This is a genomic window from Pseudomonas sp. 2822-15, from assembly GCF_002742515.1.
GTDB lineage: Bacteria > Pseudomonadota > Gammaproteobacteria > Pseudomonadales > Pseudomonadaceae > Aquipseudomonas > Aquipseudomonas salomonii.
Genome location: NZ_LJRY01000187.1, coordinates 567,477 through 623,929, shown reverse-complemented (window position 1 = coordinate 623,929; position 56,453 = coordinate 567,477). Strand labels below are relative to the sequence as shown.

The 56,453-nt window shown below is 60.8% G+C and carries 52 protein-coding genes and 1 riboswitch (2 of these 53 cut by a window edge); of the genes, 29 read left to right on the top strand and 23 right to left on the bottom strand.

The window, feature by feature from the left end; all coding sequences use genetic code 11:
- Positions 1 to 1,146, top strand: the 3' portion of a protein-coding gene (choV, locus tag AOA59_RS17725; protein ID WP_017139375.1) for a choline ABC transporter ATP-binding protein. Its footprint begins 33 nt before the window's first position; 1,146 of the gene's 1,179 nt are visible here — the last part of the coding sequence; its start codon lies beyond the left edge, outside the window; the stop codon is at positions 1,144 to 1,146.
- Positions 1,147 to 1,280: 134 nt separating this feature from the next.
- Here the strand turns inward: choV and AOA59_RS17720 are convergent, their stop codons facing one another.
- Positions 1,281 to 3,215, bottom strand: coding sequence for a BCCT family transporter (locus AOA59_RS17720; protein ID WP_256593064.1), 1,935 nt, complete (start codon positions 3,213 to 3,215; stop codon positions 1,281 to 1,283).
- Positions 3,216 to 3,606: 391 nt separating this feature from the next.
- Between AOA59_RS17720 and betI the strand changes: the two genes are divergently transcribed.
- From betI to yccS, 10 genes are all read left to right on the top strand, one after another.
- Complete coding sequence (gene betI / locus AOA59_RS17715; RefSeq protein WP_065929460.1) at positions 3,607 to 4,200, top strand: transcriptional regulator BetI; 594 nt, start codon at positions 3,607 to 3,609, stop codon at positions 4,198 to 4,200.
- A 109-nt stretch (positions 4,201 to 4,309) separates the two neighbouring features.
- Positions 4,310 to 5,782, top strand: coding sequence for a betaine-aldehyde dehydrogenase (gene betB / locus AOA59_RS17710; protein ID WP_099488505.1), 1,473 nt, complete (start codon positions 4,310 to 4,312; stop codon positions 5,780 to 5,782).
- 144 nt (positions 5,783 to 5,926) lie between these two features.
- The gene (gene betA / locus AOA59_RS17705; protein WP_065929461.1) at positions 5,927 to 7,630 is read left to right on the top strand and encodes a choline dehydrogenase; all 1,704 of its coding nucleotides are present in this window, start codon (positions 5,927 to 5,929) and stop codon (positions 7,628 to 7,630) included.
- A 165-nt stretch (positions 7,631 to 7,795) separates the two neighbouring features.
- Positions 7,796 to 9,238: a TldD/PmbA family protein gene (locus AOA59_RS17700; RefSeq protein ID WP_099488504.1), complete on the top strand. Its 1,443-nt coding sequence runs from the start codon at positions 7,796 to 7,798 to the stop codon at positions 9,236 to 9,238.
- Positions 9,238 to 10,554, top strand: a complete 1,317-nt coding sequence (locus AOA59_RS17695) for a TldD/PmbA family protein (RefSeq protein WP_099488502.1) — start codon at positions 9,238 to 9,240, stop codon at positions 10,552 to 10,554. Before AOA59_RS17700 ends, AOA59_RS17695 begins: the two co-directional genes overlap by 1 nt.
- 299 nt (positions 10,555 to 10,853) lie before the next feature.
- Positions 10,854 to 11,744, top strand: coding sequence for an alpha/beta fold hydrolase (locus AOA59_RS17690; RefSeq protein WP_099488501.1), 891 nt, complete (start codon positions 10,854 to 10,856; stop codon positions 11,742 to 11,744).
- 36 nt (positions 11,745 to 11,780) lie between these two features.
- Positions 11,781 to 13,208 (top strand): multidrug transporter subunit MdtD, encoded by a 1,428-nt coding sequence (gene mdtD, locus AOA59_RS17685; RefSeq protein ID WP_065929465.1) that lies wholly within the window; start codon positions 11,781 to 11,783, stop codon positions 13,206 to 13,208.
- Between the two features lie 130 nt (positions 13,209 to 13,338).
- Positions 13,339 to 14,676, top strand: a complete 1,338-nt coding sequence (gene dbpA / locus AOA59_RS17680) for an ATP-dependent RNA helicase DbpA (protein WP_232626477.1) — start codon at positions 13,339 to 13,341, stop codon at positions 14,674 to 14,676.
- Positions 14,677 to 14,807: 131 nt separating this feature from the next.
- Positions 14,808 to 15,986, top strand: a complete 1,179-nt coding sequence (locus AOA59_RS17670) for an NAD(P)/FAD-dependent oxidoreductase (RefSeq protein ID WP_099488499.1) — start codon at positions 14,808 to 14,810, stop codon at positions 15,984 to 15,986.
- A 234-nt stretch (positions 15,987 to 16,220) separates the two neighbouring features.
- A complete protein-coding gene (gene yccS / locus AOA59_RS17665; protein ID WP_099488497.1) occupies positions 16,221 to 18,404 on the top strand; it encodes a YccS family putative transporter in 2,184 nt (727 codons plus the stop codon).
- Between the two features lie 94 nt (positions 18,405 to 18,498).
- Here yccS and AOA59_RS17660 read toward each other — a convergent pair whose 3' ends face one another.
- Positions 18,499 to 19,236 carry an ABC transporter substrate-binding protein gene (locus AOA59_RS17660; RefSeq protein ID WP_065929468.1) on the bottom strand — a complete coding sequence of 246 codons (738 nt, stop codon included), beginning with the start codon at positions 19,234 to 19,236 and terminating at the stop codon, positions 18,499 to 18,501.
- A 202-nt stretch (positions 19,237 to 19,438) separates the two neighbouring features.
- Here AOA59_RS17660 and AOA59_RS17655 point away from each other — a divergent pair, with 202 nt between their 5' ends.
- Positions 19,439 to 19,891, top strand: coding sequence for a GNAT family N-acetyltransferase (locus tag AOA59_RS17655; RefSeq protein ID WP_099488495.1), 453 nt, complete (start codon positions 19,439 to 19,441; stop codon positions 19,889 to 19,891).
- A gap of 102 nt (positions 19,892 to 19,993) precedes the next feature.
- On the opposite strand, the gene AOA59_RS17650 is transcribed toward AOA59_RS17655, so the two are convergent.
- The 3 genes from AOA59_RS17650 to AOA59_RS17640 are packed head-to-tail and all read right to left on the bottom strand — an operon-like array spanning position 19,994 to position 22,959.
- Entirely contained in the window at positions 19,994 to 20,290 is a 297-nt protein-coding gene (locus AOA59_RS17650; RefSeq protein ID WP_099488493.1) for a helix-turn-helix domain-containing protein, read from the bottom strand.
- 19 nt (positions 20,291 to 20,309) lie between these two features.
- Positions 20,310 to 20,810 carry a M48 family metallopeptidase gene (locus AOA59_RS17645; RefSeq protein WP_017139389.1) on the bottom strand — a complete coding sequence of 167 codons (501 nt, stop codon included), beginning with the start codon at positions 20,808 to 20,810 and terminating at the stop codon, positions 20,310 to 20,312.
- Positions 20,811 to 20,853: 43 nt separating this feature from the next.
- Positions 20,854 to 22,959: a bifunctional diguanylate cyclase/phosphodiesterase gene (locus AOA59_RS17640; protein ID WP_099488491.1), complete on the bottom strand. Its 2,106-nt coding sequence runs from the start codon at positions 22,957 to 22,959 to the stop codon at positions 20,854 to 20,856.
- A gap of 310 nt (positions 22,960 to 23,269) precedes the next feature.
- On the opposite strand from AOA59_RS17640, the gene AOA59_RS17635 reads away from it, so the two are divergent.
- On the top strand, positions 23,270 to 23,935 hold the full coding sequence (locus tag AOA59_RS17635; RefSeq protein ID WP_099488490.1) for a polysaccharide lyase family 7 protein: 666 nt from the start codon (positions 23,270 to 23,272) through the stop codon (positions 23,933 to 23,935).
- Between the two features lie 43 nt (positions 23,936 to 23,978).
- On the opposite strand, the gene AOA59_RS32420 is transcribed toward AOA59_RS17635, so the two are convergent.
- Positions 23,979 to 24,125 carry a hypothetical protein gene (locus tag AOA59_RS32420; RefSeq protein WP_158235254.1) on the bottom strand — a complete coding sequence of 49 codons (147 nt, stop codon included), beginning with the start codon at positions 24,123 to 24,125 and terminating at the stop codon, positions 23,979 to 23,981.
- Positions 24,126 to 24,756: 631 nt separating this feature from the next.
- Between AOA59_RS32420 and AOA59_RS17625 the strand changes: the two genes are divergently transcribed.
- Complete coding sequence (locus tag AOA59_RS17625) at positions 24,757 to 25,044, top strand: hypothetical protein (protein ID WP_017139393.1); 288 nt, start codon at positions 24,757 to 24,759, stop codon at positions 25,042 to 25,044.
- Between the two features lie 60 nt (positions 25,045 to 25,104).
- On the opposite strand, the gene fba is transcribed toward AOA59_RS17625, so the two are convergent.
- From fba to tkt, 6 genes are all read right to left on the bottom strand, one after another.
- Positions 25,105 to 26,169 (bottom strand): class II fructose-bisphosphate aldolase, encoded by a 1,065-nt coding sequence (fba, locus tag AOA59_RS17620; protein ID WP_003177554.1) that lies wholly within the window; start codon positions 26,167 to 26,169, stop codon positions 25,105 to 25,107.
- Between the two features lie 276 nt (positions 26,170 to 26,445).
- The gene (locus AOA59_RS17615; protein WP_056857744.1) at positions 26,446 to 26,781 is read right to left on the bottom strand and encodes an MliC family protein; all 336 of its coding nucleotides are present in this window, start codon (positions 26,779 to 26,781) and stop codon (positions 26,446 to 26,448) included.
- Positions 26,782 to 26,843: 62 nt separating this feature from the next.
- Positions 26,844 to 27,071: a hypothetical protein gene (locus AOA59_RS17610; protein WP_099488488.1), complete on the bottom strand. Its 228-nt coding sequence runs from the start codon at positions 27,069 to 27,071 to the stop codon at positions 26,844 to 26,846.
- Positions 27,072 to 27,100: 29 nt separating this feature from the next.
- Positions 27,101 to 28,264 (bottom strand): phosphoglycerate kinase, encoded by a 1,164-nt coding sequence (locus AOA59_RS17605; RefSeq protein WP_099488486.1) that lies wholly within the window; start codon positions 28,262 to 28,264, stop codon positions 27,101 to 27,103.
- A gap of 17 nt (positions 28,265 to 28,281) precedes the next feature.
- On the bottom strand, positions 28,282 to 29,337 hold the full coding sequence (gene epd / locus AOA59_RS17600) for an erythrose-4-phosphate dehydrogenase (RefSeq protein WP_099488485.1): 1,056 nt from the start codon (positions 29,335 to 29,337) through the stop codon (positions 28,282 to 28,284).
- 138 nt (positions 29,338 to 29,475) lie between these two features.
- Positions 29,476 to 31,473, bottom strand: a complete 1,998-nt coding sequence (gene tkt / locus AOA59_RS17595) for a transketolase (RefSeq protein ID WP_065929476.1) — start codon at positions 31,471 to 31,473, stop codon at positions 29,476 to 29,478.
- Between the two features lie 259 nt (positions 31,474 to 31,732).
- Here tkt and AOA59_RS17590 point away from each other — a divergent pair, with 259 nt between their 5' ends.
- The 5 genes from AOA59_RS17590 to AOA59_RS17575 all read left to right on the top strand — a co-directional run bounded on the left by AOA59_RS17590 (position 31,733) and on the right by AOA59_RS17575 (position 36,367).
- A complete protein-coding gene (locus AOA59_RS17590; protein ID WP_058420733.1) occupies positions 31,733 to 32,728 on the top strand; it encodes a metalloregulator ArsR/SmtB family transcription factor in 996 nt (331 codons plus the stop codon).
- 19 nt (positions 32,729 to 32,747) lie between these two features.
- The gene (metK, locus tag AOA59_RS17585) at positions 32,748 to 33,938 is read left to right on the top strand and encodes a methionine adenosyltransferase (protein WP_056857738.1); all 1,191 of its coding nucleotides are present in this window, start codon (positions 32,748 to 32,750) and stop codon (positions 33,936 to 33,938) included.
- A gap of 49 nt (positions 33,939 to 33,987) precedes the next feature.
- Complete coding sequence (locus tag AOA59_RS32415; protein ID WP_158235253.1) at positions 33,988 to 34,143, top strand: hypothetical protein; 156 nt, start codon at positions 33,988 to 33,990, stop codon at positions 34,141 to 34,143.
- Positions 34,144 to 34,238: 95 nt separating this feature from the next.
- Positions 34,239 to 35,903 carry an NAD-dependent DNA ligase LigB gene (gene ligB / locus AOA59_RS17580; protein ID WP_099488483.1) on the top strand — a complete coding sequence of 555 codons (1,665 nt, stop codon included), beginning with the start codon at positions 34,239 to 34,241 and terminating at the stop codon, positions 35,901 to 35,903.
- A 68-nt stretch (positions 35,904 to 35,971) separates the two neighbouring features.
- Entirely contained in the window at positions 35,972 to 36,367 is a 396-nt protein-coding gene (locus tag AOA59_RS17575; protein ID WP_065929479.1) for a DUF1090 domain-containing protein, read from the top strand.
- 6 nt (positions 36,368 to 36,373) lie between these two features.
- On the opposite strand, the gene AOA59_RS17570 is transcribed toward AOA59_RS17575, so the two are convergent.
- Complete coding sequence (locus tag AOA59_RS17570) at positions 36,374 to 36,823, bottom strand: cytochrome c (RefSeq protein ID WP_099488481.1); 450 nt, start codon at positions 36,821 to 36,823, stop codon at positions 36,374 to 36,376.
- Positions 36,824 to 36,952: 129 nt separating this feature from the next.
- Between AOA59_RS17570 and AOA59_RS17565 the strand changes: the two genes are divergently transcribed.
- Positions 36,953 to 38,140 carry a murein transglycosylase A gene (locus AOA59_RS17565; protein ID WP_069786979.1) on the top strand — a complete coding sequence of 396 codons (1,188 nt, stop codon included), beginning with the start codon at positions 36,953 to 36,955 and terminating at the stop codon, positions 38,138 to 38,140.
- A gap of 215 nt (positions 38,141 to 38,355) precedes the next feature.
- On the opposite strand, the gene AOA59_RS17560 is transcribed toward AOA59_RS17565, so the two are convergent.
- A complete protein-coding gene (locus AOA59_RS17560; protein WP_099488479.1) occupies positions 38,356 to 38,742 on the bottom strand; it encodes an MAPEG family protein in 387 nt (128 codons plus the stop codon).
- A gap of 192 nt (positions 38,743 to 38,934) precedes the next feature.
- Between AOA59_RS17560 and AOA59_RS17555 the strand changes: the two genes are divergently transcribed.
- Positions 38,935 to 40,194 (top strand): sodium:proton antiporter, encoded by a 1,260-nt coding sequence (locus tag AOA59_RS17555; RefSeq protein ID WP_065929482.1) that lies wholly within the window; start codon positions 38,935 to 38,937, stop codon positions 40,192 to 40,194.
- Here AOA59_RS17555 and AOA59_RS17550 read toward each other — a convergent pair.
- Both AOA59_RS17550 and AOA59_RS17545 read right to left on the bottom strand, forming a co-directional pair.
- Positions 40,188 to 41,075, bottom strand: a complete 888-nt coding sequence (locus AOA59_RS17550) for a formate/nitrite transporter family protein (RefSeq protein ID WP_065929483.1) — start codon at positions 41,073 to 41,075, stop codon at positions 40,188 to 40,190. The genes AOA59_RS17555 and AOA59_RS17550 overlap by 7 nt on opposite strands.
- A gap of 86 nt (positions 41,076 to 41,161) precedes the next feature.
- Positions 41,162 to 41,554, bottom strand: coding sequence for an acyl-CoA thioesterase (locus tag AOA59_RS17545; protein ID WP_016977737.1), 393 nt, complete (start codon positions 41,552 to 41,554; stop codon positions 41,162 to 41,164).
- Positions 41,555 to 41,752: 198 nt separating this feature from the next.
- Positions 41,753 to 41,858, top strand: a riboswitch (S-adenosyl-L-homocysteine riboswitch).
- 21 nt (positions 41,859 to 41,879) lie between these two features.
- Here AOA59_RS17545 and ahcY point away from each other — a divergent pair.
- The 4 genes from ahcY to AOA59_RS17525 all read left to right on the top strand — a co-directional run bounded on the left by ahcY (position 41,880) and on the right by AOA59_RS17525 (position 47,286).
- Complete coding sequence (gene ahcY, locus AOA59_RS17540; RefSeq protein WP_056857730.1) at positions 41,880 to 43,289, top strand: adenosylhomocysteinase; 1,410 nt, start codon at positions 41,880 to 41,882, stop codon at positions 43,287 to 43,289.
- A gap of 116 nt (positions 43,290 to 43,405) precedes the next feature.
- A complete protein-coding gene (gene metF, locus AOA59_RS17535; protein ID WP_017139413.1) occupies positions 43,406 to 44,251 on the top strand; it encodes a methylenetetrahydrofolate reductase [NAD(P)H] in 846 nt (281 codons plus the stop codon).
- Between the two features lie 129 nt (positions 44,252 to 44,380).
- On the top strand, positions 44,381 to 45,172 hold the full coding sequence (locus tag AOA59_RS17530; protein ID WP_068931614.1) for an ABC transporter substrate-binding protein: 792 nt from the start codon (positions 44,381 to 44,383) through the stop codon (positions 45,170 to 45,172).
- Positions 45,173 to 45,393: 221 nt separating this feature from the next.
- Positions 45,394 to 47,286, top strand: coding sequence for a DEAD/DEAH box helicase (locus tag AOA59_RS17525; RefSeq protein WP_017139415.1), 1,893 nt, complete (start codon positions 45,394 to 45,396; stop codon positions 47,284 to 47,286).
- A 61-nt stretch (positions 47,287 to 47,347) separates the two neighbouring features.
- On the opposite strand, the gene AOA59_RS17520 is transcribed toward AOA59_RS17525, so the two are convergent.
- Entirely contained in the window at positions 47,348 to 47,722 is a 375-nt protein-coding gene (locus tag AOA59_RS17520) for a nuclear transport factor 2 family protein (protein ID WP_056857726.1), read from the bottom strand.
- 127 nt (positions 47,723 to 47,849) lie between these two features.
- On the opposite strand from AOA59_RS17520, the gene AOA59_RS17515 reads away from it, so the two are divergent.
- Positions 47,850 to 48,734, top strand: a complete 885-nt coding sequence (locus tag AOA59_RS17515) for a LysR substrate-binding domain-containing protein (RefSeq protein ID WP_056857725.1) — start codon at positions 47,850 to 47,852, stop codon at positions 48,732 to 48,734.
- A gap of 61 nt (positions 48,735 to 48,795) precedes the next feature.
- Here the strand turns inward: AOA59_RS17515 and AOA59_RS17510 are convergent, their stop codons facing one another.
- Both AOA59_RS17510 and AOA59_RS17505 read right to left on the bottom strand, forming a co-directional pair.
- Positions 48,796 to 49,392 carry a YceI family protein gene (locus tag AOA59_RS17510; RefSeq protein WP_065912164.1) on the bottom strand — a complete coding sequence of 199 codons (597 nt, stop codon included), beginning with the start codon at positions 49,390 to 49,392 and terminating at the stop codon, positions 48,796 to 48,798.
- Between the two features lie 32 nt (positions 49,393 to 49,424).
- Positions 49,425 to 49,976, bottom strand: coding sequence for a cytochrome b (locus AOA59_RS17505; protein WP_065912166.1), 552 nt, complete (start codon positions 49,974 to 49,976; stop codon positions 49,425 to 49,427).
- 273 nt (positions 49,977 to 50,249) lie between these two features.
- Between AOA59_RS17505 and AOA59_RS17500 the strand changes: the two genes are divergently transcribed.
- On the top strand, positions 50,250 to 51,656 hold the full coding sequence (locus AOA59_RS17500) for an adenosylmethionine--8-amino-7-oxononanoate transaminase (RefSeq protein ID WP_099488477.1): 1,407 nt from the start codon (positions 50,250 to 50,252) through the stop codon (positions 51,654 to 51,656).
- Between the two features lie 153 nt (positions 51,657 to 51,809).
- Positions 51,810 to 52,529, top strand: coding sequence for a 16S rRNA (uracil(1498)-N(3))-methyltransferase (locus AOA59_RS17495; protein ID WP_099488476.1), 720 nt, complete (start codon positions 51,810 to 51,812; stop codon positions 52,527 to 52,529).
- A 131-nt stretch (positions 52,530 to 52,660) separates the two neighbouring features.
- Here the strand turns inward: AOA59_RS17495 and AOA59_RS17490 are convergent, their stop codons facing one another.
- The 3 genes from AOA59_RS17490 to AOA59_RS17480 are packed head-to-tail and all read right to left on the bottom strand — an operon-like array spanning position 52,661 to position 55,190.
- Positions 52,661 to 53,563 carry a transporter substrate-binding domain-containing protein gene (locus AOA59_RS17490; protein ID WP_065912171.1) on the bottom strand — a complete coding sequence of 301 codons (903 nt, stop codon included), beginning with the start codon at positions 53,561 to 53,563 and terminating at the stop codon, positions 52,661 to 52,663.
- A gap of 24 nt (positions 53,564 to 53,587) precedes the next feature.
- Positions 53,588 to 53,938 carry a RidA family protein gene (locus AOA59_RS17485; protein WP_099488474.1) on the bottom strand — a complete coding sequence of 117 codons (351 nt, stop codon included), beginning with the start codon at positions 53,936 to 53,938 and terminating at the stop codon, positions 53,588 to 53,590.
- Between the two features lie 10 nt (positions 53,939 to 53,948).
- The gene (locus tag AOA59_RS17480; RefSeq protein ID WP_099488472.1) at positions 53,949 to 55,190 is read right to left on the bottom strand and encodes a D-amino acid dehydrogenase; all 1,242 of its coding nucleotides are present in this window, start codon (positions 55,188 to 55,190) and stop codon (positions 53,949 to 53,951) included.
- 108 nt (positions 55,191 to 55,298) lie between these two features.
- On the opposite strand from AOA59_RS17480, the gene AOA59_RS17475 reads away from it, so the two are divergent.
- On the top strand, positions 55,299 to 56,201 hold the full coding sequence (locus tag AOA59_RS17475; RefSeq protein ID WP_065912174.1) for a LysR family transcriptional regulator: 903 nt from the start codon (positions 55,299 to 55,301) through the stop codon (positions 56,199 to 56,201).
- Positions 56,202 to 56,309: 108 nt separating this feature from the next.
- On the opposite strand, the gene AOA59_RS17470 is transcribed toward AOA59_RS17475, so the two are convergent.
- Positions 56,310 to 56,453, bottom strand: the final stretch of a protein-coding gene (locus tag AOA59_RS17470; protein ID WP_099488470.1) for a hemolysin III family protein. 474 nt of this gene lie beyond the right edge of the window; the window shows 144 of its 618 coding nt (coding positions 475-618); its start codon lies off the right edge, out of view; it ends in the stop codon at positions 56,310 to 56,312.

The window sequence follows — 56,453 nt, the reverse complement described above, 5'->3', positions numbered from 1 at the left end:
ATCTTCTCCAAAGACCCACGCGAAGCGCTCAAGCTGCTGGACCAGGGCATGAGCCGTAACGAGATCCTGAAAAAGACCGGGCAGATCGTCGGCGTTGAAAAAGCCAGCCTGGACATTGAAAAAGGCGAGATCTGCGTGCTGATGGGCCTGTCCGGCTCCGGCAAATCAAGCCTGCTGCGCTGCATCAACGGCCTCAACACCGTAAGCCGTGGCCAACTGTTTGTGGAGCATGAAGGTCGCCAGATCGACATCGCTTCGTGCACACCGGCCGAGCTGAAAATGATGCGCACCAAGCGTATCGCCATGGTGTTCCAGAAGTTCGCGTTGATGCCGTGGCTGACGGTGCGCGAGAACATCAGCTTTGGCTTGGAGATGCAGGGCCGCCCGGAGAAAGAACGGCGTGCGCTGGTGGATGAAAAACTCGAACTGGTGGGCCTGGCCCAATGGCGTAACAAGAAGCCCGACGAGCTGTCCGGCGGCATGCAGCAGCGCGTCGGCCTGGCCCGCGCCCTGGCGATGGACGCCGATATCCTGCTGATGGACGAACCCTTCTCGGCCCTCGACCCGCTGATCCGCCAAGGCCTGCAAGATGAATTGCTGGAGCTGCAACGCAAGCTGAGCAAGACCATCGTGTTCGTGAGCCACGACCTGGATGAGGCACTGAAACTCGGCAGCCGCATCGCGATCATGAAAGACGGCAAGATCATCCAGTACAGCGTGCCGGAAGAGATCGTACTGAACCCGGCGGATGACTATGTGCGCACCTTCGTCGCCCATACCAACCCGCTGAACGTGCTGTGCGGCCGCAGCCTGATGCGCACCGTAGAGAACTGCACCCACGTCAACGGCTCCATCAGCCTGGACCCGGGCGGCGATTCGTGGCTGGACCTGGCCGAAGGCAATGTGATCAAGGGCGCACGCCAGAACGGCACGCCGTTGAACCTGCAGAACTGGGCGCCGGGGCAACCGGTGGAAGGTTTGGGCCGGGTACCGACGCTGGTGGATTCCAATATCGGCATGCGCGATGCGTTGCAGATCCGGTATCACACGGGGAACAAGCTGGTGTTGCATAACAACAACCAGGTGGTGGGGATTCTGGGGGATAGCGAGCTGTACCATGCCCTGCTGGGCAAGAACCTGGGTTAGTCGCCTGATCGTTCCCACGCTCCGCGTGGGAATGCCGCCCTGGACGCTCTGCGTCCGCTCTTGAAGTCGTGACGCGGAGCGTCACAGGATGCATTCCCACGCGGAGCGTGGGAACGATCATTCAAGCTCAACCATCAGCTATAGACACGGCCAAGGAGCTGCCGATGGCTTTCAAACTGATCGAGCACGTCCCGGGTGATCTGCTCCTGGGCGAAGCCCATCAGGTCATATTCCTGAGGTCCGTTGTGCAGGTAGACCTCGGCCCGGTAGTAGCGGGTGCGCTCTTCTTCGGGCAGGTCGCTCGGTGCCGAAGAGTAAGCATCCAGGCTCACTTCATAGACAAACGGGTTGCCCTCTTCCATCTCGATACGCACACCGATGCAGCGCTTGGATTTACCCAGCAGCGTCTGCACCTCCAGCCCTTGCTCACGCAAGGTTGCCGCCGCCTCTTCCAACGCCGGCGTAACGTGCTTGTCCATAAAGCGCTGCACAGTGCCCTGACTCGGTTGCAGGTCCAGGGCGGTCAAACGCTCGCTGAAACCACGACGACCACGTTCGGCCAATTGCGCCTGCTCCTGTTCGATGGCCACATCCTGGCGCATCGCCTTGTGCAAACCGAACATAAACAGAATCAGCACCACCGAGAACGGCAGCCCCGCCAGCACCACCATGGTTTGCATGGCTTCGAAGTTACCCGCGAACAGCAGGCCGATGGTCACCAGAGTGATCACCGCCGACCAGAAGATCCGCAACCAGTGCGGCGCATCTTCATCCACATTGCCGCCCTTGCAGGACAGGTTGGCCATCATCACCGCGCCGGAATCCGCCGGGGTCAGGAACAGCACAAAGCCCACGAAAATCGACACACCGATGACGATTTTCGACGCCGGGTAATGCTCAAGCAGTTGGTAGATGGCCATCGACGGTTGTTCCAGCGCCGTCTTGCCCAACTCGACCGCACCATGGTTCAACACCAGGTCCAGCGCCGAGTTACCGAAGATCGACAACCACGCCAGGGTGAAGCCCAGCGGGATCAGCAGCACGCCGGCCACCAGCTCACGCACCGTACGACCACGGGAAATACGCGCGATGAACATGCCGACAAATGGCGCCCAGGAAATCCACCAGGCCCAGTAGAACAGGGTCCACAGGCCCATCCAGCGCTCGGTCTTGTCGGCATCGCCTTCGTACACATACAGGTCGAATGTTTTCAGGATGATGCCGTTGAGGTAGTCACCGGTGTTCTGCACCAGGCCATTGAGCAGGTGCAGGGTCGGGCCAAACAACAGCACAAAGATCAGCAAGCCGCTGAACAACACGATGTTGAGGTTGGACAGGCGGCGAATGCCGTTTTCCACACCCGACACGGCGGCGATGGTCGCCACGGTGCTCATCACGATGATCACGATCAGCAGGTTGGTGTTGCTGTGTTGCATGCCGAACAGGTTTTCAAGGCCCGACGACACCTGCATCGAACCAATCCCCAGGTTCGTCACCAGGCCCAGCAGGGTCACGAACATGCCAAAACCGTCCACCGCGTGGCCGGCTGCGCCTTTGACCCAACGCTCGCCCACCAGCGGGTACAGTGCCGAACGCAACGCCAGCGGCTGGTTATGACGGTACGCGAAGTACGCCACGGCCAGGCCGACCAGCGCATAAATCGCCCAGCCGTGCAGGCCCCAGTGCAGGAACGTCAACTGCAACGCCTGGCGGGCTGCGCCATTGCTGGCGGCGACGCCTTCGGGCGGGTTGAAGTAGTGATCCAACGGCTCGGAAGCCCCGAAATACAGCAGCGAGATGCCGATGCCGGACGAGAACAGCATGCCGGCCCAGGCGCCGTAGCTGAAGTCCGGGGTGTCGTCCTTGCTGCCCAGTTTCAATTTACCGTAGGACGAAAACGCCAGGCCGACCACAAACACCAGGTAGGCAGCGATGACCACCATGTAGTACCAGCCGAAGCTTTTCGACAGCCACGCCTGGGCTATGCCGAGCATGCGCCCGGCCTCCTGCGGGGCGATGATCAAAATGGCGGTCAACAACAGAATGAGCGCGGTGGAGGTGTAGAACACCCAACCGTTGACCCTGACCTTTTCCGGCGGGGTCTTTATAAGAGAGGCAGAACTCATGGCGCAGATGCTCCGGGCAGTGCGAGAGAGAAACACAAGGCAACGGTTATCCCGGGACATCGATTTTTCGGCAGTCGACGGACGGGTGTTATAAAGACACCCCGAAAATTCTTGAGCCGCGCCGAGGCAGTGGCCAGGCCCTGATTCGGCCTGTTTCAAGGGTTTTTGCAGGTGTCAGAGGACGTCGCTCACAGGTAGGAAAAATCTGTAGGCAGCGACCATTTGTCGCAGATCTTATTCTTTGTTGATTGAACGTTCAATCAAAACAAAATAGACTGGCCATCAAGCCGAGGGGCGTTTATCGCCCAACGGCAGGCCTAAGGAGAGGTGCTACATGCCCAAGGTCGGTATGCAACCCATACGCCGCCAGCAGTTGATCGAAGCCACTTTGACGGCCATCGATCAGGTTGGAATGGGCGATGCCAGCATTGCGCTGATCGCCCGTTTGGCCGGCGTCTCGAACGGCATCATCAGTCACTACTTTCAGGACAAGAACGGCCTGATCGCCGCAACGATGCGGTACTTGATGAATGTGCTGATCGAGAACGTCCACGAACGCAGGCAAGCGTTGAAAGACGACAGCCCCCGTGCCCACCTTCGGGTGATCATCGAGGGCAACTTTGACGCCAGCCAGGTCAACGGACCGGCAATGAAAACCTGGCTGGCCTTCTGGGCCGCCAGCATGCACCACCCGTCATTGCACAGGTTGCAGCGGATCAACGATCAACGTCTGTATTCCAACCTGTGCTGCCAGTTCCGCCGAGTGCTGCCGCTGCCGCACGCACGCAAAGCAGCCAGAGGCCTGGCGGCCCTGATCGACGGTTTGTGGTTGCGCGGCGCCCTGTCGGGAGACGCTTTCGACACGGAGCAGGCGCAACGGATCGCTTACGAATACATGGATTTCCAATTGGCCAAGCAGGTGAGTTAGAGCACACATAACCGCTCAACCCCTGAACGTCTGCCGCCCAGTGTTGCCACAACCCCATGGCCCACTGGCGGCGGGTAACGCCAACCACTTATGCACTTGCGAGGACTTTATGGCCCGTTTCGAACTGCAAAAACTCTACATTGACGGCGGCTACAGCGACGCTGGCAGCGATGCCACCTTCGAAGCCATCAACCCGGCTAACGGTGAAGTTCTCGCCCAAGTGCAACGCGCCACCAAGGAAGACGTGGAACGTGCCGTGGTCAGCGCCGAAAAAGGCCAGAAAATCTGGGCTGCCATGACCGCCATGGAGCGTTCGCGCATTCTGCGTCGTGCCGTCGACATCCTGCGCGAGCGCAACGATGAACTGGCCGCCCTGGAAACCCTGGACACCGGTAAAGCCTTCTCCGAAACCCAATACGTCGACATCGTCACCGGCGCCGACGTGCTGGAATACTACGCAGGCCTGGTGCCAGCCATCGAAGGCGAGCAGATCCCGTTGCGCGACACTTCGTTCGTCTATACCCGCCGCGAGCCGCTGGGCGTGGTGGCCGGTATCGGCGCGTGGAACTACCCGATCCAGATCGCCCTGTGGAAATCCGCACCGGCCCTGGCGGCGGGTAACGCAATGATCTTCAAGCCAAGCGAAGTCACTTCGCTGACCACCCTGAAACTGGCCGAGATCTACACCGAAGCCGGCGTACCGGCTGGCGTGTTCAACGTATTGACCGGCAGCGGCCGTGAAGTCGGCACCTGGCTGACCGAGCACCCGCGCATCGAGAAAGTCTCGTTCACCGGCGGCACCGACACCGGCAAGAAAGTCATGGCCAGCGCTTCGAGCTCTTCGCTCAAGGAAGTGACCATGGAACTGGGCGGCAAGTCCCCGCTGATCGTGTTCGAAGACGCCGACCTGGATCGCGCCGCCGACATCGCCATGATGGCCAACTTCTACAGCTCCGGTCAGGTCTGCACCAACGGCACTCGCGTGTTCGTGCCGAACCACCTGCAAGCGGCGTTCGAAGCCAAGATCGTTGAGCGTGTTGCGCGCATTCGCGTCGGCAACCCACAAGACGAAAACACCAACTTCGGCCCGCTGGTCAGCTTCGCCCACATGGAAAGCGTGCTCGGCTACATCGCCAAAGGTAAGGAAGAAGGCGCCCGCGTACTGTGCGGCGGCGACCGTCTGACCGACGGCGAATTCGCCAAAGGCGCTTATGTGGCTCCGACTGTGTTCACTGACTGCACCGACGAGATGACCATCGTCCGTGAAGAAATCTTCGGCCCAGTGATGAGCATCCTCACTTACGAGACCGAAGAAGAAGTGATCCGCCGCGCCAACGACACCGATTTCGGCCTGGCCGCAGGTCTGGTAACCAAGGACCTGAACCGCGCCCACCGCGTGATTCATCAGCTGGAAGCGGGTATCTGCTGGATCAACGCCTGGGGCGAATCCGACGCCAAGATGCCGGTCGGTGGCTACAAGCAATCCGGTGTGGGCCGTGAGAACGGCATCAGCTCGCTGAACAACTTCACCCGCATCAAATCGGTACAGGTTGAGCTGGGCGACTACGCCTCGGTGTTCTAAATCCGAGCGTTGTATTGCCCGCGAGGCCGCCATCGCGGGCAAGCCCGGCTCCCACATTTTGTGCTGTATGAACCCAATCAAATGTGGGAGCCGGCTTGCCTGCGATGAGGCCCGACCTGACCATCTCAAAAGAGGGTGCATCCAATGTCCCAAGAATACGATTACATCATTGTGGGTGCCGGCTCCGCCGGTAACACCCTGGCGACCCGTCTGACCGAAGACGAAGGCGTCACCGTCCTGCTGCTGGAAGCCGGCGGCCCGGACTACCGTTTTGACTTCCGTACCCAAATGCCGGCCGCGCTGGCGTTCCCGCTGCAAGGCCGTCGCTACAACTGGGCCTACGAAACCGACCCAGAGCCACACATGGACGGCCGTCGGATGGAATGCGGTCGCGGCAAAGGCCTGGGCGGTTCTTCGCTGATCAACGGCATGTGCTACATCCGTGGCAACGCCCTGGACTACGACAACTGGGCAAAACTGCCCGGTCTGGAAAACTGGACCTACCTCGACTGCCTGCCCTATTTCCGTAAAGCCGAAACCCGCGACATCGGCCCCAACGACTACCACGGTGGCGACGGCCCGGTCAGCGTGACCACGCCGAAAGCCGGCAACAACCCGCTGTTCCACGCCATGGTTGAAGCCGGCGTACAGGCCGGTTACCCGCGTACCGACGACTTGAACGGCTACCAGCAAGAAGGCTTCGGCCCGATGGACCGTACCGTCACGCCTAAAGGCCGTCGCGCCAGCACCGCACGCGGTTACCTGGACACGGCCAAGAAGCGCTCGACCCTGACCATCGTCACCCACGCCCTTACCGACAAAGTGTTGTTTGAAGGCAAGCGTGCCGTGGGCGTGCGTTACCTGATCGGCGCGGCCGAAGAGCGCGTTGAAGCCCGTGCGCGTAAAGAAGTACTGGTGTGCAGCGGCGCCATCGCTTCGCCGCAACTGCTGCAACGCTCCGGTGTGGGCCCGGCCAAACTGCTGGAAAGCCTCGACATCCCGGTGGTCCACGACCTGCCCGGCGTCGGCGAAAACCTGCAGGACCACCTTGAGCTGTACCTGCAATACGCCTGCACCCAGCCAGTGTCGCTGTACCCGTCGCTGCTCTGGTACAACCAACCGGCTATCGGTGCCGAATGGCTGTTCAACGGCACCGGCATCGGCGCCAGCAACCAGTTCGAAGCGGGCGGTTTTATCCGCACCCGTGAAGACTTCGATTGGCCGAACATCCAGTACCACTTCCTGCCGGTCGCGATTAACTACAACGGCAGCAACGGTGTGAAAGAGCACGGTTTCCAGGCGCACATGGGCTCCATGCGTTCGCCAAGCCGTGGCCGCGTGCAATTGAAGTCGAAGAACCCTCGGGACTACCCGAGCATCCTCTTCAACTACATGGCCACCGAACAGGACTGGCAGGAATTCCGCGATGGCATTCGCCTGACCCGCGAAATCATGCAGCAGCCGGCACTCGACCAATACCGTGGCCGTGAAATCAGCCCGGGTATTGACGTGCAAACCGATGAGCAGCTGGACAAGTTCATCCGCGAGCACGCCGAAACTGCGTTCCACCCGTCCTGCTCGTGCAAAATGGGCACCGACGAGATGGCCGTAGTGGATGCCGAAGGCCGCGTGCATGGCATGCAGGGCTTGCGTGTTGTGGATGCGTCGATCATGCCGATCATCACCACTGGCAACCTCAACGCGCCGACGATCATGATCGCCGAGAAAATCGCCGACAAGATCCGTGGCCGCCAGCCGCTGCCGCGCAGCACGGCGGATTACTACGTGGCAGGCGATGCGCCGGTGCGTGGCAAGCCGATGCGTGAAGTCGGCCCTACCGCGCAGTAACCCGTTGATCGTTCCCACGCTCTGCGTGGGAATGCATCCTGTGACGCTCTGCGTCACGACCTTCAAAAGCGGACGCAGAGCGTCCAAGGCGGCATTCCCACGCAGAGCGTGGGAACGATCACCTATGCTAGCCTCTGGGACTGCGCTGCCCTCAAGGAGGTCCCGATGTTCGACGCCCACCCCATCCTCAAACAACACTTCAGTGCCCTGCGCGCCCGTGCCGAATTTTTCTCGCTGCGCTACGTGCGCGAATCCGGCCAGTACCTGTCGGTCCGCAAGAACGTCGCCGAACCGCCACACCTGAGCCATGACGAGGGCGCGATGCTCACCGTGCGTCTCAACGGCGTGGAAGCCTACGCGGCCACCAACGATATTTCCCTCGCCGGCCTGCAAGCCGCCCTTGAGCGCGCCGAACAGCAAGCCCGGCAGATTTCGCCCCACGCCCTGCTCGACCTGCACCAACAGCAGGTTTCCAGCGACGTGGCCGACTACCTGTCGCCCGACCTCGACCAGCCCTTCCCATCCCTGAGCGATTGCTACCAACTGCTCGGCGATGAGTCCGCCAGCGTGCCTAAGGATGAGCGTCTGGTGAGTTGGGAAGTCAGCCTGGGCACCACGCGGGTTGAACAGATCTACCTCAACAGCGCCGGTGCCGAGCTGCGCCAGGCCCAGCGTTTCGTCTTTCCGGGCCTGAGCGTCACCGCGTTCGACGGCAACGACAGCCAAACCCGCACTCTGGGCGGCACCAACTTCGGCCAGCAAGGCAGTGCGAACGTGATCCGCCGCTTCGGCCTGGCCGGCGCCGCCCGTACGGTCGCCGACCAAGCCCTGCAACTGCTGCTCGCGCCGAACACGCCCCACGGCCCACGCGACCTGCTGCTGATGCCCGACCAGATGATCCTGCAGATCCACGAGTCCATCGGCCATCCGCTGGAACTGGACCGCATTCTGGGCGATGAGCGTAACTACGCCGGCACCAGTTTTGTGAAAGCCAGCGACTTCGGCCACCTGCAATATGGCTCGCCCTTGCTCAACGTGACCTTCGACCCGAACATCCCCGAACAGCTCGCCAGCTATGGGCATGACGACGACGGCACGGCCGCCAGCAAACAATTTCTGATCCGCGATGGCCTGTTGCTCAAGCCCTTGGGTGGCGCGCTGTCGCAATTTCGCGCGAACCTGCCAGGCGTGGCCAACAGCCGCGCGTGCGGCTGGAATCGGCCGCCCATCGACCGCATGGCCAACCTCAATATCGAGGCAGGCGACAAGACCCAGGCCGAACTGGTCAGCGGCATCGAGCACGGCATTCTGATGAGTACCAACCGTTCCTGGTCCATTGATGACGCGCGCAATAAATTCCAGTTCGGCTGCGAGTGGGGCCAGTTGATCGAAAACGGCGAACTCAAGGGTGTGGTCAAAAACCCCAACTACCGTGCCATCTCCGCGCAGTTCTGGCGCAACCTCAGCGCCGTCGGCGACGCCAGCACCTTCCAGGTGTTAGGCACGCCCAACTGCGGCAAAGGCGAACCCAACCAGGTGATCCGCGTGGGCCACGCCTCACCGGCCTGTGTGTTCAGTGATATCGACGTGTTCGGGGGAGATGCCTGATGAACAACTTCAAGGCACTGGTGAACTGGCTCAAACAGGCCATCACCGACAAGGAACAGTTTCACCTGGGCTACGCTGACGAGTCGTCGGAGTTTGTGCGTTTCAACCACGCCAAGGTGCGCCAAGCCGGCCAGGTGCAACAGGCCAGCCTCAACCTCAAGCTGATCAACGATGGCCGCCACGCCGACCTCGGCATCACCCTGGCGGGCGAGCCGGAGCTGGATCGCCAGCGCCTCGCCGATGGCCTGCAACAACTGCGCGAAACCCTGCCATTGTTGCCGCAGGATCCGTACCTGCTGCTGAACCACAACGCCTGGCAAAACCACAACGAACAACTGCGACCGTTGCCGGATCTGGCCCAGGTGCTGGCAGATATCAGCCAGGCCGCCGACGGTGTGGACCTGGTGGGCTTCTATGCTGCCGGCCCGATCAGCCGTGGCTTTGCCAGCTCCGACGGCGCGTTTGGTTGGCACCAGGCCAATAGTTTCAACTTCGATTTCAGCCTGTTCCACGCCAATGGCGAAGCGGTAAAGGCCAGCTACGCCGGGCACACCTGGGACAGCGCCGCGTTCATTGAGCGTTTCCAGCGGGCGCGTGAGCAGCTGGCGTTCCTTGGCCGCCCGCTGCACAAGCTGCCTCCCGGCCAGTACCGCGCCTACCTTGCCCCGGCGGCGCTGGAAGAAATCTTCAGCATCGTCACCTGGGGCGGGTTTTCCGCCCAGGCCATCGCCAGCAAAGGCAGTTGCTTGCAAAAGCTCTACACGGGTGAGCAGTCGCTGAGCCCACTGGTGAGGGTCGATGAGCAGATCAGCGGTTCCCTGAGCCAGGCATTTTCCACCGAAGGCTACCCGCGCAGCGATGTCACGCTGATCAACGCCGGTAAAGCCCAGGGCCAACTGATCAACTCGCGCAGCGCTGCCGAATATGGCCTGAGCACCAACGGTGCCAGCAGCGACGAGTCGCCCAGCGCCTTGCAGATGGCCGCCGGCGACCTGGGCCAGGCCGATATCCTCAAGCAATTGGGCACTGGCTTGTACATCAGCAACCTGTGGTACTTGAACTACTCGGACTTGCCGGCGGCACGCCTGACCGGCATGACGCGCTTCGCCACGTTCTGGGTCGAAGACGGTGAAATCAAGGCGCCGGTGAGCACCATGCGGTTTGATGACAGTGTCTACAGCCTGCTCGGTTCGCAGCTTGAGGCGCTGACCTCGGAACGGGAACTGCTGCTGTCGGCGAGTACGTACAGCCAGCGCAATACCTCGTCCAATCTATTGCCTGGGGCGCTGGTCAAGCGCCTGACTCTTACGCTGTAAATACAATTCCCCCTGTGGGAGCGGGCTTGTGTGGGAGCTGGCTTGCCTGCGATGCAGTCGCCTCGGTGTGTCAGTCACACCGCAGTGATGCCATCGCAGGCAAGCCAGCTCCCACATAGGCTTGTATTGATTTCAGACACCTCGTTTCGTCCCTTCCTACCGCAAAATCCCATCTGACACTTCTCCCCGTGCGGCCTGTTGTCGCCCGCAAAAAACCTCGTTATAACGGTTAGTGGCAACCCGCCACCTATCCCACGAGAGCACGACCTTGCCCGGGAAGGGCAAGCTGGAGCGTTGACATGAATCATGGAAGTTTTGTCATAGAGAAGCTGTTCAAGCACTACAACGTTCATGTTGAGCAGCTAGGAAACGATTCGGGAAAAAAGACCGTGTTGATGGTCAACGGCGCGCTGTCTACCACCCGCTCTTTCGCGCGAACCAGCAAATGCCTGGCGGAGCATTTTAATGTGCTGCTGTTCGACCTGCCCTTCTCCGGCTATTCGCGCGAGCACAACACCGACCTCGACCTTGTGACCAAGGACGACGAAGTGCAAATCCTGCGCGCCCTGGTGGAGCGCTTCGAGGTCAACCATCTGGTGTCGGCCTCTTGGGGCAGCATCTCCACCTTGCTGACCCTGGCCCACAATCCGCCGTCCATCGAAAGCTCGGTGGTGATGGCCCTGGCACCCAATCTCAACCAGGCCATGCTCGACTACGTGGAGCGCGTGCGCGTGCTGATCGAGGCCGATGACAAATCCGCCGTCGGCCACTTGCTCAACGAGACCGTCGGCAAATACCTGTCGCCGCGCCTCAAGCGCAACAACCATCGGCACCTGTCGAACATGGCCACCACCGAATACCGCCAGGCGCGTTTCCATATCCATCAGGTGCTGGCCTTGGGCGATGGCAATTACCTGCCGACGCTGACCCGGATCGAAACCCCGGTGCACTTCCTCAACGGCGCCCTGGATGAATACACGCCGGCGGCCGAGGCCCAGTTGTTCAAGGACTATGTCGGCCGCAGCAGCTTTGCGGTCGCCGAACACACCGGCCATCTGCTCGACCTGGAGTCGCGCGAAGCGGCCATGGCGGTACACCGTGCGCTGTTGGATTTCCTGGTGGGAGAGCACGCAACACTGTCGGAATTAGACGAACCGCCAGTGGGAAAAGGGGCGACGGATGGCGCATAATCGCCAACACATAGCCTGCTAATAAAAAGGGTTCATATGCCGAATCGCGCCCCTCTCGATGCCAAGACCGCCCGCTGGCTACCCTGGGTGGTAGCGATTGCCTTCTTCATGCAGTCGCTGGACGGGACGATTCTCAACACCGCCCTGCCGGCCATGGCGCGGGACTTGGCGGAAAACCCGCTGCGCATGCAAGGGGTGGTGATCGCCTACATGCTCACCGTCGCCTTGCTGATCCCGGCTTCGGGCTGGGTGGCCGACCGCTTCGGTACCAAAAAAATCTTCTTCGGCGCGATCATGCTGTTCAGCATCGGCTCCTTGCTGTGCGCCTTGTCGAGCAGCTTGACCATGCTGGTCGGCGCGCGGGTCATCCAGGGCTTGGGCGGTGCGCTGATGCTGCCGGTCGGGCGGCTGGTGGTCTTGCGCGCCTATCCGCGTTCCGAACTCGTACGCATCATGGGTTTCATCACCATACCCGGCCTGCTCGGCCCCCTGCTCGGCCCGACCATGGGCGGCTGGATGGTGCAATACCTGACCTGGCACTGGATCTTCCTGATCAACCTGCCTGTGGGCATGGTCGGTTGCTACGCCGTGTGGAAACTCATCCCCGACTTGCGCGGCAGCGAACGCACGCGCTTTGACAGTGTGGGTTTTGTGCTGTTTGGCGCGGCGATGGTGCTGATCACCATCGCCATGGAAGGCCTGGGCGAACTGCACCTGCCGCACCTGCGGGTGATGTTGCTGCTGTTCGGCGGGCTCGCCTGCCTGGCCGCGTACTGGCTGCGTGCCGGGCATATCGACAACCCACTGTTCTCGCCGGTACTGTTCAAAACCCGCACCTTTGCCGTAGGTATCCTCGGCAACCTGTTCGCCCGGTTGGGCAGCGGCGCACTGCCGTTTCTGGTGCCGTTGCTGCTGCAGGTGGCACTGGGTTATTCGCCCTCCGAAGCCGGGATGAGCATGCTGCCCCTGGCGGCGGCGGCGATGTTTGCCAAATCCATCGCGCGGCCACTGATCGAGCGCCTGGGCTATCGCATTGTGCTCACCGGCAACACCCTGGCGCTGGGCATCATGCTGGCCAGCATGGGCCTGGTCAGCGAACACACGCCCTACCCGCTGCTGCTGTGCATGCTGGCGGTGCTGGGGGCGATCAACTCGCTGCAATTTACCGCGATGAACACCGTCACCCTGATCGACCTGGACGACGCCCAGGCCAGCAGCGGCAACAGTTTGCTCTCGGTGGTGGCGCAATTGTCCTTGAGCCTGGGCGTAGCCTGTGCCGGTGCCTTGCTCGGCGGCTTCACTGCCGAAGCGGGCAATGACGGCGTGGAAAGCGTGTTGGGCGCGTTCCAACTGACCTTCCTTACCGTCGGCATCATGGCCATGCTGGCGGCGGCGATCTTCCTGCAACTGTCGCCAAAAGACGGCAAACGGGTGGTCAGCCGCGAGCACGACCTTGAGCATTAACAGGCTTCTCGTCTAGAACTTGCAGGGAAAATCCCACAGGGCTGGTACACTGCGCGACATTTTGTTTTGCAGAGCCAGTCCCGTGACTACCATCGCCACCGCTTTTAATACTTTGCCCCTGTCCGCCGCCATGCTGGCTAACCTCGACTCGCTGGGTTACGTCGAGATGACGCAGATCCAGGCGCAAAGCTTGCCGGTGATCCTCAAGGGGCTGGACCTCATCGCCCAAGCCAAGACCGGCAGCGGCAAGACCGCCGCCTTCGGCATCGGCCTGTTGAACCCGATCAACCCGCGCTACTTCGGCTGCCAGGCGCTGGTGATGTGCCCGACCCGTGAGCTGGCCGACCAGGTCGCCAAGGAAATCCGTCGCCTGGCGCGTGCCGAAGACAACATCAAGGTACTGACCCTGTGCGGCGGCGTGTCCCTCGGCCCGCAAATCGCCTCGCTGGAACATGGCGCCCACGTCATCGTCGGCACGCCAGGCCGTATCCAGCAGCACCTGCGCAAAGGTTCGCTGGTGCTGGACGGCCTGAACACGCTGATCCTCGACGAAGCCGACCGCATGCTCGACATGGGCTTCTACGACGCCATCGAAGACATCATCAGCAAGACTCCGCCACGCCGCCAGACCCTGCTGTTCTCGGCCACCTACCCGGTGAGCATCAAGCAGCTGGCCTCCAAGTTCATGCGTGCGCCGCAGCAAGTGAAGGCTGAAGCCTTCCACTCCGATGACCAGATCGAGCAGCGTTTCTACGAGATCTCGCCGGAAGAGCGCATGGACGCGGTGACCAAGGTGCTGGCGCACTTCCGCCCGGCGTCTTGCGTGGCGTTCTGCTTTACCAAGCAGCAAGTGCAGGAAACCGTGGATCACCTGACCGCCAAAGGCATCTCCGCCGTCGGCCTGCATGGCGACCTGGAACAGCGCGACCGTGACCAGGTACTGGCGATGTTCGCCAACCGCAGCACTTCAGTGCTGGTGGCAACCGACGTCGCCGCCCGTGGCCTGGACATTGATTCGCTGGACATGGTGATCAACGTCGAACTGGCCCGCGACTCGGAAATCCACATCCACCGCGTGGGCCGTACCGGTCGCGCCGGTGAGACCGGCATCGCCATCAGCCTGGTGGCACCGTCCGAAGCGCACCGCGCCCAGGCCATCGAGCAACTGCAAAAGTCGCCGCTGAACTGGGACCAACTGGACAACCTCAAGCCGCAAAGCGGCGGCCCGTTGCTGCCGCAGATGAGCACGCTGTGCATCGCCGCCGGCCGTAAAGACAAGGTACGCCCCGGCGACATCCTTGGTGCACTGACCGGTGACGCAGGGATTCCGGGTGCTCAGGTCGGCAAGATCGCGATCTTTGATTTCCAGGCGTTCGTGGCTGTTGAGCGCGGGATCGCCAAGCAGGCGTTGCAGCGTTTGAATGACGGCAAGATCAAAGGCCGCTCGTTGCGCGTGCGCATCCTCTGACCTGATCGTTCCCACGCTCCGCGTGGGAACGCATCCCGTGACGCTCTGCGTCACAAAGCGGACGCAGAGCGTCCATGGCGGCATTCCCACGCAGAGCGTGGGAATGATCTGATGAACATGAGGAAACTGTTTTGCGCTCGACCGAAGTTGTGATCATTGGCGCCGGCGCCGCAGGCTTGATGTGCGCACTGACCGCCGCCGGGCGTGGGCGCAAGGTGATGCTGATCGACCACGCCAACAAGGCCGGCAAAAAGATCCTGATGTCCGGCGGCGGCCGCTGCAATTTCACCAACATGTACACCGAACCGGCCAACTTCCTCTCGCACAACGCGCACTTCTGCAAGTCGGCCCTGGCCCGCTACACCCAGTGGGATTTCATCGGGCTGGTGGCCAAGCACGGCGTGCCCTACCACGAGAAAAAACTCGGCCAGCTGTTTTGCGACAACAAGTCCAGCGACATCCTCGGCATGCTGCTCGATGAATGCATCCAGACCGGCGTGAGCCTGCACCTGGACACCTCCATCGAGGAAATCGCCAAAGTCGACGGCGGCTATCAGTTGCAAACCACCTTGGGCGAACTGCACTGCGAATCCCTGGTGATCGCCACGGGCGGCCTGTCGATTCCGACCCTGGGCGCCACCGGTTTTGGTTACCAGGTGGCCAAGCAGTTTGGCCACGAACTGCTGCCGACCCGCGCAGGTTTGGTGCCGTTTACCATCACCGACCAGCTCAAGGAGTTGTGCGGCGAGCTGTCCGGTACATCCGTGGATTGCCTGGTGAGCTGCAACGACCAGAGCTTTCGCGAGAACATCCTGTTTACCCACCGTGGCCTCAGTGGCCCGGCGATTCTGCAGATTTCGTCGTACTGGGAAACCGGCGACACGGTGGAAATCAACCTGCTGCCCGATCACGACGCGCACACCTGGCTACAACAGCAACAGGTCGAGCACCCCAACAGCGAGCTGAAAACCCTGCTGGGTGAGATCTTCACCAAGAAGATGGCCAACCTGTTGGCGCAGAGCTGGTTTGTGTCCAAGCCGATGAAGCAATACACCCACGCCGAAGTGGCCGACATTGCGCAAAAGCTGTCGAGCTGGCAGTTGGTGCCGGCGGGCACCGAAGGCTATCGCACGGCCGAGGTGACGCTGGGTGGCGTGGACACGCGGGAAGTGTCGTCCAAGACCATGGAATCGCTGAAAAGCCCAGGGCTGTACTTTATTGGTGAAGTGTTGGATGTGACCGGTCACCTGGGTGGGTTTAATTTCCAGTGGGCCTGGGCTTCCGGCTATGCGGCCGCGCAATACGCCTGACACAACGCGGTAAAAAATGTGGGAGCGGGCTTGCTCGCGAAGGCGGTGTATCAGTATCAGATGTGCTGACTGACACTGCGCATTCGCGAGCAAGCCCGTTCCCACATTGATTGCATTCCACATTTAGAATGCAGGCTCTGGAATAAATTTCGCTGTTACATGTGATCGCCACGCTTGCCGTGGCGTCATTACTGGCTCAATTTAGCGGCATCGTCCCGGAAGACTCCAGACTTCATGTCATCGACCTCGTTCAAGCAGTCCATGCGGCGCCTGTGGGCGCTGGATAAATTCAGTTACAGCGTTCGGGTATTCATCGCCCTCACCGGCAGCATGGCACTGTGCTGGTATCAGAACGAAATGACCCTGCTGATCCCGCTGTTCCTGGGGATTATCGCCAGCGCCCTGGCCGAGACCGATGACAGCTGGCAAGGCCGCCTGAATGCACTGGCGGTGACGCTGGTGTGTTTCAGCATCGCCGCGCTGTCGGTTGAGCTGCTGTTTCCCTATCCCTGGATCTTCGCCATCGCCCTGGCCCTGGCCAGCTTCTGCCTGACCATGCTCGGTGCGTTGGGCGAACGTTATGGCGCGATTGCCTCAGCGACGTTGATTCTGTCGGTGTACACCATGATCGGTGTGGACCAGCGCGGTGGCGCCGTCACCGACTTCTGGCATGAGCCGTTGCTGCTGGTGGCCGGTGCGGCGTGGTATGGCGTGCTGTCGGTGCTGTGGCAGGTGCTGTTTTCCAACCAGCCGGTGCAGCAAAGCCTGGCGCGGTTGTTTCGCGAGCTGGGGCGTTACCTCAAGCTCAAATCGTCGCTGTTCGAGCCGATCCGCCAACTGGATGTGCAAGCCCGCCGCCTGGAACTGGCCCAGCAAAACGGCCGGGTGGTGGCGGCGCTGAATGCCGCCAAAGAAATCATCCTGCACCGCGTGGGCAATGGCCGCCCCGGCTCGAAAGTCAGCCGTTACCTGAAGCTGTACTTTCTGGCCCAGGATATCCACGAACGCGCCAGCTCGTCCCACTACCCTTACAACGCCCTGGCCGAAGCCTTCTTCCACAGCGACGTGCTGTTCCGCTGCCAGCGCCTGTTGCGCCAGCAAGGCAAGGCCTGCCAGGCCCTGGCCGAATCAATCCAGCTGCGCCAGCCGTTCATTTATGACGACAGCTTCGCTGAAGCCCTGGGCGACCTGAACGCCTCCCTGGAGCACTTGCGCATCCAGAGCAACCCGGCCTGGCGCGGCCTGTTGCGCTCGTTGCGGGCGTTGGCCGCCAACCTGTCCACCCTTGACCGCCTGCTCGGCGATGCCAGCAACCCCGACTCCCTGGCCGACGCCACCGACAGCAGCCTGCTGGACCGTGCCCCGCGCAACCTCAAGGAAATGTGGACGCGCCTGCGCACGCAACTGACGCCGACGTCATTGCTGTTCCGTCACGCCCTGCGCCTGCCGCTGGCACTGAGTATCGGCTATTGGATGGTGCACCTCATCCACCCCTCCCAGGGTTACTGGATCATCCTCACCACCCTGTTCGTGTGCCAGCCCAACTACGGCGCCACGCGGCGCAAGCTGGGCCAGCGGATCATCGGCACCGCCATCGGCCTGACCGTGGCCTGGGCGCTGTTCGACCTGTTCCCAAGCCCACTGGTGCAGTCAATGTTCGCCATCGCCGCAGGCCTGGTGTTCTTTATCAACCGCACCACCCGCTACACCCTGGCCACGGCGGCGATCACCCTGATGGTGCTGTTCTGCTTCAACCAAGTGGGCGACGGTTACGGGCTGTTCCTGCCACGCCTGTTCGATACCTTGCTGGGCAGTTTGATTGCAGGCCTGGCGGTGTTCCTGTTCCTGCCGGACTGGCAAGGCCGGCGTCTGAACAAGGTGCTGGCCAACACCCTGACCTGCAACAGCATTTACCTGCGCCAGATCATGCAGCAATACGCCGCTGGCAAGAGCGACGACCTGGCCTACCGGCTGGCGCGGCGCAATGCGCACAACGCCGATGCGGCGCTGTCCACCACGCTGGCGAATATGCTCATGGAACCTGGGCATTTCCGTAAGGAGGCCGATGTGGGTTTCCGCTTTCTGGTGTTGTCGCACACCTTGCTCAGCTACCTTTCCGGGCTGGGTGCCCATCGGGAAACTCAATTACCGGCCGACGTGCGTGAACATCTGATCGACGGCGCCGGGAACAGCCTAGCGGCGAGTATCGACGAAATCGCTACGGGGCTGGCCAACAAGCAGCCGATCGCGATTCAGAGTGATGCCGAGGAAGCGTTGGCGGCGGACCTGGAGCAGATGCCCGATGAGATTGATGAGGGGCAGCGCTTGGTGCAGACGCAACTGGCGTTGATTTGCCGCCAGTTAGGGCCGTTGCGCACGCTGGCGGCGCATCTGATCAAAGACACCAGCGCGGCGTAGACCGCCATCGCAGGCAGGCCAGCTCCCACATTTGACTGTGTTCACAAATCAAAATGTGGGAGCTGGCTTGCCTGCGATGGGGCCCGCCAAAACACTACATCCCATGCTCCTTCATCAACCTTGCATAACTGCCATCTGCCTTCATCCTGGCAATCTCCCGATCAAAGCTGGCCACGATCTGCTCATGCTCGGGGTTCTTCAGGCTCACCAGAATATGCAGGCTGTTCTCGCTCAGCGGCTTGGGTAAAAACTCCACCGCATTGCGCACCCGTGGCGACTCCCGCGCCAGGTAATAGCGGGCTACAAACTCATCTTCCAGCGTCAGCCTGACGCGTCTGGCCGCCAGCATACGCACCGCCATGGCGAAGTTATGCACCGGCACTTTCTGCAACTGCGCATCCTGCTCGAACGCCGCCGAGTAGGCGTAGCCGCGCACCACGGCGATGGGATCGTCGTGCAGTTGCTCCAGGTTCTGATAGTCGATGGGGTCGTCGCGGCGCTTGATAAACCGCACGCGATTCATCAGGTATTCGCCGGAAAACTGGCCCAGCCTGGTGCGGGCATCGTCGTACCAGGCGTTGATCAACACGTCATAACGGCCATCGCCCACGCCCATCAACGCCCGCGCCCAGGGCACCTGCTCAAAATCACTGGCATACCCTGCGCGGGCCAGCGCCGTACTGACAATGTCAGTGGCCAGGCCGCCGTTAATCAAGGTGGAATCGGTAAACGGTGGCCATACATCCGCTACCAGGCGCAAGCGCTGCGCCACCGCGGGCTGGGCCAGCAGCAACACTCCAATCAAAGCAACGGCACGAGAAAATCGCGGCATGCTCAAGGTCCTTGGCGGGCAGGCAGGCAGTGGCCTGATAACAGTAGCTCATCAATGAGCCCGTATTGCAGATTACACAAAGAAGCCAGCAGCGATCGAACTGAATGATGGCAAATTGACGCCATTCACAAAAATGCTCGCTTTAGACAGGGCGGCCGGTGGCGCTTACTATCGGCAACAAACATTAATAAGGGAAAACGCCATGACGGTTGAATGGGTCTGCAAACATCACGAAGACCTCGGCAAAGAGCAGCTGTACGCCATTATGCGTCTGCGCAATGAAGTGTTCGTCGTCGAGCAAAAATGCGTGTATCAAGACCTCGACGGGCAGGATCTTTCGGGCGATACCCACCATTTGATGGCCTGGCAAGATGACGTGCTGGTGGCTTACCTGCGCCTGCTGGACCCGGAATCACAGGGCGGTGACGTGGTAATTGGCCGAGTGATCGTGGCACCGGTGGCACGCGGTACCGGGCTGGGGCACCAGATGATGGAAGAAGCGCTCAAGCGCATTGAAGACATCTGGCCGCAGACGCCGATTTATCTGTCAGCCCAGGCCCATCTGCAAGGGTATTACGGGCGGTATGGGTTTGCGGTGGCGGGTGAGGAATACCTGGAAGATGACATTCCCCATATTGGTATGCGGCGCCAGTAACGACGCCATCGCAGGCAAGCCAGCTCCCACCCTTTGAATTGCGAATACTTCAAGTGTGGGAGCTGGCTTGCCTGCGATGAGGGCAGACCTGCCAGTACCCTGTCAGGGATAGCCCAACACCTGCTTGACCGCGGCAAGGTTCGCCTCGATCCAGCGCCGATCAATCGCGCCCCAGCTGCGAATCCGATAACACCCGGCATGATTACGCGCACCGTGCTCCTGCTCGAATTCACACACAATATCCAGATCAGCCAACGCCGCAATCGTGTCCTGCGCCGTGCGCCGTGGCATGCCGGTGGCGTCGGTCAGTGCCGGCACGCTGCTGGCCTGGCCGCTGTCGATCAGGTAAGCCACATACAGGCGGCGGTAGAAACTGCTTTTGGTCTTGCTCACATCCATGCTCGAACGCCTTGTGAAGTTAGGGCTTGCCCTGCAAGTCGCGATACGTGAGGTACACCCGTAGGTCGAATTCCACCTGATGGTAGCCAGGCATCATGTACTCACAGAGTTTATAGAACGCCTTGTTGTGGTCCGATTCCTTGAAGTGCGCCAGCTCGTGTACCACGATCATGCGCAGAAACTCCGGCGCGGCTTCCTTGAACAGCGCGGCAATGCGGATCTCTTTCTTGGCTTTGAGGTTACCGCCCTGCACCCGTGAAATCGTGGTGTGCAGGCCCAGGGCGCGGTGGGTGAGGTCCAGGCGGTTGTCGAACAGCACTTTGTCGATGGCCGGCGCGTTGCGCAGGTGTTCCTGCTTCAACGCCAGGGCATAGCTGTATAGCGCCTTGTCGCTCTGCACGCCGTGGCGCTCGGGGTAGCGTTGCTCCAGGTAGGCGCCCAATTGGTCCTTGGCGATCAACTGGCGCACTTGCTCTTGAAGCGCTGCGGGGTAGGCCTGGAGGTATTTCAGCGCGGTCATGGGGCTCTGCAACAAGGTTCGAATGGCCGCCAGTGTAGCGAATTCACAGCAGACGAGGGTGGGACCACGTGGCCATTTCCTCGGCCACCAACGGCTGCGCCGCCCACGGCCCCTGGATAAACGCGCAGCCATTGGCCTTGAGCCACTGTGATTGTTCGAGGGTTTCCACACCCTCGGCGATCACCAACACATCAAAATGAGCGCATAACTGGATGATACTGCGCGCCATCGCCGCATCCCGCACCGAGCCCGGCAGGCGCGCCACCAGTTGCGGGTCGAGCTTGAGCGTGTCGAACGCCAGGTCCCGCAGGTGGGCCAGGGAGCATTGGCCCAGGCCGAAATCATCCAGGGCAATGCGCACGCCGATCTGGCGCAGTAACTTGAGCTGCTTATGGGTCTCGTCGAGGTTACTCATCAGGCTGTCTTCGCTGATTTCCACCTCCAGCTGGCGCCCCTGCAACCCATGTCGCTCAAGGACCTGCTGCAGCTGGCTGGCGAGGTTGGGCATATTGAACTGGCTGGCACTCAAGCTCACGCTCAGCACCAGCGCTTCATCGAACGTGGCTTGCCAGGCCTGGCGCTGGGCAGCGACTTGCTGGTAGATCCAGGCGCTCAACTGGCTGATCAGCCGCGCCTCTTCAAGCAGCGGCAAAAACAAGCCCGGCGGCACATCGCCGACGCTGGGATGCTGCCAGCGCAACAGCGCCTCGACACCGCGCAAGCGCCCGTCTTCCAGCGAGACCTGGGGTTGGTACACCAGGGTGAAATCCTTGTTTTGGATCGCGGTGCGCACGCTGTCTTCCAGCATCAGCCGCGAACGGGCACGGCCGTTCATTTCCTGATCGTAATAGCGATATTGCTGACGCCCCGCGCGCTTGGCTTCGTACATGGCGATATCCGCCGCACGCAACAGACCACTCAAGTCGGAGCCGCAGTCCGGGAACGTGGCGATGCCGATGCTGACGCCGAGCATCACCTCCAAACCGTCCACTTGCTGGCACACAGACACTCTTTCGATCAGTTTTTCCGCAATCTTGGCGGCCTGCTCCGCAAACTCCAACTCCAGCAACGCGGTGAACTCATCCCCGCCCATGCGCCCAAGAATGTCGTAGGAGCGCAGACACGCCTGCATCTGCTCCGAGACCCAGCGCAGCACACGGTCGCCGGCGTCGTGGCCCAACGAGTCATTGACCCGCTTGAAACCGTCCAGGTCCAGGTACAGCAACACCAGCGATTGTTCGTTACGCTCGCTGCGCGACAAGAGGTTCTCTACCGCCTGGTGAAAGCCACGCCGGTTCAACAGCCCCGTCAACGGGTCGGTCACGGCCTGGAACTCCAACTGCTGATGCAGATGGCGTACCTCGGACATGTCCAGCACGGTCACCACCATGGCCTTCTGCTCGGCGGGCAGCGGTGCACAGGACAACGCCACGGGCACCTGCTGACCACGCCCGGTGCGCAAGATTGCGTCATGCTGGCGCCACGTTTCGCCCCGCCGGTACGCCTCGTACATCGGGAAACTCAACCACGCGGGCACATGGGGCTTTTGCAGGAAGCTCAAAAAGCTCTCGCCCTGCAACTCGGCCATGGTGGCGTTCAGCAAGCGTGAAATGGCCGGGTTGGCGTACTCGATCACACTGCCCTCGCCCACCACCAGCAGGCCTTCGGCGGCGTTGTCGAGCACCGAGGCGTTAAAGGCACGCGCCAGCTCCAGGTCATGGCTCAGCCGCTGCAAGGCCCGGCGGTTGCGTTGGTGTTCCAGCAGGGCCTGAACCTTGGGCTTGAGGATATGGGGGTCGAAAGGTTTGAACAGATAGTCGATCGCGCCGCTGGCGTAGCCTTCCTGCACGGCATCGGACGATTGGGCGTGGGCCGTCAGAAAGATAATCGGCGTCATGCGCGTACGCTGGCTGCCGCGCATCAGGCGTGCGACTTCAAAGCCGTCCATGCCGGGCATGCGCACATCCAGCAACACCAGGTCGACCTCGTGGGCGAGCAGCAATTCCAGGGCTTCCAGCCCGGAGGCGGCCGTGATCACGTGCCAGTCTTCACGCTGCAAAAGCGCACGCATGCTGATGAGGTTCTCGGGGTAGTCATCAACTACCAGAAGAACCGAACTGCCATCGCCGGGGTGTGGAGCGCAATCCATGCTACGTCTCTTCCTTGAGGGGCTGCACCGGTCACTTCTGCTACAAAAACCGGACAAACACAGAGGGCTCACTCTAGCCCCGCTTTAAAAAAAGCAGAAGTGACGTGGGTGCCATCATTGCGCCAAAGCTCAGGAAGCCGACTAACGGTCAAGCCCTACAGCCCACGGCCTGTGGGAAACATGGCTTTTTGGCATTTAGCTGACGCCAATAATTTGCCAGCGCTCAATTAACAATTTGGTTACTACCGCTTATAAAGAACCTGCGCAGCCCTCGGGCTAAAGCCTTCATTCTCTGTAAAAGGCCAACACCATGATCGACCTTTCCACCTGGAACCTGAGCATTCCGGTCGGCTCCCCGCCCACGACCATCGACACCCCCAAGCTGCTGAGCGGCTTCAAAGACCAGTACTTCCAGGCCGAAGGCAGCAACGTGCAATTCTGGACACCCGTGACCGGCACTCGTACCGAAAACGCCATCTACCCACGCAGCGAGTTACGCGAAACCTACGCCGATGGGCGCCTGCGCAACTGGACTTACAACGAGGCCAACAACTTCCTGCGCGCCACCGTGACCGTCAACCAGGTGCCCTCCAGCGGCAAAGTGGTCATCGGCCAGATCCACGCGTATGACAGCCAGAAACCGCTGATCAAGCTGGAGTACCAGTTCAAGGAAAAAACCCAGACCGGCAACATCGTCGCCAAGGTGCGCATGCGCCCGGATGATGGCGAGGGCCGTGTGATTACCGTCGCCAGTAACGTGCCATTGGAGAAGAGCTTCACCTATGTGATCAACCTCAATAAGGCCGGCTTGCTCAGCGTATCTGCCGCAGACGGCCAATGGAACGAGCGCATAGGCGCCGCGTGGGGTGCGAAGCCGCTGTACTTCAAGGCAGGGGTTTATGTGCAGGACAACAGCGGCGACAGCAAAGAAGGCGCGCGAGTGACGTTTGCCAAATTGGATATTGATCACGAATAGTGCGTGAAAGAAGCCCCGTTAATGGCGGGGCTTCTTGGAAGGTTTATTCAACGAACATCAGCATAAAGCCCATCGAGGAGTCACCGGCGGGCTTGTTATCGCCGACTTTAAGCGTCAATACATTAACGTAGTTGACGGCCGGTATACTGCCCAACTTGGCATGACCATAGAAGATATGTTCGTTGGACATTTAACGATCAACCTTAAATGATCAGAGACTGATAAAAGCACACTTTTAATGGCGCACCAATAAAACAGAAAAACTATAAAGACACAGGGAATTCTACTGACTGGGCTCAGGAGACTTCCGATTGCAAAGCACTTTTGAGCCGATGATATTCGTAGGCAAACTCCGACAGATACAAAGACTATTCTCGAATTAACCCAACCACTTAAACACACCACCGAACCCTGTGGGAGCCGGGCTTGCCCGCGATGGCGGTGCATCAGCCACCATCAGCAGTGCCTGACACACCGCCATCGCGGGCAAGCCCGGCTCCCACATTGGATCTGCATCGATTCAAAGGTCCAAGGTGGTGCTACACGACCGTTGCGGGCAAACAGATCGCCGCTTATAGTTCGCCGGTCGCTGAGAACAGCGATAGGGTTTCGCAGCCCTAACGATACGTGTGTAACCGAGCATCATGAATGCAACGTGGAGCGTTTCTGCGCCCGACGTTTACTTTATGGTGGCTGTGTGTGGGAGACCTTCGGGTCTGCCGGGTTCCTCGTATCCTCGGTCTGCGAACCCGCACACAGCTACCACCCATTCGTTTCGCAGCGATCGGCGGTAGTCCTTCTAGATACGAGGAATATTTACCATGACCGACCCATTACCACCCCGCCGCTTCTACCCCTGCACCGAGTCCGCCACCGACTCACCCGTGCTCTTGATCGACAGCGCCGCCCCACTGCCCGACCTCCACGCCTGCCTGCGCGAACGCCTCAACGCCGCCCTCGAACACCTCAACCTGATGGCCTGCTCCAGCCTGCCGGACTTCGCCGAGCGCGACCTGAATAACGTGGCCAATACCGCACGTATTCTGGTGCAGGACGTGAGCGACGTGTTCCGCGTCATTGAGCACCGAGGTTTCGATACTGCTGCCTGATCAAATCCCGGCCACAAAAAAGCCCGCATCGCTGCAGGCTTCTTTTTAAACGCTTAAGGCTTAGTTCACCTTGGCGTTCAACTCACCTTTGAGGTAACGCTGGTACATGGCTTCCAACGAGATCGGTTTGATCTTCGAAGCATTACCGGCAGTGCCAAAGGCTTCGTAACGCGCGATACACACATCACGCATGGCCGTTACGGTGGCGCCGAAGAATTTACGTGGGTCAAATTCGCTCGGGTTGGTGGCCATCAGGCGACGCATTGCGCCGGTGGACGCCAAACGCAGGTCGGTGTCGATGTTGACCTTGCGCACGCCGTACTTGATGCCTTCGACGATTTCTTCAACCGGCACGCCGTAGGTTTCTTTGATGTCGCCGCCGTACTGGTTGATGATCGCCAGCCACTCTTGCGGTACCGAGGAAGAGCCGTGCATCACCAGGTGGGTGTTAGGGATGCGCTTGTGGATTTCCTTGATGCGGTCGATGGCCAGCACGTCGCCGGTAGGCGGCTTGGTGAACTTGTAGGCGCCGTGGCTGGTGCCGATGGCGATGGCCAGGGCGTCCACTTGGGTCTTTTTCACGAAGTCAGCGGCTTCTTCCGGGTCGGTCAGCATCTGGCTGTGATCCAGCACGCCTTCGGCGCCGATGCCGTCTTCTTCACCGGCCATACCGGTTTCCAGGGAACCCAGGCAGCCCAGCTCGCCTTCAACCGACACACCACAGGCGTGAGCCATGGCCACGGTTTGTTGGGTGACGCGTACGTTGTACTCGTAGTCGGTCGGGGTCTTGCCGTCTTCGCCCAGGGAGCCGTCCATCATTACCGAGCTGAAGCCCAGTTGGATGGAGCGCTGGCACACGTCAGGGCTGGTGCCGTGGTCCTGGTGCATGCACACCGGGATGTGCGGGAATTCTTCGATCGCGGCGAGGATCAGGTGACGCAGGAACGGGGCGCCGGCGTATTTGCGCGCACCGGCCGAAGCCTGGACGATCACGGGGGAGTCGGTCTTGTCAGCGGCTTCCATGATGGCGCGCATCTGCTCAAGGTTGTTGACGTTAAAGGCTGGGACGCCGTAGCCGAACTCGGCTGCGTGGTCCAGCATTTGACGCATGCTGATAAGTGCCATTGTGTTGTCTCTCCCGGTCGAGGGTCGTTAATCGTGCAAGCCTGCCGTAGCGGCGGCTGCTATTCAAGTTATTGCAGATCAAGGGGTTAAGCTTGAGCTGCTGAATCGTTATTGCAGTGTCCGGTTTACACATAAGTGCCTTTGGAACCGGATCAATGTGGGAGCTGGCTTGCCTGCGATGGGGGCAGATCAGACAACATTTGTTTTGCTGACCCACCGCAATCGCAGGCAAGCCAGCTCCCACATTTTGATCTCATCTATTTTGAGATCGTGTTCTTACTGGGCCTTACAGCCGCGCCCAATCAAATCATCGGTGGCGACCCAGTAAACCAGGCCTTCCTCACCTTTTGTGTGAAACGCCAGTTGGCCGTCGCTGTACAGCACGCCCGAGGCGGCGACCTCTTGCTTGAGGCGATAAACCTGGTCCGCACCGCCGAGGCGTACATCCACTTCAGAACGGGCCGGGTTGGCAAAGCGCCAGTTGACCTCGGCCTTGCTGTCGCAGGTCCAGGTGGTCCATTTGTCTGCCGGCTCAGCCGCCTTGTTGAACATGTTCATGCTGCTGCAACCGGCCAACAAGGCCAGGGCTGCCAGGGCGAAAACGCCTTTCATTGCCACTCCTCGAACGACGGCCCCAAGGGCCGCCACTGCTGTCGGTTAGTTGATCAGACCCGTCATGGGCAACCCTGTTCCTGACCGTTGGGCGCGGCGTCGTATTGTTCCAGCCGTTCATTGCCGATGCGCTTGTTGATCACCGGCATGGTTTCGGCTTGCCAGTCGGCCTGGTAGCAGCTTTTTTTCGGCGCCGCCCCAGGCGCTTGCGTCTCGGGCGCAGCGCTTGGCGTGCTGCCGCAGCCGGCCAACAGGCCCGCTGCGATCACCAGTGCCAACGACTTGATCATGGGAATGCTCCTTTTCCGGATCACGAGCCTTAACCTTTGGCTCGGGTTTCCAGCACTTCAACGGCCGGCAACACTTTGCCTTCGACGAATTCGAGGAATGCGCCGCCACCGGTAGAAATGTAGGAGATCTGGTCAGCAACGCCATATTTATCGATGGCGGCCAGGGTGTCACCGCCACCGGCGATGGAGAATGCCGAGCTGTCGGCAATCGCCTTGGCCAGCACTTTGGTGCCGTTGCCGAACTGGTCGAACTCAAACACGCCGACCGGGCCGTTCCACAGAATGGTCTGGGAGGCTTTCAGCAGTTGCGCGAAGTTAGCCGCCGTTTGTGGGCCGATATCCAGGATCATGTCGTCAGCCGCCACGTCAGCAATCAGCTTGACGGTGGCTTCGGCGCTTTCGGCGAATTCCTTGGCAACCACCACGTCCACCGGCAGCGGTACGCTGACTTTGGCGGCGATGGCGCGGGCAGTGTCGAGCAGGTCTGGCTCGTACAGCGATTTGCCCACCGGGTGCCCGGCTGCGGCCAGGAAGGTATTGGCGATGCCGCCGCCGACAATCAGCTGATTGCAGATGGTGCTGAGGCTGTTGAGCACGTCCAGCTTGGTCGACACTTTGGAGCCGGCCACGATAGCAGCCATCGGTTGTGCCGGAGCACCCAGCGCCTTGCCCAATGCATCCAGCTCAGCAGCCAGCAATGGGCCGGCCGCGGCAACTTTAGCGAACTTGGCCACGCCGTGGGTCGAGCCTTCGGCGCGGTGCGCGGTGCCGAAAGCATCCATCACAAACACGTCGCACAGGGCCGCGTATTGCTGGGCCAGTTCGTCGCTGTTCTTTTTCTCGCCTTTGTTAAAGCGCACGTTTTCGAACAGCACGATATCGCCAGGCGCAACAGAGACGCCGCCCAGGTAGTCGGCTACCAGCGGCACGTCGCGGCCCAGGGCTTTGCTCAGGTACTCGGCTACAGGCTTGAGGCTGTTTTCGGCGCTGAACTCACCTTCGGTCGGGCGACCCAGGTGGGAGCAGACCATCACGGCCGCGCCTTTTTCCAGGGCCAGCTTGATGGTCGGCAGCGAGGCCAGGATTCGCGCATCGCTGGTGACAACACCGTCCTTGACTGGGACGTTGAGGTCTTCGCGAATCAGTACGCGCTTACCTTGCAGATCGAGGTCGGTCATCTTCAACACGGTCATGGGTCGCAGTTCCTGAATTACTGTTGAGGTTGTTTAGTGGCGATGTGCAGATAGTGCCCTGCAACATCCAGCATGCGGTTGGCAAAGCCCCATTCGTTGTCGAACCACGCCAGGATGTTCACCAGCCTGGGGCCGGAAACGCGGGTCTGGCTGGCATCGACAATCGCCGAATGCGGGTCATGGTTGAAATCACAACTGGCGTGCGGCAACTCGGTGTAGGCCAGCAGGCCCTTGAGCGGGCCGCTGGTGGCGGCGTCGCGCAGGATCCGGTTGACCTCCGTCGCGTCAGTGTCGCTGACGGTTTGCATGGTGATGTCCAGACAGGACACGTTCACCGTCGGCACCCGTACGGCTTTGGCCTGGATTCGCCCGGCAAGTTCCGGCAACAGTCGCTCGATGCCACGGGCCAGGCCGGTAGACACCGGAATCACTGACTGGAACGCCGAGCGCGTGCGGCGCAGGTCTTCATGATGATAGGCGTCGATCACCGGTTGGTCGTTCATCGCCGAGTGAATGGTGGTGATAGACACGTAATCCAGGCCAATCGCCTGATCCAGCAGGCGCAACAGCGGCACGCTGCAGTTGGTGGTACAGGAGGCGTTGGACACCAGCAGCTCATCGCCGGTCAGGCAATCCTGGTTGATGCCGTAGACGACGGTGGCGTCGACATCCGCCTCGCTGGCCATCGGCTGGGAAAACAGCACACGCGGCGCGCCGGCGTCGAGAAAACGCTGGCCGTCGGCACGGGTGTGATAGACACCGGAACATTCCAGCACCAGGTCAACGCCCAGTGCTTTCCAGTCGATGCCTTCGGGGGTGGCACTGCGCAAGACCTTCACGCACGCGCCGTTAATATGCAGACAATCGCCCTCAACCCTCACTTCGCCGGGGAAGCGGCCGTGGGTGGAGTCAAAGCGTGTCAGGTATTCGATGCTGGCCATGTCGGCCAAATCGTTGATCGCCACAATTTCAAACCCGGCCGCCGCCCCTCGCTCGAACAGAGCACGCAAGACGCAACGACCAATGCGGCCGTAGCCGTTGAGTGCAACTTTGTAGGGACGCGGTTGAGGCATGGGGTTCTCGATCAAGGTTAGTTCGGTGCTGACTGTTCTGACGCCATCGCGGGCAAGCCCGCTCCCACATTAGACCGCGATCCAAATGTGGGAGCGGGCTTGCCCGCGATAGCGCCAGTACAGACAACGCAGACTGACTTAGTCTTCCAGCAGCTCTTCAGCCTGACCCAGGATGTTTTCCAGGGTGAAACCGAATTCTTCGAACAACGCTGGCGCCGGCGCCGACTCACCGTAGGTGGTCATGCCGATCACGCGGCCTTCCAGGCCCACGTACTTGTACCAGTAGTCGGCGTGAGCCGCTTCGATGGCGATACGCGCGCTGACCTGCAACGGCAGAACCGATTGCTTGTAGTCCGCGTCCTGGGCTTCGAACAGGCTGGTGCACGGCATGGACACCACGCGCACATTGCGGCCCTGGGCGGTCAGCTTGTCGTAGGCTTGAACCGTCAGGCCGACTTCGGAACCGGTGGAGATCAGGATCAGCTCCGGCTCGCCGATGCAGTCTTTGAGCACATAACCGCCACGGCTGATGTTGGCGATCTGCGCGTCGGTACGCACCTGGTGTTGCAGGTTCTGACGCGAGAAGATCAGCGCCGAAGGGCCGTCCTTGCGCTCGATCGCGTGCTTCCAGGCCACCGCGGATTCCACCGCGTCGGCTGGGCGCCAGCAATCGAGGTTCGGCGTGGTACGCAGGCTGGTCAGTTGTTCGACCGGCTGGTGCGTCGGGCCGTCTTCGCCCAGGCCGATGGAGTCGTGGGTGTACACATGAATCACACGCTTCTTCATCAGCGCGGCCATACGTACCGCGTTACGCGCGTATTCCATGAACATCAGGAAGGTCGCGCCGTAAGGCACCAGGCCGCCGTGCAGGGACACGCCGTTCATGATGGCGCTCATGCCGAACTCGCGCACACCGTAGTACATGTAGTTGCCGCTGGCGTCTTCGGCCGAAACACCTTTGCAACCTTTCCACAGGGTCAGGTTGGAACCGGCCAGGTCAGCCGAACCGCCGAGGATCTCAGGCAGCAATGGGCCAAAGGCGTTCAGGGTGTTCTGGCTGGCTTTACGGCTGGCGATGGTCTCGCCCTTGGCCGCGACTTCGGCGATGTAGGCCGAGGCTTTTTCCGAGAAGTCGGCAGGCAGGTCACCGGCCAGGCGACGTACCAGCTCGTTGGCCAATTCCGGGAATTCGGCGGAGTAGGCAGCAAAACGCTGGTCCCACTCGGCTTCGGCGGCCAGGCCTTTTTCCTTGGCGCTCCACTCGGCGTAGATGTCCGCCGGGATTTCGAACGGGCCGTGGTTCCACTTCAGCGCTTCGCGAGCCAGGGCGATTTCCGCGTCACCCAATGGGGCGCCGTGGCAGTCTTCTTTACCTTGCTTGTTCGGCGAGCCGAAACCGATGATGGTCTTGCAGCAGATCAGGGTCGGCTGCTCGCTCTTGCGGGCGGTGTCGATGGCGGTCTTGATCTCTTCCGGATCGTGGCCGTCAACGTTGCGGATCACTTGCCAGTTGTAGGCTTCGAAACGCTTTGGCGTGTCGTCGGTGAACCAGCCTTCGACTTCGCCGTCGATGGAGATGCCGTTGTCATCGTAGAAAGCAATCAGCTTGCCCAGGCCCAGGGTGCCGGCCAGGGACGCGACTTCGTGGGAAATGCCTTCCATCATGCAGCCATCACCCAGGAACACATAGGTGTGGTGGTCGACGATGTCGTGGCCAGGGCGGTTGAACTGCGCGCCCAATACTTTTTCAGCCAGAGCGAAGCCCACGGCGTTGGCCAGGCCTTGACCCAGCGGACCGGTGGTGGTTTCGACGCCCGGGGTGTAACCGAATTCCGGGTGGCCCGGCGTGCGGCTGTGCAGCTGGCGGAAGCTCTTGAGGTCATCGATGGTGACGTCGTAGCCGGTCAGGTGCAGCAGCGAGTAGATCAGCATCGAACCGTGGCCGTTGGACAGCACGAAGCGGTCACGGTCGGCGAACGACGGGTTGCTCGGGTTGTGTTTCAGGTAGTCACGCCAAAGTACCTCGGCGATATCCGCCATGCCCATCGGGGCACCGGGATGGCCGCTGTTGGCTTTTTGCACGGCATCCATGCTGAGGGCACGAATGGCGTTGGCACGCTCACGACGGCTGGGCATCGCTGATCTCCTGGGGTTTGAATAGAAGAAACGGAAAAAAGGACCGGCATTTTCCCTCAGCCACCGCCTGCGGGCAATGACAGATAGTCACTTGAAGGTGTTTTTCCTGAGGTTTGCCCGCCATTGGCTTGCAGAAACGGCCCACCGCTTCGCCTAAAGGTTATAGCGGCGGCTTATAACGACCGATTATCGACCAATATCAAAACTTTTTGATATTGGCCTTGCGAGGATTTCCACCCGTCACTAGACTGCTGGCCTTATGAACCTACCTGTGCCTTCCTTGCGTCCCGACGACAGCGATGAGCTGGCTGCCTTATGCAAGGCCGCCGGTGATCCGTTGCGCCTGAACGTGCTGCGCGCACTGGCCAACGACTCTTTTGGCGTGCTGGAACTGGCGCAGATCTTTGCCATCGGCCAATCCGGCATGAGCCACCACCTTAAGGTGCTGGCCCAGGCCGAGCTGGTCGCCACACGCCGAGAAGGCAATGCGATTTTTTATCGTCGCGCCCTGCCCCACACCGAGTTGCTCGGCGGCAAGTTGCACGCCGCCCTGCTCGACGAGGTAGACAGTTTGGGCTTGCCCAGCGACGTGCAGTCGCGCATCAGCCAGGTCCACGGGCAACGCGCCGCCGCCAGCCAGGACTTTTTCTCACGGGTAGCCGAGAAGTTTCGCGCCCAACAGGACCTGATTGCCGGTTTGCCCCAATACCGCGAAAGCGTACTGGCGCTGTTGGACAAGCTGAGCTTCAGTGATGAGGCGACGGCGCTGGAAGTCGGCCCCGGCGACGGTGGCTTCTTGCCGGAACTGGCACGCCGCTTCAAGCAGGTGACGGCGCTGGACAACAGCCCGGCAATGCTTGAGCTCGCGCGCCAGCTGTGCGAGCGCGAAGCGCTGCGCAACGTCAGCCTGCAGTTGGCCGACGCGTTGAATGACACCAGCCTGCGGGCCGATTGCGTGGTGCTGAACATGGTCCTGCACCATTTCGCCGCCCCCGCCGAAGCCCTCAAGCAGATGGCGAATTTGCTGCAACCGGGCGGCAGCCTGCTGGTCACAGATTTATGCAGCCACAACCAGAATTGGGCCAAGGAGGCCTGCGGTGATCTCTGGTTGGGTTTTGAACAGGACGATCTGGCCCGTTGGGCCACCGCTGCGGGACTCGTTCCCGGGGAAAGCCTCTATGTAGGTTTACGTAATGGTTTCCAGATCCAGGTCCGCCACTTTCAGCGACCGACTGGCGACACTCACCATCGGTAAATATCAGGAAAACATCGAGATGAGCGAATACTCCCTTTTCACCTCCGAGTCCGTGTCTGAAGGGCATCCGGACAAAATCGCCGACCAGATTTCTGACGCGGTGCTGGACGCCATCATTGCTGAAGACAAGTTCGCCCGTGTGGCGTGCGAGACTCTGGTGAAAACGGGCGTGGCGATCATCGCCGGTGAAGTCACCACCACCGCCTGGGTCGACCTGGAGCAGATCGTTCGTGACGTGATCACCGACATTGGCTACAACAGCTCCGACGTCGGCTTCGACGGCGCCACCTGCGGCGTGATGAACATCATCGGCAAGCAGTCCCCCGACATCAACCAGGGTGTGGACCGCGCCAAGCCTGAAGATCAGGGCGCCGGCGACCAGGGCCTGATGTTCGGCTACGCCAGCAACGAAACCGACGTGCTGATGCCAGCACCGATCACCTTCTCGCACCAGTTGGTACAGCGCCAGGCCGAAGCGCGTAAATCCGGCGTGCTGCCGTGGCTGCGCCCGGACGCCAAGTCCCAGGTCACCTGCCGTTACGAAGGCGGCAAAGTGGTGGGCATCGACGCCGTTGTACTGTCGACCCAGCACAACCCGGACGTGTCCTACGCCGACCTGCGTGAAGGCGTGATGGAGCTGATCGTCAAGCACGTGCTGCCTGCCGAACTGCTGACCAAAGACACCCAGTTCCACATCAACCCGACCGGCCAGTTCATCATCGGTGGCCCGGTGGGCGACTGTGGCCTGACCGGCCGCAAGATCATCGTCGACAGCTACGGCGGCATGGCCCGTCACGGCGGTGGCGCGTTCTCGGGTAAAGACCCCTCCAAGGTTGACCGTTCGGCGGCCTACGCCGGTCGTTACGTGGCCAAGAACATCGTCGCGGCCGGCCTGGCCGAGCGTTGCGAGATTCAGGTTTCCTACGCGATCGGTGTGGCCCAGCCTACGTCGATCTCGCTGAACACCTTCGGCACCGGCAAGATCAGCGATGACAAAATCGTCAAGCTGGTGCGTGAGATCTTCGACCTGCGCCCGTACGCCATCACCACCATGCTCGACCTGCTGCACCCGATGTACCAGGACACCGCAGCCTACGGCCACTTCGGTCGCACCCCTGCACAGAAGACTGTCGGCGACGACACCTTCACCACTTTCACCTGGGAAAAAACCGACCGCGCCAACGACTTGCGCACAGCCGCCGGCCTGTAAGCACGCGTTGCACCAAAAGCCCCGCCGGGTTCGCCCGGCGGGGCTTTTTATGGCCTGCGCATTTAAAGCGGCACAGAAGCAGCTCAACAAAGGTTGTAACAAACTGGCTGGCTGCCAGACCAAGGTCGATGCCAAGCAACAAACACAGGACGCCAAGCTGGAAACGAACGACGCTGTGAAGGCATTGGGCGGCCTGTTCAGGTAACTGGAAACACCCGGTAAAAAGCCCCGCCCTGCCGGGGCTTTTTTGTGCCCGCCGGGATCCCTTAGGCTGGGCGTCCCTTCCGAGCAAGGATGCTCATGATGCGTTTACTGATTGCCCTTGTACTCAGCGCCCTGTCATTTCTGGCCTGGGCCGAGGAATGCCCCGAAGAGGCACGCTTACAGGTCGGCACCCTGGCCGAACAGATCAAGCTGTGGGATGACAGTTACCACCGGCTCGGTCAGTCTCCGGTCAGCGACGAACTATACGACCAGGCCCGACAACGCCTGGCGCAGTGGCAGGCGTGTTTTGCGCCAACACAGTCGACGGCGGACAACCCGCTGGCAGGTGCGCGTGGTACACAGCCGCATCCGGTCGCTCATACCGGCCTGGAAAAGCTGGTGGATGAAGAGGCCGTCGGTGAGTGGCTCAAGACACGCCAGGACGTCTGGGTGCAGCCCAAGGTCGACGGCGTTGCGGTGACGCTGGTGTATCGCAAAGGCCGCCTGAGCCAGCTCATCAGCCGTGGCGACGGCCTGCTCGGTCAGGATTGGACAGCCGCTGCGCGCAAGATCCAGGGCATTGTCCAGCAACTGCCCGAACCCATCGACCTGGTGCTGCAAGGCGAACTCTATTGGCGCCTTGACGATCATGTGCAGTCCGAACACGGCGGGCTCAGTGCGCGCAGCAAAGTGGCCGGGCTGATGAATCGCCGACAGTTAAGTGAGGCCGAGGCTTCCAGGATCGGGCTATTCGTCTGGGCCTGGCCCGAAGGCCCGGCAGACTTCAGCACGCGGCTGGCCACCCTCGCGCGATGGGGCTTCACCGACAGCCGTCGCTACAGCCACCCCGTGCAAAACCTCACTGAAGCCGCGCATTGGCGCAGTTACTGGTACAACCATCCGCTGCCCTTTGCCAGCGATGGCGTGGTGTTGCACCAGGCCCTGCACGCACCCGCCAAGCGCTGGCAGGTCGGCGCGCCGTATTGGGCGGTCGCGTGGAAGTACCCGGTAACCAGGGCTTTGGCGCTGGTGCGCAAGGTGCAGTTCAAGATCGGCCGCACGGGGCGTATCACGCCCATTCTGGAACTGGAGTCGGTGCGGCTGGACGACCGGCAAATCCGCCGTGTCAGCGTCGGCTCCTTGAAGCACTGGCATGCGCTGGACATCCGCCCCGGCGATCAAGTTTCCATCAGCCTTGCCGGCCAAGTGATTCCGCGGTTGGAGCAGGTGATCCTGCGCAACGAGACCAGGGTGGCGGTGCAGGTGCCGGATGCGCGCAACTTCCACGCGTTGAGTTGCTGGCAACTGGACCCTGGCTGCGAGGAGCAATTGCTCGCGCGCCTGACCTGGCTGAGCAGCAATCAGGGCCTGGCCCTGCCCTACATGGGCCGGGAAACCTGGAACGCATTGATTCAGGCCGGTCTAATCGCAGGCATTCTCGATTGGTTAACCCTGGATGCGGCAGAGCTTGCTAACATTGACGGCTTCGGTGATCGCCGCCGGGCCCGAGTGCTCGACAGCCTGCAAAGCGCGCGGCAACGGCCCTTTGCACAATGGCTCAAAGCCCTGGGCGTACCGCCTTCGGCGCGCAACGATCTGGAGGGCGGCTGGCAGGCGCTGGCCGCCAAAGACACGCAAGCCTGGCTGGCCACCGACGGCATTGGCCCGGGCCGCGCAGCGCAACTGAGCGCTTTTTTTCGCGACCCACACGTAAAAGCGTTAGCTGAAACATTACGCGTGGCAGGGATTGACGGGTTTTAAGCCCAGCCCAGCCACTTTTAACCCGGCAGAATTCACCCTGCCATCCAATTGCGACCTTGGAGCCCCACATGAAATTTCTAGCCCCACTTGCCTTGTTGACCACCGTAACCTGGGCGAGCATGCCGCTGCTGGCCGCCGAAGAAGTGCCGGAACTCACCGGCTGCGCCGCCAAGCGCCAGGCCATCAGCGCACAAATCGAACAAGCCAAGGCTCATGGCAACAGCGAGCAACAGGCCGGCCTGGAAAAAGCCCTGAGCGAAGTCACCACCCACTGCACCGATGCGTCCCTGCGCAAAGAACGCGAAAACAAGGTGCTCGACGCCAAGCACGAGGTCAGCCGCCGTCAGGCCGACCTCGACAAGGCGATGAAAAAAGGCGATGCCGAGAAAATCAACAAACGCAAAGACAAGCTGGCTCAGTCACGCAAAGAACTGCAGGAAGCTGTCGACGAGCTCGACAAGTAAAACCGGTCAGTGGTCGCGAAACTGTTTATGGCAAGCCGTGCAGGCATCTTCGACTTTCTGCACCGCAGGCCCCAGGTTGCTGACCTTGTAGGGCTGCACCTGGCTTGCGATCACCAATTCACCGGTGGCCGCTTCAAGGTTTCGGGCCAGCTCCTGGAAACGTGCCTGCTGTTGCCACACCGTGTCCTTGGCGCTGGTGTGATCTTCCTCACGCACGCTCGGGAAATGCTTCCACGGTTCGTGGGACAACGCATCGAGCTTGACCGCGCCTTCGGCGAACTTCGCGCCGTCGAACGGGATACGCCCACGCAGCATGCCGCCCAAGTCTTCGCCGGTCTTGAGCATCTGCTTGAAGATGGCCTTGCGTTGGCCCAGCGGCGAATTCGGGTCGACACCGCCGCAGGCGGACAAAGTCAGGCAGGCCAGCAATACCACGGTCAGTTTTTTAAAAGTCATGATGGCTTCAGGGTCACGGGAAACGGCGGCCAGTATCCTCGCCCCGCCCGCAAAGACCAATAGCCCTATTAATAATAAGGGTTGCCCAAATGCGCTGCGGCGCAGGCAACCGCTTCAGGAATTACGTGTATGAATGTCACCTTGAAACGCTGGAGCCGCCGAATGGTGTGGGCTCTGCCGATGGTTGCGCTGCTGGCCGGTTGTGATGGCGGCAAAGACGCCGGCAAAAAAGATGAAGCGCCCAAGCCCCATGCCGTTGCCACTTATGTCAGTGCACCGTGGGAAGCGCTGCCGGCGGTGTCCGATAGCGACCTGCTGGCCGGGTTTGAATCCTGGCGCAGTGCCTGTCAGCGCCTCAAGGCTGATCCGGTATGGGGTGCGACCTGTGCTGCCGCCGCCACCGTACCGGGCGATGCCGTGGCCGTGCGCGGTTTTCTCAAGGAACGCCTGGATGTGTTCGGTCTGCGCTCGGCCGACAACACACCCAATGGCCTGATCACCGGCTACTACGAGCCGGTCTACCCCGGCAGCCTGACCGAAACCGCCACTGCCCATGTGCCGGTGTACGGCGTGCCGGATGACTTGATCATCGTCAACCTGGAAAGCATCTACCCGGAACTCAAGGGCAAGCGCCTGCGCGGCCGCCTCGAGGGCCGCGTGCTCAAGCCGTATGACGATGCCAGCACCATCAACGGCCAGGGCTCCACCGCCAAACCCATTGCCTGGCTGACCAACCCCATGGACCTGCAGTTCCTGCAGATCCAGGGCTCGGGGCGTATTCAACTGGCCGGTGGGCGCCAACTGCGCGTCGGTTATGGTGACCAGAATGGCTACCCGTACCGCCCGATCGGCCGTTGGCTGGTGGAACAAGGCGAGCTGAAAAAAGAGGACGTGACCATGGGCGCCATCAGCGCCTGGGCCAAGGCCAACCCGCAGCGTATTCCGCAATTGTTGGCAAGCAACCCCAGCTACGTGTTCTTCAGCGCCCGCCCGGACAGCAACGAAGGCCCGCGTGGTTCACTGAACGTGCCGCTGACGGCGGGTTACAGCGTGGCGGTGGACCGCAAGGTGATTCCGCTGGGCAGCCTGTTGTGGCTGTCGACCACTAAGCCTGACGGCTCACCGATTGCCCGACCCGTGGCAGCCCAAGACACGGGCGGAGCGATCACTGGCGAAGTGCGTGCAGACTTGTTCTGGGGCACCGGTGACGCGGCGGGTGAGCTGGCGGGGAATATGAAGCAGCAGGGGCAGATCTGGATGCTGTGGCCCAAGGGCGCGGCGTTGCCCCACGTGCCGGATGCGCCAGCCGGTTCTTGAATAACGCAGAAGATCACATGTGGGAGCTGGCTTGTGTGGAGGCATATGTGGCGAGCGGGCTTGCCCCGCGTTGGGCTGCGCAGCGGCCCCAATAAGAGCAACGAGTTCTTTCAGAAAGAGCTCAGTGCCTGTTTTAGGGCTGCTTCGCAGCCCAACGCGGGGCAAGCCCGCTCGCCACAACAAGCCCGCTACCCTATTGAATGTGCGTAATACCTCTAGATCGACACAAAGAAGAAACTCGCAATCAACGCCATCCCTACCGCCCACACCAGTGAACGCAGCATCGCCCAGTCGGCCAGGTAGCAAATGATGTACAGCAGCCGACTGGTGATAAACAGCACCGCCAGCACATTGATGGTCACCAGCGACGCCGTACCGGCCAGGTGCGCGATGATCACTGCCGCGGCAAACGCAGGCGTCACTTCAAAGCTGTTGAGTTGGGCGTTGTGGGCGCGCTTGGCCACGCCTTCGACGGTATCCAGGAAGGCACGCGGATCGTGGTTATGCCGCGGGCCGAACTTGCCGCCGCTGAACTTGGCCACCCCCGTGCACAGGTAAGGCAGGAATATTGCGATCAACACACACCAGAAAGCGGCCGTCATGATGGATTCCTTTTTTTGTTTTAAATAGAAATTAGAGTTTTAGCACTATCACTGCAAAATCGCACTCACCGGCTATGAACCGAAGCGCGCCGAAAGGTTCTATCGCGCTTTTAGCCGGTGCCTTGAAACATCCCGTTGCTGTTGCGGTCCATCCCAGCAATAACGACCTTCCCTCACTTCCAAGGACCTCGGATGCTTGAACTTGTCGCCGCCTTTATTTGCCTTACCACGCTGCTCACCTATGTGAACTACCGATTTATCGGCCTGCCGCCCACCATCGGCGTGATGGTCACGGCCCTGCTGTTTTCCCTGATTCTGCAAGGCTTGAGCCTTATCGGCTATCCAGGATTGGAAGAGCGTATCCAGCAGTTGATCGGCCAGATCGACTTCGGCGACTTGCTGATGAACTGGATGCTGTCGTTCCTGCTGTTCGCCGGCGCCTTGCACGTCAACCTCAACGACCTGCGCAGCTATCGCTGGCCCATCGGCCTGCTGGCGACCTTCGGCGTATTGATCGCCACCGTGGTCATCGGCAGCCTGGCGTATTACATCTTTGCCCTGTTCGGCTGGCACGTCAGCTTCCTCTACTGCCTGCTGTTCGGCGCGCTGATCTCACCCACCGACCCGATTGCGGTGCTGGGCGTACTGCGAACCGCCAACGCATCGAAGCCGCTTAAAACCACCATCGTCGGCGAATCGCTGTTCAACGACGGCACGGCGGTGGTGGTGTTTACCGTACTGCTGGGCATCGCACAGCTGGGCGAAACACCCACCGTCGGCGCCACGGCCATGCTGTTCGCCCATGAAGCGATCGGTGGCGTGGTGTTCGGCGGGCTGATCGGCTACCTGGTGTACCTGATGATCAAGAGCATCGAGCAGCACCAGATCGAAGTGATGCTGACCCTGGCGCTGGTGATCGGCGGTTCGGCAATGGCGACCGAACTGCACGTCTCGGCGCCGATTGCGATGGTGGTGGCCGGGCTGATTATCGGCAACCTGGGCCGCAAGCTGGCGATGAACGACATGACCCGCCGCTACCTCGACGGTTTCTGGGAGTTGCTCGATGACATGCTCAACGCCCTGCTGTTTGCCCTGATAGGCATGGAGCTGCTGCTGTTGCCGTTCAACTGGTTGCACGTACTGGCCGCCAGCTTGCTGGCCGTGGCGATCCTGGCCTCACGCCTGCTGACCGTGGCCCCGGCAATCCTGTTGCTGCGCCGCTGGCGCACGGTGCCACGCGGCACTATCCGCATTCTCACCTGGGGCGGTTTGCGCGGCGGCGTCTCGGTCGCACTGGCGCTGGCCCTGCCGCTTGGCCCGGAACGCGACTTGCTGCTGAGCATCACCTACATCGTGGTGCTGTCGTCGATCCTGTTGCAGGGTTTGAGCATCGGCAAGCTGGTCAAGCATGTGACCAAGGGTGAGCCCCAGGCCACGCCCGAGGTTCACTGATCCTTTTTGATCTGCTGCGGATGTCTGGGGTCCGCAGCAGCCTTGCCCGGCAAGCTGCTCTCACTGCGAATCTGCGCATGGCTGATCAGCGCAAAAATAAAACTGCCGCCGATGATATTGCCCGCCAGGGTCGGCCCGGCGAACACCAGCCAGAAGTCCTTCCACGGCAGCTCGCCAGCGAACACCAGGTACGACACTTCCGCCGAGCCGACGACGATGTGGGTGAAGTCCCCCAGCGCCATGAGGTAGGTGATCAGGATAATGATGAACATCTTCGCGCTTTCCATGGACGGGATCATCCACACCATGGTGGCGATCATCCAGCCGGAAATAATGCCTTTGGCGAACATCTGGCCGGGGTCGTTTTCCATGACCTTGCGGCCGATTTCGAGGAAGGCCATGTCGGTCTTGGTGTCGAAGATCGGCAGGTGCAGCATCACGTAGGCCACCAGCAAGGTGCCGCACAGGTTGCCCACCAGCACCACCGTCCATAACCGCAACAGGCGGCCGGCATTGGCCAGCGTCGGCTTGCTCATTACCGGCAGCACGGCGGTCAGGGTGTTTTCAGTGAACAATTGCTGGCGCGCGAGGATGACCGCAAGAAAGCCCGCGCAATAACCAAAGCTGGCGATCACCTTGAAACCTTCGCCATCCGGCAGGCGCGAGTTGAGCAACCCCATGCCCATCAGCGACAGGCCCATGGTCAGGCCCGCCGCCAATGCCGACCACCACAACGCAGCAACATTGCGCTCCAGTTCCTGGTCGCCCTGGGTGCGGATTATTTCGTGCAGAACCGCCGCGCGGGGCGGTTGGTTGTCGTCGACGTCCTGTTGCTCTTCCTGCGACAGGTTGGGGGTTTTGCCGTCTGTTTGCGTGGCCATGGTTTTACCTGAACAAGGGGATGCTGTTCAGGTACGACCCGTCTTCATTCGCGAGCGTTCAATGCCCGCCGACGCAGGCCGTGCAGTTACTCATCCTGAAACTGGTCTTTCACATACTTGATTTCAGTACGCCCGTGCGGTGCCGGCAAACCGTCTTCGCCCAGGTTGACGAAGACCATTTTCTCCACAGTGAGGATGCTCTTGCGGGTGATCTTGTTGCGCACTTCACAGGTCAGGGTGATGGAGGTGCGGCCGAACTCGGTGGCGGTGATGCCCAATTCGATGATGTCGCCCTGACGCGAGGCGCTGACGAAGTTGATTTCGGAGATGTACTTGGTCACCACGCGCTGGTTGCCCAATTGAACAATCGCGTAGATCGCCGCTTCTTCGTCGATCCAGCGCAGCAGGCTACCGCCGAACAGGGTGCCGTTGGGGTTGAGGTCTTCGGGTTTTACCCATTTGCGAGTGTGGAAGTTCATGGTCACTCCAAAGCGTCTTGCGAAATGATGGGCAACATCATGGCAGAGCCCGCGCCCAAGCTCTATGCGCCATTGCCTATCACGCCCATGCACGATCTGCATGCGGCCGACAGAAAGGCTTGGGAAGTGCCGCGCACACGGCTATAATCGCCACCGCTTCAAAACGGTCATCTTCGATTGATACCGTTCTCCCGCCACCTGTCCGAGGGGCGCTGCAGCAGGTTCAACCTGTCAGGCTCGGATGGGGCGTTGTCCGGCCTGGTTAGCCAGCTGGATACTAAACGCACAACGGCGCCCATTCGCACACTACGAATGGAGGCTCTTCATGAGCGCTGTAATCACGCCTGCAGGTTTTACCGACTACAAAGTCGCCGACATGTCCCTCGCTGCCTGGGGCCGTCGCGAAACCTTTATCGCCGAATCCGAAATGCCAGCCCTGATGGGTCTGCGCCGCAAGTACGCCGCTGAGCAGCCGCTCAAAGGCGCGAAGATCCTCGGCTGCATCCACATGACCATTCAGACTGCCGTGCTGATCGAAACCCTGGTTGCCCTGGGTGCCGAAGTACGCTGGTCGTCCTGCAACATTTTCTCGACTCAAGACCAGGCCGCTGCTGCTATCGCGGCTGCCGGCATCGCGGTTTACGCCTGGAAAGGCGAAACCGAAGAAGAGTACGAGTGGTGCCTGGAGCAAACCATCCTCAAAGATGGCAAGCCATGGGACGCCAACATGATCCTCGACGACGGCGGCGACCTGACCGAGCTGCTGCACAAGAAGTACCCGCAGATCCTTGACCGTGTTCACGGCGTGACCGAAGAAACCACCACCGGCGTACACCGCCTGCTGGACATGCTGGCCAAGGGCGAGCTGAAAATTCCGGCCATCAACGTCAACGACTCGGTGACCAAGAGCAAGAACGACAACAAGTACGGCTGCCGTCACAGCCTCAACGATGCCATCAAGCGCGGCACCGACCACCTGCTGTCGGGCAAGCAAGCCCTGGTGATCGGCTACGGTGACGTGGGCAAGGGTTCGTCCCAGTCCCTGCGTCAGGAAGGCATGATCGTTAAAGTCTCCGAAGTTGACCCGATCTGCGCCATGCAAGCCTGCATGGACGGCTTCGAAGTGGTTTCGCCGTTCATCAACGGCCAGAACGACGGCACCGAAGCGAGCATCGACAAAGCCCTGCTGGGCAAGATCGACCTGATCGTGACCACCACCGGCAACGTGAATGTTTGCGACGCAAACATGCTCAAAGCCCTGAAAAAGCGCGCTGTTGTCTGCAACATCGGTCACTTCGACAATGAAATCGACACCGCTTTCATGCGCAAGAACTGGGCATGGGAAGAAGTGAAGCCGCAGGTACACAAGGTTCACCGTACCGGTGCTGGCGATTTCGACCCGCAGAACGACGACTACCTGATCCTGCTGGCCGAAGGCCGCCTGGTTAACCTGGGCAACGCCACCGGCCACCCAAGCCGCATCATGGACGGCTCGTTCGCCAACCAGGTCCTGGCGCAGATCTTCCTGTTCGGTCAGAAGTACGCCGACCTGTCGCCGGCCCAGAAAGCCGAGCGCCTGACCGTGGAAGTATTGCCGAAGAAACTCGACGAAGAAGTGGCCCTGGAAATGGTCCGCGGCTTCGGCGGCGTTGTGACTCAACTGACCAAGACCCAGGCCGACTACATCGGCGTGACCGTTGAAGGTCCGTTCAAGCCGCACGCTTACCGTTACTGATATGCCTGCTGCCTGCTCTCTCTGCGAGAGCGGGCTTTTGTGGGAGCGGGCTTGCTCGCTCCCACATTAAATCGGTGCATGACTTGCGGTTTTATGAGTTTCCAAGGGTGTTAACCATGTCCCAAGACCGTCGCTACAGCTTCGAGTTTTTCCCGACCAAGACCGATGCTGGGCATGAAAAACTGATGGCGACTGCCAAGCAGTTGGCCAGCTACAACCCCGACTTCTTCTCCTGCACCTACGGCGCCGGCGGCTCGACCCGTGACCGCACGATCAACACCGTGCTGCAGCTCGAAAGTGAAGTCAAAGTTCCCGCCGCTCCGCACTTGTCGTGCGTGGGCGACAGCAAGGCCGACCTGCGCAGCCTGCTGACCCAATACAAACAAGCCGGCATCAAGCGCATCGTCGCCCTGCGCGGCGACCTGCCATCCGGCATGGGCATGGCCAGTGGTGAGCTGCGCTACGCCAATGACCTGGTGAGCTTCATCCGTGAAGAAAGCGGCGATCACTTCCATATCGAAGTGGCGGCTTACCCGGAGATGCACCCACAGGCGCGTAACTTCGAAGACGATCTGCAGAATTTCGTGCGCAAGGCCAATGCCGGCGCCGACAGCGCGATCACACAGTACTTCTTCAACGCCGACAGCTACTTCTACTTCGTCGAGCGTGTACGGGCCATGGGTGTGAACATCCCTATCGTGCCGGGCATCATGCCGATCACCAACTACAGCAAGCTGGCGCGTTTCTCCGACGCCTGCGGTGCTGAAATCCCACGCTGGGTGCGCAAGCAACTGGAAGCTTATGGCGATGACGTCAAGAGCATCCAGGCGTTCGGCGAGCAGGTCATCACGCAGATGTGTGAACAATTGCTGCAAGGTGGCGCACCCGGGCTGCACTTCTACACCCTGAACCAGACCGAACCCAGCCTGGCGATCTGGAACAACCTCAAGCTGCCACGCTAAGGCTGGCTTGGTAATGCCGAGGCCCTCGTTTATACGAGGGCCTTTTGCTTTTAATGCGCCACATCAACTTGCCCGCGAATGCGTGTGCCAGAGCTTCTCTTTAGCGCAGGAGCATCGTAACCTCAGGGTATGCCCGTCATCCTCAAGCTGTTGACCACTGTGCTTTTTACTTGCCTGAGCTTCACCGCTTACGGCGAGAAATTGCGCATTGTCACCGAGCCTTGGGCACCTTATGTGTACGAAGACAACGGCAGCATGCGCGGCCTGGATTACGAAACCACGATGATCGTGTTCCAACGCCTGGGGGTGGATGTAGAGTGGCAATTCCTGCCCTGGAAACGTTGCCTGGCCATGCTGGATCAAGGCCACGCCGATGGCGCGCTGGATATTTTCCACAGCCATGAGCGCGACGCCTTGCTGCTTTACCCCAGCGAACCGTTGTCGGCTGTCGAGTTCGTGCTGTTCTATGCCAACGACCGCCCTCATCCGGCCCAGACCCTCAATGACCTGCGCGGGCTGACGGTCGGCACGTCGCCGGGCTATCTGTATGGCGAGGCCTTCAGCGAATCCACCCTGTTCGACCGCGAGCCGGCGCCCAGCCATGAGGCCAACTTCGGCAAACTGTCGTTGGGTCGTATTGACCTGGTGATTACCGACCGTCGCGTCGGCCAGCATGTGATCAAGGCCATGGGCCTGGAAGGCAAGGTCAGCCAGGCGCCGCTGGTGGTCAGCCGCCAACCGCAATTTTTGGCTGTGCGCCGGGGCGCCGGCATGGACCTGCTGGTGCAACGCTTTGCCGCCGAGCTCAAGCGCTTCAAGCAAGAACCTGCGTACGCGGCCTTAAGCGCCAAATATGGGGGAATCCAAGCAATAACGGCCTTCGAACACACCGTTGAGCAGCAGGAAAGCGGCGCGCCGTGATTGCTCTGTTATACTCCGGCCTTTCCGCCAGGCTCACGCCCGGCCGCTGAGGTCTTGAAAAAGGCACCTAACCCAGCTACTGCGCAGCTTTCAGCCCGCGCGAGCCGGTGGAGTGCCCGCCAGACGCAGCAGGACCGGACGGGGTTGCGCTCCCCTAAGCGCCATTCACGCCCGGCAAGATTATCCCTTTGGGCCAAGCCCTAACTAAAACAGGATTACTCATGTCCTTTGCTTCCCTCGGTCTCTCCGAGGCTTTAGTCCGCGCCATCGAGGCAGCGGGCTATACCGAGCCTACTCCGGTGCAACAGCGGGCCATTCCCGCCGTGTTGCAAGGTCGCGACCTGATGGTTGCGGCGCAGACAGGTACTGGTAAAACCGGTGGTTTCGCCCTCCCGATTCTGGAGCGGTTGTTCCCCAACGGTCACCCGGACAAATCCCAGCGTCACGGCCCGCGCCAACCGCGCGTACTGGTCCTGACCCCAACCCGCGAACTCGCCGCCCAGGTGCACGACAGCTTCAAGCTGTACGCCCGCGACTTGAAGTTCGTCAGCGCCTGCATCTTCGGCGGCGTCGGCATGAACCCACAGGTTCAGGCCATGTCCCGTGGTGTTGACGTGCTGGTCGCCTGCCCAGGTCGTTTGCTTGACCTGTGCGGCCAAGGCAGCGTCGACTTGTCCCACGTGGAAATCCTCGTGCTGGACGAAGCCGACCGCATGCTCGACATGGGCTTTGTCCATGACGTGAAAAAGGTCCTCGCCCGCCTGCCGGCCAAACGTCAGAACCTGCTGTTCTCGGCAACGTTCTCCCAGGACATCACCGCCCTGGCCGGCAAGCTGCTGCACAACCCGGAACGCATCGAAGTCACGCCGCCGAACACCACGGTCGAGCGTATCGAGCAACGCGTGTTCCGTCTGGCCGCCAGCCACAAGCGCTCGCTGCTCGCGCACCTGATCACCCACGGCGCGTGGGAACAGGTACTGGTGTTTACCCGCACCAAGCACGGCGCCAACCGCCTGGCCGAGTACCTGGACAAGCACGGCCTCACCGCCGTCGCCATCCACGGTAACAAGAGCCAGAACGCGCGCACCAAAGCCCTGGCCGACTTCAAGGCCGGCACCGTACGCATCCTGGTTGCCACCGATATCGCCGCACGCGGCCTGGATATCGACCAATTGCCACACGTGGTCAACTTCGAGCTGCCGAACGTCGATGAAGATTACGTGCACCGTATCGGCCGTACCGGCCGTGCCGGTCGTTCGGGCGAGGCCATTTCCCTGGTCGCTCCGGACGAAGAAAAACTGCTGAAAAGCATCGAGCGCATGACCAAGCAGAAAATCGCCGACGGCGACCTGATGGGCTTCGACTCCAGCGCCGTGGAGGCCGAAAAGCCTGAAGCGCGCGAGCGTCCGGACGTGCGTAACCCACGCAACCCACGTGGTCCGAAGGGCGATGGCCCGAACGGCGGCGGTGGCGGCGGTGGCCGTCGCGACAAGGGCAAAGACAAAGGCGGCAAGGAAAAAGCGCCCACCAACGGCCGTGGCGAACGCCCGGCCCGTGAGCAGAAGCCCCGTGAAGGCACCCCGGCCCGCGAACAGCGCCAGCCGAGCCAGCCGCCACGCGCCGCCGCCGACCGCGCCCCGGACGAGTTCCTCGACGATGACGTGGATAACTTCGGTAACCGCGTTGACTACGTGCCCCAGGCCAAGCCGGCCCAAGGCCGTGGCCGCCGCCCAGGTGCACCGGCACAGGGTGCGGGCGCAGGCACCGGCGCTCCACGTGGCGGCCAGCCACAGGGTGGTCGTCAAAATGGCCCACGCAACAGCAGCGGCGGTACCACCGGTACGCCACCTGCCAAGCGCAACGGCCCGCGCAATGGCGCACCCCGTGACGGCCAAGCCCGTCGCGAAGACTCGCGCAGCAACAACCGCCGCCCGGCCCGTGACGACCAGCCACGCTTGTCGGAACCCGCCGTGCAGAACCCGCGGGGTGGCCCGGCGCCGAAAATCATCCACAAGGAGTCGAAAGCGGATCGCTTCCCGACACCTGAGCAGCTGGATCAACTGCCAGGCCGTCCTCGTGGTGAAAAACCTGCGTTGCTGACCCGCAACCGCTGAGTTTTCGACGCTAACAAAAACGCCCCGATTAGTCGGGGCGTTTTTGCATCCAGGCAATAGCTTATTGATCAGCCACTTCACCGGCCTTATGAAAAAGTTTGGCGAAGATCATCCAGCGACCGTCAACTTTCATCAGGTTCAAATAATCAACCATCACGTTATTGAACAAGCGCAAGCGCACTTTGACGATGGCCATTTCCGGCGACATCACGTCAATCATCAATACCTCATCAAGCTGCGGAAAACCGCCTTCCTGCGGCGACTTTCGGCCTTGAACCATGGTCCGGTATTCATCGAACGGCCGCACGACCACGGTCGAGTTCTGTGCGCTGTATAACACGCAGCCACGATGAAAGACTTGATCGAACGTATTCAAATCCTGAGTTTGCAACACACTAAAGTAATCGTTCAGAAACGCTTGAATCTCATCAATCATGGCGCACAACTCCCGAAAGTTTCAACACGGTGTTATTTGAATAAATAACTTGCCGCCATTATTGATAGCCCACTCATTTCACGTATAGCGGCTATTATTAGGCTTTTCTGTGAAAGGAATTCACACTTTGAAACTGCCTCCCCTTGCCGCGCTGCGTGCTTTCGAGGCCTTGGCCCGACTGGGCAAAGTGAACCTGGCCGCCCTCGAACTGCACGTGACCCACAGTGCCGTCAGCCATCAGATTCGCGCCCTTGAAGATTACCTGGGCCTCGCGTTGGTCATGCGCAACAAGCGCACGCTGATGCTGACGGATGAAGGCCGCGTGTATGCCTACCAGATCCGGCAGGGGCTGGGCGAGATCGCCGGGATCACCGAAAAGCTGATGGCAAAAACCAGGCACCCACAACTGACCGCTTCGGTGCTGCCTTCCTACGCCATGCACTGGTTGTTGCCGCGCCTGCATGATTTCAGGGCGGCTCACCCCGAACTGCACTTGCGGCTGGAGTCGAGCATGGAGTTCGCCAGCTTCGAGCAAGGCCCGCTTGATTGCGCGATTCGCTTCGGCCATGGCCAGTGGCCGGATGTGCATTGCGAAACGTTGATGGGCGACTCATTGCTGGTGGTCGCCGCCCGCGACTTCAACCACGGCGTGCTGCCGGACACGGCGCAAGCCGTCCTTGAGCAGCCATTGCTGCATGCCAGTGAGAGTTGGCCGATCTGGCTGGGCGCTGCCGGTATCGAAGGGCAACGTCCGCAAGCGCCGCTGGAGTTCACCGATTCCACATTGATGCTCGAAGCCGTACGGCTGGGGCACGGCGTCGCGCTGACCCGCCGCTCCATTGCCCATGCGCTGATTCAACGGGGGGAACTGGTCCGGCTCACCGACATTGAACCGGCACACACTTCACGCTACTACCTGGTCTGGCCCGCCGGCAGCAAACCTTCGGCGCAACTGACGTTGTTGCATAACTGGCTCAAGGACCAAGTGAAGACGTATCAAGAAAGCCTTTAAACACGGCACAGCAAAACGCCGACCCTGAGGTCGGCGTTTGGCGTTTGAAGCAGCGAAATAATTACTTCGCTTTCACACCTTCAAAAGTCACGTACAGCTCAACAGTGTTGGACGCTGGGCCCAGGTCCATCTGCTTGCCGAAGTCCTGACGGTTGAAGCTGGTGGTGCCTTCAAAGCCGGCACGGTAGCCGCCCCATGGATCCTTGCCTTCGCCCAGGAACGTGGCCTTGACCACGATCGGCTTGGTCACGCCGTGGAAGGTCAGGTCGCCGGTCACGTCGGCAGTGACTTGGCCCGCAGCATTTTTACCGGTGGTTTTGACACTGGTGGAGACGAACTTGGCATCGGCAAACTTGCCAACGTCCAGGAAGTCTTTGCTGGCGATGTGCTTGTCACGTTCGGCGTGGTTGGTGAATACGCTGGCGGTACGGACGTTGAACTCGATTTTGCTGTCTTCAGGCTTGGCGGCGTCAAAGCTGAACTTGCCGTCCAGGTCCTTGAACGTACCGGTGATGAAGCTGTAGCCCAGGTGGCTGATTTTGAAGTCAACGAAGGCGTGCTGGCCTTCCTTGTCGACAACATAGTCAGCGGCCATCGCCGAACCTGCGGACAGCAGAGCAGTACCGATTGCCAGAGCGGCGAGAGTCTTTTTCAACATGCTTTCTATTCCTTGTGAGTCGAGGTTGAACATCAGGCTTTGCGTCCCAGCATTCGCGTCAGGGTCGCATCACGATCGATAAAGTGGTGTTTAAACGCAGCTACGCCATGCAAACCGGCGAAGACCACCAACACCCAGGCGAGGTACAAATGCACCACACCGGCGGTGTCTGCCTGGTCCGGTAGCCCGGAAACCACGGCAGGAATCTCAAACAGGCCAAACACCGGGATACCGACACCATCTGCGGTGGAAATCAGGTAACCGGCGATCATCACGGCAAACAGCCCGAGATACAGAAACGCGTGGCCGAACGCAGCGCCAATACGCGTCATTCGGCTGTAGCTGGCCAACGGTGGTGGCGGCGGGCTGACAATGCGCCAGACGATACGCACCAGCATGATGGCGAACAGCGTAATGCCAATGCTCTTGTGCAGGTCGGGCGCGTCTTTGCGCCAGGCACTGTAGTAGTCGAGGCCGACCATCCACAGGCCCAGCGCGAACAAACCGAACACCACCAGGGCTACGCCCCAGTGCAAAACAATGCTGACCCAACCATAACGGGCCGATGAATTACGTAGCTGCATGTCCCAAATCCCGTAAGAACTGTGCCCAAGACTAGCGATTTACCTATCGAATTAAAGCGGAAAATTTCGCTTTGAAATATCGAGAAATACGATCAAGAGAGTATGCACAGTACGTTAACAATGGATTAAGGACTATTCCCAAGAAACGTGACAGATCGTCCTGCCTTTACTGCCAATTCATCCGTAATGGGTTGTGACGCCGCCTGGCATTGCATAGGCTTGCGCGATTGTTTCGCCTGCGCCGGGCGCAGGGCCGCTTCGAGGAGATAACCGATGGGCTTGAATAACCAGTGGATGCAACGCGACCTCGCGGTGCTGTGGCATCCCTGCACCCAGATGAAAGACCACCAGCAACTGCCGCTGATCCCGATCAAGCGCGGCGAAGGCGTATGGCTGGAAGACTTCGAAGGCAAGCGCTACCTCGATGCCGTCAGTTCCTGGTGGGTCAATGTGTTCGGCCACGCCAACCCGCGCATCAACCAGCGCATCAAGGACCAGGTGGATCAGCTGGAGCACGTGATCCTCGCCGGTTTCAGCCACCAGCCGGTGATCGAGTTGTCGGAGCGCCTGGTGGCGATGACGCCCGAGGGCCTGACGCGCTGCTTCTACGCCGACAACGGCTCGTCGTGCATCGAAGTCGCGCTGAAGATGAGCTTTCACTACTGGCTCAATCGTGGCCTGCCGAACAAGAAGCGCTTCGTCACCCTGACCAACAGCTACCACGGCGAAACCATCGCCGCGATGTCGGTGGGCGATGTGCCGTTGTTTACCGAGACCTATAAAGCCCTGCTGCTGGACACCATCAAGGTGCCGAGCCCGGATTGCTACCTGCGCCCCGAGGGCATGAGCTGGGAGGAGCACTCGCGCACCATGTTCCTGGCCATGGAGCAAACCCTGGCCGAAAACCACGCCAGCGTCGCCGCCGTGATCGTCGAGCCGCTGATCCAGGGCGCCGGCGGCATGCGCATGTACCACCCGGTGTACCTCAAGCTGCTGCGCGAAGCCTGCGACAAATATGGCGTGCACCTGATCCACGACGAAATCGCCGTAGGCTTCGGCCGCACCGGCAGCATGTTCGCCTGTGAGCAAGCCGGTATCCGCCCGGACTTTTTGTGCCTGTCCAAAGCCCTCACCGGCGGTTACTTGCCATTGGCGGCGGTTGTCACCACCGACGATGTGTACGACGCGTTCTACGACGACTACCCGACGCTGCGCGCCTTCCTGCATTCCCACAGCTACACCGGCAACCCGCTGGCGTGCGCGGCAGCCTTGGCGACCCTGGATATTTTCGAAGAAGACAACGTCATCGAGAACAACAAGGCCCTGGCCCAGCGCATGGCCACCGCCACCGCGCACCTGGTGGACCACCCGCACGTGTCGGAAGTACGCCAGACCGGCATGGTGCTGGCCATCGAGATGGTCCAGGACAAAGCCACCAAAACCGCCTACCCGTGGCAGGAACGCCGTGGCTTGAAGGTGTTCGAGCATGCACTGGAACGCGGCGCGCTGTTGCGGCCGTTGGGCAGCGTGGTGTATTTCCTGCCGCCGTATGTAATTACGCCGGAGCAGATCGACTTTTTGGCTGAAGTGGCCAGTGAAGGCATCGATATCGCCACCAACAGCAACGTCAGTGTTGCCGTGCCGAAGGACTTCCACCCAGGTTTTCGCGATCCGGGTTAATTGAGTTCACTCAACTGATCGGGTGCCGGGTCTACCGCTATCGCGGGCAAGCCCGGCTCCCACAGGTTTTGTATGATCGTTCCCACGCTCAGCGTGGGAATGCAGCCCTGGACGCTCCGCGTCCGCTCTGCACACCACTTCCAGAGAACAGAAATGAGACTGTCCCGCTTTTTCACCGACACCCCGCTCAGCATCGGCGAGCATGAATTGCCCGAAGCCCAGGCGCATTACATCAGCCGCGTATTGCGCATGGGCGAAGGCGATGCCGTGCAACTGTTCGACGGCTCCGGCCAGGAGTTTCTCGGCACCTTGCTGGAGGTCGGTAAAAAACGCGTCACCGTGCAACTCACCGAAAGCTTTGCGGGCCAGGCCGAATCACCGCTGCACATCCACCTCGGCCAAGGCCTGTCCCGGGGCGAGCGCATGGATTGGGCGATTCAGAAAGCCACCGAATTGGGTGTGAATGCAATCACGCCGATCTTCAGCGACCGCTGCGAAGTTCGCCTGAAGGATGAACGCGCCGACAAACGCCTGTTGCACTGGCGTCAGGTGGCGATCAGCGCCTGCGAGCAATGCGGGCGTTCGACAGTGCCGGTGATTCACCCGCCACTGTTACTGGCCGACTGGTTGAAGCAAGCCGACGCGGATTTGAAGCTGGTGCTGCACCCGGTGGCCGAGCCGATGGTCAGCCACGCCAAGCCATCAAGCCTGGCGTTCCTGATCGGGCCGGAAGGCGGGTTGACCGACCCTGAAGTACAAGCGGCCCAAAACGCCGGCTTCCACGCCGCCCGCCTCGGCCCGCGGGTGCTGCGCACCGAGACGGCACCCGTGGTGGCATTGGCCGTGGCCCAGCAACTCTGGGGCGACTTCTAACCCGCGCCCGATCGTTCCCACGCTCTGCGTGGGAATGCCTCCTGTGACGCTCTGCGTCACGACCTCAAAACGGACGCAGAGCGTCCAAGGCGGCATTCCCACGCGGAGCGTGGGAACGATCATTGCGTCTATCACTCCACCGGGTCACTCACCGGCCTGGCAATAATCGCCTTCAACTCGCTGGTCATCGGGAACTCCAGGTTCAGGCCCTTGGGCGGAATCGGCTGTTCAAACCAGCGCTGATAAATCCCGTTGATCTCCCCGGAGCGGTACAGGTCGGCGAGCGTTTCGTTGACCACGGCGAGAAACTGCGGGTCGTCCTTGCGCAGCATGCAGCTGTAGATCTCCCGTGATTGTTCCTTGCCCACGACGACCCAATGGTGCGGGTCACGGGCCTTGGCCCGCTCGCCGTAGAGCAGCGCATCATCCATGTAGAACGCCACTGCGCGGCCGGTCTCGAGCATTTTGAACGCTTCGCCATGGTCCTTGGCGCTGATCACAAACATATTGGCCTTGTGGTCAGCGTTGTAGCTCTTGAGAAAGCGTTCATTGGTGGTGCCGGCCGTGGTCACCACGTTCTTGCCCGCGAGGTCTTCAAAACCCTGGATGCCGCTGTCTTTGGCGGTCAGCAGTTGGCCCTTCACATAGATAAACCCGTAGGAAAACGCCACCTGCTTCTGCCGCTCGGCGGTCACACCGGTGGAGCCGCATTCCAGGTCGACGGTGCCGTTTTGCACCAGCGGAATACGGGTCTGAGAGGTCACCAGGTTGTACTTCACATTGAGTTTGGCCACCCCGATTTTCTGCTGGATGCGCTCAACGATCTTGTTCGCCAATTCCACCGAATAGCCCATGGGCGTACCGCTGCTATCGCCCACATAGGAAAACGGCACCGAGGCATCGCGATACCCCAAGGTGATCGACTTGGCATTCGCGATCTTGCTCAAGGTGCCGTCCAGCGGGGCTTGATTGGCCTGAACCTGTGCGCCAAACAACAGCCCCAGGGTGCAGCCGGTCAACAGGATTTTTTTCATTGTTATTCTCCGTTGGTCTTTTGGTTATTTACGTACAGCAATCACGCTGATTTCCACCAGCACCGTCGGGCGCGCCAGTTCGGCCTGCAAGGTGGTGCGTGTCGGCGCCATGCCCGGCGACAACCACGCGGACCACACTTCATTCATGGGTGCAAAACCGCTGCCGATGTCTTTGAGGTAAATCGTGGCGTTGAGTACGTGATCCTTGTCGCTGCCTGCTTGCGCCAGCAGTGCGTCGATCCTGGCCAGTACTTCGCGGGTTTGCGTGGCCACATCCTGGCCGTCGCCCGGCACCTGGCCCGAGAGGAACACCAAGTCCCTGAAGGTGACGGCGCCAGAGAGGCGCTCGTTGCTGCTGATTCGAGTGATGGTCATGGCTGTATCCTTAAGCGGCGCGGGGCGTGAGGCCCTGCATATCGATGGAAGGCGCGTGTTCACTGATCAGTTCGGCCAGCAATTGGCCGCTGCCGCAGGCCAGGGTGAAGCCCAGGGCGCCGTGGCCCAGGTTCAGCCACAGGTTGCGATAGGCGCTGGCGCCGATCAGCGGCACGCCGGTGGGTGTTGCCGGGCGCATGCCGGCCCATTCGACGGCGTGGGTGTAATCGCCGGCCGTTGGGAATGTCTCCATGGCCTGGCGTTTCATCAGCGCCAGGCGCTTGGGCTCAAGGCCTGCATCAAAGCCGACGATATCCACCATGGCCGCGACCCGCAGTTGCTCGCCGATGCGCGCATACACGATCTTGCGGTCATAGTCGGTGACACTCACGTTCGGCGCCTGGTGATGCGCGCCAATCGGCACGTTCAGGCTGTAACCCTTGAGCGGATACAGGGGCAATGACAACCCAGGCACACCCAATTGCGCGCTGCGATGCCCGGCCGCCAGCACCAGTTGATCCACCGCCATCACCTCGTCACCCAGCTCGATGGCCTGCACCGCGCCGTCGGCGTGGCGAATACGAGTGACCTTGCGGCCCAGCAAAAACCTGCAGCGGCCCGAGGCTTCGAGCCGGGCCGCCAGCCGTTGGCAGAAGGCGTGACAGTCAGCCACCTCCTCGTTCGGCGTGTAGATGCCACCGAGAAAGTCGGCGCCCATTAACGCTGGCTCCACCTGCACACAATCGGCCATGGACATCACCTGCTGCTGCACGCTATGGGTGACCTTGCTGCGCGCATGCTCAAAGGACGCGGCGTTACGAAACGTCACCAGTTTGCCGTTGCGCCGCCAATCGAAGCCCTCCAGGCGATCGCATTCGCGCCATTGCTCCAGCGTGGCCTGGCTCAAGGACGCCAGGCGCAGCAGGTGCGCAGCATTGCGTTTGTTCACCGAGCCACGGCATGCGCCGATAAAGGCCGCCATCCAGCGCCATTGCTGCGGGTCGAGGCGTGGGCGCAGCTTCAGCGGCGAATCACCGCGCAGCAACCAGCCGATGGCTTGCAGCGGCACACCTTTGTCGGCCAACGGCGCGACATAACGGTAGGAGAGCTGCCCGCCGTTGGCGAAACTGGTCTCGCTGCCCAGGCTGTCCCGCGCTTCGATCACTGTCACTTCATGGCCTGCACGCACCAGGGCGTAGGCACTCGCCAAGCCGATAACGCCACCACCGATGATGCAAACCCGCTTGGCCATTGCTGCCACCCGCTGTTGAATTGACTGGCACCAAGCCTAGGGCCAGGTGACAGGCCGCCGACAATGAATAAAGATGGGTCACCTATAAACAAAGGTTATGGACTTGCCATGCGCCTGCGTCATATCGAAATCTTCCAGGCGATCCGCCAGACCGGCTCCGTCAGCGCCGCCGCGCAGCTGTTGCACGTCTCGCAACCGGCGGTGACCAAGGTGCTGCAGCACGCCGAGTTGCAGTTGGGCTTTCCGTTGTTTCTGCGGGTGCGCGGCAAACTGCAGCCCACACCGGAAGCCCTGGCGCTGGAAAGCGAAGTCGAAAAAGTCACCGAAAGCCTGCAAGGCGTGCGGCGCCTGGCCAAGAGCCTGCGCCGCAAGCCGGGCCAAAGTGTGCGTATTGGTGCGATTCCAGCCCTGGCCCTGTCGTTGCTGCCGCCGGCCATTCTGGAATGGAAGCGCGACTACCCGGACATTGCCTGTGAACTGTCCAGCGACCATAGCCGCGAGCTGGTGCAGAAGCTGTTGATGCGTGAGATTGACCTGGCGCTGACGCTCAACTTCTCCGGCCATCCGGGGCTGACCACCCAGGTGCTGGCCAACGGCGTGTTGGTGGCGCTGGCGTCCAAGGGTTATTGGTCGGATGCCGAGCTGAGCAAGCCACTGCCCTTGGCTGACCTGGCGGGTGCGCCACTGGTAGGCTTGTCCAGTGCCGACCCGTTGGCCGCCAAGCTCGACAGCTACCTGGAAAACGTCGACCCACCGCCACGGGTGAGCATTGCCGTACAGACCTATTCCCTGGCCCGGGCGATGGTGGAGTCAGGTGCCGGGTTGACGGTGATCGACCCGTTCACCGCCCTCGGCGCGTCGACGGCGACCACCTGCATTCGCCCGCTGACGCCGCCATTGCCGATCACCCTGTACGCCCTGACGCGCGCTGATGAGCCGCCGCCGCATATGTTGGCGAACCTGCTGCAGATCTTCGGCAAGCGCGCCCGCGAATTGCTCGAACGCCTCTAAAAACACCACCTATCCAATGTGGGAGCTGGCTTGCCTGCGATAGCGTCGGCACATTCAACATCGCTATCGCAGGCAAGCCAGCTCCCAAAAAAAGCCAGCGTCCACAGGTCACAGCACGTAATGCATGATCGCCACAAAGTGCAGCAAACTGCCGCCGATCACAAACAAATGCCAGATCCCATGGGAATGGCGCAGGCGATCCTCCAGGGCAAAAAAGATGATGCCGACGGTGTACAACACCCCGCCCGACGC

What these genes read in the sequence shown, in the direction of transcription:
- tkt (WP_065929476.1), bottom strand. Translation starts at nt 31,473, where the DNA reads ATGCCCAGCCGTCGTGAGCGTGCCAACGCCATTCGTGCCCTCAGCATG.
- ligB (WP_099488483.1), top strand. Translation starts at nt 34,239, where the DNA reads ATGATGCGTTTACTGATTGCCCTTGTACTCAGCGCCCTGTCATTTCTG.
- fba (WP_003177554.1), bottom strand. Translation starts at nt 26,169, where the DNA reads ATGGCACTTATCAGCATGCGTCAAATGCTGGACCACGCAGCCGAGTTC.
- betI (WP_065929460.1), top strand. Translation starts at nt 3,607, where the DNA reads ATGCCCAAGGTCGGTATGCAACCCATACGCCGCCAGCAGTTGATCGAA.
- AOA59_RS32420 (WP_158235254.1), bottom strand. Translation starts at nt 24,125, where the DNA reads ATGTCCAACGAACATATCTTCTATGGTCATGCCAAGTTGGGCAGTATA.
- AOA59_RS17570 (WP_099488481.1), bottom strand. Translation starts at nt 36,823, where the DNA reads ATGACTTTTAAAAAACTGACCGTGGTATTGCTGGCCTGCCTGACTTTG.
- AOA59_RS17520 (WP_056857726.1), bottom strand. Translation starts at nt 47,722, where the DNA reads ATGATTGATGAGATTCAAGCGTTTCTGAACGATTACTTTAGTGTGTTG.
- AOA59_RS17475 (WP_065912174.1), top strand. Translation starts at nt 55,299, where the DNA reads ATGCGCCTGCGTCATATCGAAATCTTCCAGGCGATCCGCCAGACCGGC.
- AOA59_RS17700 (WP_099488504.1), top strand. Translation starts at nt 7,796, where the DNA reads ATGTTCGACGCCCACCCCATCCTCAAACAACACTTCAGTGCCCTGCGC.
- metF (WP_017139413.1), top strand. Translation starts at nt 43,406, where the DNA reads ATGTCCCAAGACCGTCGCTACAGCTTCGAGTTTTTCCCGACCAAGACC.
- AOA59_RS17560 (WP_099488479.1), bottom strand. Translation starts at nt 38,742, where the DNA reads ATGACGGCCGCTTTCTGGTGTGTGTTGATCGCAATATTCCTGCCTTAC.
- betB (WP_099488505.1), top strand. Translation starts at nt 4,310, where the DNA reads ATGGCCCGTTTCGAACTGCAAAAACTCTACATTGACGGCGGCTACAGC.
- AOA59_RS17550 (WP_065929483.1), bottom strand. Translation starts at nt 41,075, where the DNA reads ATGGCCACGCAAACAGACGGCAAAACCCCCAACCTGTCGCAGGAAGAG.
- AOA59_RS17575 (WP_065929479.1), top strand. Translation starts at nt 35,972, where the DNA reads ATGAAATTTCTAGCCCCACTTGCCTTGTTGACCACCGTAACCTGGGCG.
- AOA59_RS17645 (WP_017139389.1), bottom strand. Translation starts at nt 20,810, where the DNA reads ATGACCGCGCTGAAATACCTCCAGGCCTACCCCGCAGCGCTTCAAGAG.
- metK (WP_056857738.1), top strand. Translation starts at nt 32,748, where the DNA reads ATGAGCGAATACTCCCTTTTCACCTCCGAGTCCGTGTCTGAAGGGCAT.
- AOA59_RS17625 (WP_017139393.1), top strand. Translation starts at nt 24,757, where the DNA reads ATGACCGACCCATTACCACCCCGCCGCTTCTACCCCTGCACCGAGTCC.
- AOA59_RS17530 (WP_068931614.1), top strand. Translation starts at nt 44,381, where the DNA reads ATGCCCGTCATCCTCAAGCTGTTGACCACTGTGCTTTTTACTTGCCTG.
- AOA59_RS17610 (WP_099488488.1), bottom strand. Translation starts at nt 27,071, where the DNA reads ATGATCAAGTCGTTGGCACTGGTGATCGCAGCGGGCCTGTTGGCCGGC.
- ahcY (WP_056857730.1), top strand. Translation starts at nt 41,880, where the DNA reads ATGAGCGCTGTAATCACGCCTGCAGGTTTTACCGACTACAAAGTCGCC.
- AOA59_RS17605 (WP_099488486.1), bottom strand. Translation starts at nt 28,264, where the DNA reads ATGACCGTGTTGAAGATGACCGACCTCGATCTGCAAGGTAAGCGCGTA.
- AOA59_RS17485 (WP_099488474.1), bottom strand. Translation starts at nt 53,938, where the DNA reads ATGACCATCACTCGAATCAGCAGCAACGAGCGCCTCTCTGGCGCCGTC.
- AOA59_RS17555 (WP_065929482.1), top strand. Translation starts at nt 38,935, where the DNA reads ATGCTTGAACTTGTCGCCGCCTTTATTTGCCTTACCACGCTGCTCACC.
- AOA59_RS17655 (WP_099488495.1), top strand. Translation starts at nt 19,439, where the DNA reads ATGACGGTTGAATGGGTCTGCAAACATCACGAAGACCTCGGCAAAGAG.
- AOA59_RS17640 (WP_099488491.1), bottom strand. Translation starts at nt 22,959, where the DNA reads ATGGATTGCGCTCCACACCCCGGCGATGGCAGTTCGGTTCTTCTGGTA.
- AOA59_RS17510 (WP_065912164.1), bottom strand. Translation starts at nt 49,392, where the DNA reads ATGTTGAAAAAGACTCTCGCCGCTCTGGCAATCGGTACTGCTCTGCTG.
- AOA59_RS17650 (WP_099488493.1), bottom strand. Translation starts at nt 20,290, where the DNA reads ATGGATGTGAGCAAGACCAAAAGCAGTTTCTACCGCCGCCTGTATGTG.
- AOA59_RS17495 (WP_099488476.1), top strand. Translation starts at nt 51,810, where the DNA reads ATGAGACTGTCCCGCTTTTTCACCGACACCCCGCTCAGCATCGGCGAG.
- betA (WP_065929461.1), top strand. Translation starts at nt 5,927, where the DNA reads ATGTCCCAAGAATACGATTACATCATTGTGGGTGCCGGCTCCGCCGGT.
- AOA59_RS17525 (WP_017139415.1), top strand. Translation starts at nt 45,394, where the DNA reads ATGTCCTTTGCTTCCCTCGGTCTCTCCGAGGCTTTAGTCCGCGCCATC.
- AOA59_RS17635 (WP_099488490.1), top strand. Translation starts at nt 23,270, where the DNA reads ATGATCGACCTTTCCACCTGGAACCTGAGCATTCCGGTCGGCTCCCCG.
- AOA59_RS17660 (WP_065929468.1), bottom strand. Translation starts at nt 19,236, where the DNA reads ATGCCGCGATTTTCTCGTGCCGTTGCTTTGATTGGAGTGTTGCTGCTG.
- AOA59_RS17505 (WP_065912166.1), bottom strand. Translation starts at nt 49,976, where the DNA reads ATGCAGCTACGTAATTCATCGGCCCGTTATGGTTGGGTCAGCATTGTT.
- yccS (WP_099488497.1), top strand. Translation starts at nt 16,221, where the DNA reads ATGTCATCGACCTCGTTCAAGCAGTCCATGCGGCGCCTGTGGGCGCTG.
- dbpA (WP_232626477.1), top strand. Translation starts at nt 13,339, where the DNA reads ATGCTGGCTAACCTCGACTCGCTGGGTTACGTCGAGATGACGCAGATC.
- AOA59_RS17545 (WP_016977737.1), bottom strand. Translation starts at nt 41,554, where the DNA reads ATGAACTTCCACACTCGCAAATGGGTAAAACCCGAAGACCTCAACCCC.
- AOA59_RS32415 (WP_158235253.1), top strand. Translation starts at nt 33,988, where the DNA reads ATGGCCTGCGCATTTAAAGCGGCACAGAAGCAGCTCAACAAAGGTTGT.
- AOA59_RS17590 (WP_058420733.1), top strand. Translation starts at nt 31,733, where the DNA reads ATGAACCTACCTGTGCCTTCCTTGCGTCCCGACGACAGCGATGAGCTG.
- AOA59_RS17695 (WP_099488502.1), top strand. Translation starts at nt 9,238, where the DNA reads ATGAACAACTTCAAGGCACTGGTGAACTGGCTCAAACAGGCCATCACC.
- AOA59_RS17490 (WP_065912171.1), bottom strand. Translation starts at nt 53,563, where the DNA reads ATGAAAAAAATCCTGTTGACCGGCTGCACCCTGGGGCTGTTGTTTGGC.
- AOA59_RS17500 (WP_099488477.1), top strand. Translation starts at nt 50,250, where the DNA reads ATGGGCTTGAATAACCAGTGGATGCAACGCGACCTCGCGGTGCTGTGG.
- AOA59_RS17565 (WP_069786979.1), top strand. Translation starts at nt 36,953, where the DNA reads ATGAATGTCACCTTGAAACGCTGGAGCCGCCGAATGGTGTGGGCTCTG.
- AOA59_RS17480 (WP_099488472.1), bottom strand. Translation starts at nt 55,190, where the DNA reads ATGGCCAAGCGGGTTTGCATCATCGGTGGTGGCGTTATCGGCTTGGCG.
- AOA59_RS17615 (WP_056857744.1), bottom strand. Translation starts at nt 26,781, where the DNA reads ATGAAAGGCGTTTTCGCCCTGGCAGCCCTGGCCTTGTTGGCCGGTTGC.
- AOA59_RS17690 (WP_099488501.1), top strand. Translation starts at nt 10,854, where the DNA reads ATGAATCATGGAAGTTTTGTCATAGAGAAGCTGTTCAAGCACTACAAC.
- mdtD (WP_065929465.1), top strand. Translation starts at nt 11,781, where the DNA reads ATGCCGAATCGCGCCCCTCTCGATGCCAAGACCGCCCGCTGGCTACCC.
- epd (WP_099488485.1), bottom strand. Translation starts at nt 29,337, where the DNA reads ATGCCTCAACCGCGTCCCTACAAAGTTGCACTCAACGGCTACGGCCGC.